The organism is Archangium sp., from assembly GCF_057119385.1.
Genome location: NZ_DBNGVP010000172.1, coordinates 1 through 48,605, shown reverse-complemented (window position 1 = coordinate 48,605; position 48,605 = coordinate 1). Strand labels below are relative to the sequence as shown.

Here is a 48,605-nt window from a genome sequence, read left to right as displayed (position 1 = left end):
GGGGCAGTCCTCTGGCTCCGGCCTCACCTGGGCGGCGGGACAGCCCAGGCCTGCAGCGGTGCACAGCCACACGGTGAGGACTCCGAAGCGTGAGCGGTTGGAGGGAGTCGAGTCCTGGGGCGTGGTGCGAGGGGGCACGGGCGCACTTCCTTTCTCGGGGGAGCCGGATGCGATGGACTCCGGCATGTGGGGGCGCGCGAGTGTGGATCGCACCAGCCATGAGGCAAGGAACAGGCCGGCGAGGAGGAGCAGGCCCACCAGGGCGAGGCGCCCCACGCGCCACGTGCGGCGCTCCTGGGCGGGCGCCTCCTCGCGAGCATCCTCCGGCGGCCTCGTCTCCTCTGGCGTCGAAGCTGCTTCACCTGCGGCTGCGGCCTGTGGGTGCTGGGCCTCCTGTTCCGGTTCCAACTGCTTGGACAGCGCCTCTGCCGGGCTGTCCGGCGCGGTGAGGGGCACCTTCCATGCGGGGGACTTTCTCTGCTTCTCGGTGGCCTGCTCCAGGGCCTCGAGCAGGGCCTCGGTGTTGGGGTAGCGGTCCTCTGGCCGCTTCTCCAGCAGCTTCATGGCGATATCGCTGAGGGAGCGCGGCACCAGGGGGTTGAGCAGGTGGGGCGCGGCCGGCGGGACGGCGGCGATGGCGGCCAGCAGCTCCTTGTCCGGCAGCTCCGGGTCGAAGGGGTGCCTGTCTGTGAGGGCTTGGTAGAGCAGCACGCCCAGTGCGTACAGGTCCACGGCCACCCCGCCTTGGAAGGGCTCACCCCGCTTCCACGCCTCGGTGCGTATGTAGGCCAGGAGCTCGGGGGGCACCAGGTGAAGGACGCCCTCGGGCAGGCCCAGCGTCTTCGTCAGGGCCCCGGGGATGCGCGCGGTGCCAAAATCAATGACGAACGGCCGGCCGTCCTTTCTTCGGATGAGGATGTTCTCCGCCTTCAAATCCCGGTGGAGCACACCGCGTGCGTGCAGCACACCCACGGTGCGCACCACACTGGAGAAGGTGTCCACCACCTCAATGGCGTGCGGGGGCTTGCGCCAGCGCCTCTCGTGCCAGGTTTCCCCGTCGATGAAGTCCGTGACGAGGAAGGGGTAGCCCTTGGTGGGGTGGGGCCAAAAGTCCACCGCGTACACGCGCAGCAGGTTGGGGTGGGAGGCATAGGTGAAGAGGGTCGCAGCCTCACGCGCCAGGCGCCGGTAGACGCTCGTCTCCTCCACACACTGCTCTTCCGTGAGCTCCTCCGTGGATTGGGTGAGGGGCAGCAGCGCCATTTTCAGGGAGTAGGGCTGGCCGTCGCGTTCCACCTTGAAAACTCGAGAGGAGCCACCACGGCCCAGCACCTCGACGATGAGCCAGGGGCCCACCGCGTGGCCGGGTTGAAGGTGGTCCGGGTGTTGGACTTCAGTCGTCATGGGCCGGCCCTCCTAGAGCGCAACATCGGTGATGGGCAGGAGCCGCCCGCCCTCGGTGTCCACCAGATCCAGCCGGAAGCGGACCTCGTTGGAGGCGGGGGGCTCCACCATGACGGCCACGAGGGCGAACTCGCCCGGCTGGAGCTGGGGCTTCTCCATGTGCACCGAGAGCACCTTCACCGGCGTCCCCTTCACGCTGGTGAGCTGTGCCGCGCCGGGAGCCCAGGCGGGCTGTCCCGGGAGGTTGCGCACCTTGACAACCACCATGGCCCAGCGAGTGCCCCGGTAGCCGGTGCCAAGCCCCGGCTCGAGGCCGCCCTTGTAGCCGGGAGCCGGCTTCCCGACGAAGAGCTTGGCCCGGACATCCTTCGAGTCGAGCACCCCGGAGAAGGCGAGGTTGGGAAGTCCGCTCTGCGCGCACTGGGCCTTCAGCGAGACGAGCTCGGCTTCCACGTGGGACAGCCTGGCCTCCAGCGCCTCGACGGTGCGCGGGCGGCGCACCACCTCCACCTCCTTGTCCACCAGCGTGGGGTGGGAGACGAGCGCGAAGGTGGCGTACGCCGGGATGCCGCCGTCCTTGTAGCGCACCCGTACGATGAGGCGCTCTCCGGGGGCCGGCTCGACGGAGGGCTCGAGCGCGAGGGTGTACTCCCCCGGGTCCACCAGCTTGAAGCGCGTTGCCCGCCCCGCCACCTCCAGCGAGGCCCTATCGATAGGGGCGTTGAAGCGCAGGTAGGTGGACACACCGGCTGCCACCCGCACCTCGGGTACCGGATCACCGAGGCTGCTGGGGACGAAAACCTGCCGCTCCTGCCGCTCTCGGGCCGGGAGTGGGGGCTGCTGCGCTGCCGCCGTTGCGCCCGTCAGGACGAGTACCAGCGAGAGCCACGTTAGGAGTCGTGCCAGAGTGGAATACCTCCAGAGTCCACCCTAGCAGATGTCCCACCCGGCGCAGCCAGCACCACGGGGGCGGATGCCTCTACTCGAAGAGTGCCCCGCCCGACGCCGCTGGGCCCCCTCGTTCCTTCTCGCCCACGGTCGTGGCTTGCACTCCCTTCGTTCTTTCGCGTAACCTGTTCTGTACCGTCCCGTTGGACGGTGCTCGTGCTTCACGGCAGAGCGTTCGCCCAGTCGGGCAATGGTCCTGAAGGACCAAGAAAGAAGTGAATATGAAGGACGTTTCGTACGCGTTGTCGTGCGAGAAGGTTTGCCGATCCCACCGCATTGAGTCTGCGGGAAACGGCAACTCCGGGAAGGCGAAGGAGCTCTGGACGCTCACGGTTCGCGCGGAGAATCTGCCGCGGACTTGGAAGCTGGGTCCTAACGCTCGGTACGCCGATGTGAAGGCCAAGCCCGCCAAGGAGATGTTGAGCACCCTCGCGACGGATCCAGAGTCGTTCGTGCTCAAGAACAACGGCATGATGCTGGTCGCGAAGTCCCTTCAGTCGAAGGGGAACGAGGTGACCCTCGTCTGTTCAGAGCCTGAAGAGGACGAGTTCTCTCCTGGCCATGGCGTTCTCAACGGCGGCCACACCTACAGGGTTCTCCTGGAGGCGCTCGCGAATGCGAAGCGGTACCCGAACGCCGGTGACGCTGTTGTGATGGTTACGGTCGCTCTGGGCATTGAGGACGAGGAGATCTCGCGCATCTCCAAGGCTCGGAATACCTCCGAAAAGGTGCCCCTCCACGCTCTGCGTAACCTCGACGGCGACTGGACGGAGTTGAAGCAGTACCTTCCCGCCGAGAGCCGCAAGCTCGTCTTCTTCAAGCCGAACGAGCCGGATGTCGACCCTGATTCCGAATTCGACGTGACCGATCTGGTTCGTAGGCTCGCGGTGATGAACAACGAGCTGTTCCCTGCCGAGAACGGCGAACACCCGGTGCGTGCTTACTCGGGGATCGGTGCGCTCGTCCGCCAGTACGACAAGAAAAAGTTCACCAAGCTCGCTCAGCGCCTGCCGGACATATTGGAGTTGGAGGAACTCGTTGTCCGCAAGTGGGAGGAGCTCTACGGGCGAAATAGTGGGCGCGCTGATGGCGACGGGAAGGAGAAGATCGACCTGAGCCGTACGTCGGGCTGCAACTCCGAGCCATCGCTGCTGCTCAGTGGATACCGCGCGAGTGTGACGATTGCGGATCCCTTCATCCTCCCCGTTATGGCTGCGTTCCGCGTCTTCCTGCGTAACGGCAAGTGGTTGATGCCTATGGACGAGGCGTGGACTAAGTACGGCGAACGAACCATCCGGGACCTTTGGAAGGCGTACAAGGAAGAGGGCAAGTCCAGCGCCTCTTACTTCGCGCGCTCGGCCAAATCCTCATGGGCCCCCGCGTGCGATCACACGAAGAACGTCGCGATCCAGAAGGGCTTCCTGAAGGTCTCGTGAGATCGTAGACCGTCTAGTACGCCCCAGTCACTTCGAGCGCCCTCCGAGGAGGAGTTCCACGGTGGCCCTCAGAAAGTGACCGGGTCGTACTAGATCCGGGCCGAAGGTGTCGGCCGAAGGTGTCAGACGACTCGTAGGGGCGCCAGCAGCCCTTCGCGGCGCCCTGAATCACTGACCGGCGACGCGTCCACCGAGGCGTCGCCGGTCCCCTCCCGACCAGGTGCCCGCAGCGCCTGGATGGGTCTTCCTTCGCGTCCCGTGGGCCTCCTACGGAACGCTTCATGCCCTTCCTAATCCCCTTAGGGGATTGGGTGGGTCCACCTTTTCGCGTTGATCGGCACAATAGATGACCCAGCCCACCGAACCCCGAATCCGCGACACCCTCAAGCGCTTCATTCGTGAAATAGCCGTGCCTGCCACCCTCGCAGCGCTGTGGACCTTCTTCAACTGGTTCACGGCCACACCGCACCCAGCTGTTATGTCCGTCATCGGGCAGTTCTTTAGCGCTTTGTTCCTCGTGTCGTGGTTCTGGGGCCACCTTCTTCGCATCCACAAGCAGCTTCGGGTCGACAACTCCCTGAAGGAACTCCTGAGCTGGGTGTACCAGATTCGGGACAAGGTGCTGTCCCCGGAAGCAAGCCCCACGAAGGAACTCCTGGCGACGGCAGCGACGACAAGCGCAGCAGCGGTGAGCACCCCGGCCAGCACGACGACGGCTCCAGCGACGACGGAACCAGGACTGACGTCTTCGGCGGGTCCACTACCGGTTCCGCCCCAGCCCGTACCAAGCGACGGCAAGCAGACTCAGCCGAATGTGGTCGTGACGCCTGCCCGCAGCACGTCCCCCGCTGACGAAATCATCGAACGGACTCTGCTCTCGGAAGCTGAGCAAACGATGATGGCGGGGCACGTTCGGTCGGCGTTGGTCATGGGGGGCGCGGCACTTGAGCAGGCGCTTCACACGTTCGTCGAAGCTCATGGGATGCCCGTCGGGAGGACCAAGGCCTTCCCGGCGCTCCTCGACATGGCTGGGAGCCTCCTTGCTTCAGACATGAGAGAGGAACTGAGGCGCGTCTGGAACCTTCGGACCATCGCCGCACATGGCTTCGACAGGTTCAGGCTCTCGCCGGCAGAGGTTTCTGAGATCCTGCAGATCATCAAGAGGTTGTCGGGAGCATTGATGTCGGCAGCAGCCAAGAAGAACGAACGGTTCACTGGCATCCCGTGCTTCCGATGCAAGCAGTCCACGATGGGATCCGGAATGGGTTCGAATCACTGTGGGAACTGCGGGGCCGTCTCCGATGAGTACTAAGCCCTCGGACGGGGCCTAGACGCTCTCAGCGTCGCTCCGTTTTTACCCTGCGGCGCTCGCCCAAGGTTGGAGGCGAGCGCCGTTTTCTTTGCGGGTGGCGATTCGGAGCCATCTTTGGTTCGCGAGCCCTTACTCGGTGGGGCAGACCGACGAAGTTGCGTCGGGATGCACACTCGTGGTGTTGACGAGTGCTCTCGCCGTGAACGCTTGTCCTTCTCGTTCACGGCCCGGGCCTGCCGCCTCGGGTCGCGGAAACTTGGGTACGGTCGAATTTCGAATCCTTTGACACCGTCGCGGGTGACGAATCCTCTGATACCTTCCGCGGGTCTAGTGAAGGTCGCCTGACAATTCTTCCGCGAGGAAACCGTGAAGTCACTCATCGCTGTGTTGTGTCTGCTGTCCAGTTCCATCGCGCTCGCACAGGAGCCAGAACTCACCCTCGGCGGTCCGGTCACCCTCGAGCGAATCCCGGAGCGCATGCTGCGGGGACCGGACTTGTCGAGCCATTCAGCGTTGATCGCGGCGCAGAACGCCGCGGGAGACCTGACGCTGGACGGGGCCACGTTCACGCTCAGCAAGCCGGGCGAGGGGGCCCGCCCTGTCCTGCTCGTGGTGCGGAAGCTGGAACTCAAGAACAGCACCCTCATCACGAATGGCAATCACTTGGTGATTTACGCCCACGAGATCGTGGGGAACAACGCGTCGCGCATCACGGCTTTCGACGAGTCGGCGACGACGGCGATGGATAGGCCCTCAGGGGCCGCAGGCGCCGCGGCGGGCAAGGTGGATCTGTTTCTCACCGGCCGTGTCGCGGGACCGCTGTTCGTCGACCTCTCGGGGCAGGATGGGCAGCATGGCGTGGATGGGCGTCCGGGCGCTGCGGGAGCCAAGGGTCCGCGGGGACGTAATGCCAAAGCGCGTTGGGGACTATGCCGCAGCGGGCAGGGTCGTGGCGGGAATGGCGAAAATGGTGGCGCTGGCGGGCGCGGCGGCGACGCGGGCGCGGGTGGCAATGGCGGACTCCTGACGGTGACCTTCTACAACACGCCCGTGGAGGTCGCCGAGTTGCGATACACGCTCGATGGAGGGGACGCCGGCACTCCGGGGAAGGGCGGTGTGGGAGGACCGGGCGGGCGCGGCGGACCGCCGGGAAAGAACACCAGCCCGTGCAAGCAACTCGACGCGCTCTTCGGCTTGCCGCCCGGCCATGGCTCGAATGGCCAGTCAGGAGCGAATGGGGAGAACGGGAAGAGTGCGGCCGCGGGCTCCAAGGGCCAGTTCACGGCGAGCCGAGTGGAGCTGCCGAAGTAGGTCACACGGCTTCATCCACTCCCGCGTGCGTATAGGCGGGATAGAAGCCATGCGTATAGGCGGGATGGGGGCCGTGTTGAGGGAGACAGCTGGAGCCTAGGGGTCGAGGAGGGCTGCGCCCTGGCCCGAAGACGCGCTGCGGGCGTACCAAGCGCATTCCCTGCAGCAGCGACTGCGCTGGACGGAGCTGGACGTGCGGCCCCCTCTCAGAAAGCAACCCCGGTGTGCCTTGCTGGAGGGCTTCTCCCTGCACGCCACCACGCATCTGCATGCCAACGACAGGCAGGGCCAGGAGCGGCTGTGCCGCTACGGGGTGCGCAGCGCGCTGGTGCTGGCGCGTTTGTCACGAGCGGAGGACGGCCGCATCGCCCACCGCATCACCCACCGGGAAGGTGTCAAAGAACTCGTTCAACACCTCGCCCCTTACGAGCCGTCTGACACCCTGTCGGGCACCTTCTCGCCGAGTTCTAGAATTGCTCCCGAGGGGCTCCAAAATTTGGGGTAAGGTCGAAGGGTTCACCCGATACCCTCACCCCGTCCCTCTCCCGAGGGGAGAGGGGAAATCGTGGCCGCGGGGCGTGCGTCAGAACGCGTAGCGCACGCGGCAGTACGGCATGCGCCGGGCGAGCAGTTGCTGGAACTCCTCGACGAGCCGCCCCTTGTACCCGGTGCGGTAGCGCACGTTGACGCCCCCGCCCTGGGACACCTTGGTCTCCTGCAGCTCCGGCCGCCACAGCAGCTCCTCGGCCTTCGGGTGCCAGCGCAGGTTCACCTCGTGCAGCCGCTCGTTGTGCGTGAGGAAGATGATCTCCGCGGCCAGCTGCTCCTTCGCCTTGTCCCCCATCGTGTCGTCGAGCTGCTGGAAGAGCGCGTCGTACTCGGCCTGCCAGCCCTCGGTGACGACCACGGGCGAGAAGTTGAGGTGCACCTCGTAGCCGGCGGCCACGAAGTCGTCGATGGCGGCGATGCGCTCGGAGATGGGGCTGGTGCGCACGTCGAACAGCTTCGCTTTGGTGTGCGGCATGAGGCTGAAGCGGATGCGCGTCTTGCCCCGGGGCGCGTAGGTGAGCAGCTCGCGGTTGACCAGCTTGGTGGCGAAGGAGCCCATGGCGTTGGGCAGCACGGTGAACAGCCGCACCAGGTCCCTCACGTTGTCACTGAGCGCCGCGTCCGCCGAGCAGTCGCTGTTGCAGCCGATGTCATACACCCAGTAGCGCGGGTCCACCGTATTGGGCTCCGTCTTGGGCCCGAGCTTTCCCGCGTGCCGGCGGAGGGCCGCGAGCACCTGCTCGATGTTGACGAAGACGGTGACGGGGTTGGCGTAGCCCTTATGACGCGGCACGTAACAGTAGGCGCAGCTCATGACGCAGCCGTTGGCCGTGGAGGGCGGGAGGAAGTCGGCGCTGCGGCCATTGGCCTCGAAGCCCATGGACTTCTTCACGCCCAACACCAGGGTGCTGCCCTTGATGCGATTCCACGCCTCGGCGTTGCCCTCGTTGCCGAAGAGGCCGGGGATGTTCCAGTGCGAGCGTACCTGCACCCGCTCGGCGCCGGGGAAGCGCGCGAGGATGTCGCGGCCCCGGGTGAAGCGCTCGACGTCGGGCTCCAGGTAGATGCGGGACACCTTCAGCAGGTGCTCCAGCGGTCCAGCGGGGGGTGGCTCGGGGGGAAACAGGTCCAGGTTCGTCACGGCGGGAGGTGGGATGCGCGGGGTGGCCCCATGTTCCATCCGCGGAAGAGGGTGGGCCTGTTACCTGGAGGACCCGGCATGCGTTAGGATGTCGGCTGGCTCCACGAGCGCGCTGGGGGTGGTCCCGGCCACGTGGATTAGGATGCATGCATGTCCAGCAAGGCGCCAGGAAGGGTCATCGACCTGCAGAGCGAGAGACTGCGCCGGGGCATGCCGCGCTACCACCGTGAGCCCGTGCAGACATGGCGCCGCAAGGTGAAGCTGACGGTGGCGGGGGTGTGTCTGCTGGGCATCCTGGCCGGGCTGCTGTCGGTGGCCATGGAGTCCACGGACACGCCGCCCGGAGAAGAGTCCGAGGGCCTGTTCAGCGGCTCTCCCTTCCGCTCCTCGAGTGGCGCGAGCCCGGATGTGGAGCCCGAGTCGGCCTGGTTCACGACCTCGGGCAGCGGCCGGCGCTGAGGCCCCGCGGCCGCTCGCGTCGCCTCGCCGACACCGAGAGGGAGCGAAGCGTTCACCGGCCGCCTGCCTGACCGCTGGGCCGGGTTGTGGGACACGGCTCCCGGGCCAAGTCTCCCCGGACCCCCGGAACTCCGGGAAGGGAGGCTCTCATGAAGACGTCGCGGGTGGTGCTGCTGTGCGGCCTGGTGTCGCTGCTCGGCCCGGACCTGGCGTGGGCGGAGGAGCCCGGCGCGGCCTCGGGTGCGAGCAAGGCGCGGGTGCTCTTCGCGGACTACAAGACGGTGGACCCCACCACCGCCCGGGAGGCCGAGCTGCTGGCGGGGGCGCACTGTCCCGACTCGGGCATCGTCGCCTTCAGTGCGAGTGGGACGGGCCACGTCTCGGAGGGGGGGCTGGTGCTGCTGCGCTACGCGACGACGCACACCCAGGAGGGAGGCGGCTGGGGCGAGGGCGGTGGCACCTTCGTGGCGCCGTGCACGGGCCTGTATTTCTTCAACGTGTCGTTCGTGAAGGACGCGTACCACTACGGAGCGACGGCGAACGATGTGTTCGTCCACGTGCTGAAGAACGGGACGTCCAAGGGGCGGGCGATGAGCGGCCAGGGCCACGTGGACCGGGACACGGGCGTGTACAGCGTCACGCTCTTCCTCGAGAAGGGGGACTACGTGCAGACGTTCGCGGCCAGCGACGGCAACCTGAAGCGCCACCTGCTCGAGTACAACTTCACGGGCCACCTGGTGAAGCAGGCGGCCCACGGGCTGTGACGTCGTCCCCTCTCCCTCTGGGAGAGGGTCAGGGTGAGGGTCTTCCCTCAGTACCGCTCGGCGTCCGACTTGGGCGCCCAGGGCAGCGCGGGGGCGGAGACGCCATTCACGGTGAGCCCGCCGTGCATGAAGGTGGGGGCGCCCTGGAGGAAGCCGGCGGGGAAGTTGAGCACCGGCTTGGAGACCTCGTCGAGCGCGGCGAGCTGCTCCGGCGTGAGCTTCAGCTCCAGCGCGCCCAGGTTGTTCTCCAGCTGCTCCAGGGTGCGCGCGCCGATGATGGTGGAGGACACCCCGGGGCGGTTCTGCACCCAGGCGAGCGCCACGCGGGCCGGCGTGCTGTCCAACTCCTTCGCCACGCGCAGCAGCACGTCGATGACGGAGTAGGCGCGCTCGCCGAGGTTGGACTCCACCCACGCGCCGCGGTCGGCCTTCACCTTGCCGGCGTTCTCCCGGGTGTACTTGCCGCTGAGCACGCCGCTCTTCAGGGGAGACCAGGGCGTCACGCCCAGCCCCAGCTCCCGGGCCATGGGGAGGAGCTCGCCTTCCACGGTGCGCTCCAGCAGCGAGTACTCGATCTGCAGCGCCACCAGGGGCGTCCAGCCGCGGAAGTGGGCGGTGAGCTGGGCCTGGGCGGTCTTCCACGCGGGGGTATCGGAGAAGCCGATGTAGCGCACCTTGCCGGCGCGCACGAGGTCATCCAGGGCGCGCATGGTCTCTTCAATCGGCGTGTGGCGGTCCCACGCGTGCATCCACAGCAAGTCGATGTAGTCCGTCTGCAGGCGGCGCAGGGACTCGTGGGTGGCGGAGACGAGGGACTTGGCGCCCGCGCCGCCGCCGTTGGGGTCCTGGGGGAAGAGGTTGCCGAAGAACTTGGTGGCGAGGACGACGCGCTCGCGCCGCGAGGGCGTGCGGCCGAGGTGGTCGCCGATGATCTTCTCCGAGTGGCCGCGGGTGTAGACGTTGGCGGTGTCGATGAAGTTGCCGCCCAGCGCGAGGAAGCGGTCGATGATGCGCTGGGAGTCCTCGACGCTGGAGCCCCAGCCGAGGTCCTCGCCGAAGGTCATGGCGCCGAGGCAGAAGGGGCTGACACGCAGGCCGGAGCGGCCCAGGGTGACGTAGTGATTCAGAGGCATGAAGGGGAGACTCCCGGGGTGGAGAGGCGCGCAGTGCTAACGCGCTCTTCTCGCCCCCGCCACGCAGACCCACGCGATGTGACGCCGGGGTGACACACGCAAGTCCTTGCCGGGGAACGTCCGTCTGCTCCGGGGTGTCCAGGCCGGCATGACGAGAGCGTTGTTGCTGCTGTGGCTGTGGGCGGCGCTGCCTGCGGGGGCCGCGGACAAGAAGGTGGAGGCGGTGCGCCGGGCGCGGGAGCCCGAGGTGGCGAAGCTGTTCACGAAGGCGGGCGTCTCGTGGCCGCCGGAGGAGCTCTATGTCCGGGCCTTCAAGCAGGAGCGGGAGCTGGAGGTGTGGGCGGGGGCGAGGGGCGAGCGGCTGCGCAAGGTGAAGACATTCCCCTTCTGCGCGGCCTCGGGGGACGTGGGGCCCAAGCGGCGCGAGGGCGACGAGCAGGTGCCCGAGGGCTTCTACACGCTGGACCAATTCAACCCGCGCAGCCAGTTCCACCTGTCCATGAGGGTGAGCTACCCGAACGAGGCGGACCGGCGCCTGGGCGAGCGGCCACTGGGGGGCGCCATCTACGTGCACGGCAACTGCATGAGCATCGGCTGCATCGCCATCCAGGACGGCCCCATCGAGGAGCTGTACCTGATGGTGCTGGCGGCGCGGGGGAAGATGAAGCGGGACGTGCCCATCCACATCTTCCCGCGCCGGCTGGACGCCCGGGGCCTGGCCGCGCTGGAGCAGCACCCGAGGGCCACGCCTCGGCTCGTGGCCTTCTGGCGGGGCCTGGAGCCGGGCTGGCGCCTCTTCGAGGAGACGCGGCGCCCGCCCCGGGTGTCCGTGGACGCGAGGACGGGCGCCTACACCGTCAGGCCGGGGCGCTGACGGGTTGTGTTGCGCATGCTCCCTCTCCAAGGGGAGAGGGGACATCCATGGACCATGTCCAAGGACTTCGTGGACACGCCACCAGGAGCTTGTCGGAGTATCGCTCCAAAACCTGTCCTCCATACCAACCGTAGCGGTGCGTTCGATTCGCACTACTCGATATGTAGTGGGTCGTGGGAATGTTCCGACAGACTCCTAGATCTCCGGAAACCGAACTCTCCAGAATAGGATCCGGCCTTGCTCCCTTATCAAGCACTTGATTGGGCCATCCTCCGATGCGACGAAGGCGAATCCGCCGGTCGAAGCGACGAAAGACGCAGCAGCCCTGTGCCTGGTCCCGTGAATCTCCAGGGGGTATTCGACAGGAGAAACACTCTGTCCGGTCGCGTCAAATGCTTCATAGAGTGGAAGGGTGTGGGACGAGCTCACCTTGTATCCGGCGCCGAAAACTCGAAGATTTGGCCCGAGTAGGAGCGCGCCATCCATGGCGGTAAGCCGCGCAATGTCATCCGACAGTGAGTCCACCTCGGACTGAGCCCACTCGCGGAGGCTCATTGCCTCATCCCACTCATCATTGCGCCCCAACTCGTCATCCCGGAAGGCGACTCCAAGCCCGCGTTCGATTGCTTCAAAGAGGTTCCGGCTCTTGTCCGCCAGGATGTCGGGCTCGGTGAGCACGAGCTTCGGCATGTCCTGCTGCGAGTCGAGAGATGGAGTCGGCTGGACGAGAATGAGACCTCCGCGGCCAGTCGCTCGCATGCCTCTGACGAGCCTTTCGAAAACGTGCTCGCCAATACGGCTGGGCATGAGGATCCGATTCGTCTCCCCGCTGAGCAGATCCCCTAGCGACTGTCGGATGGTGGAGCGCACCACGCCATCGGAGATGAAGATGTCGGGAGCCGGTTTGGCAAGCTGCCCGCGCTCGTACCTCATGATCTCGGTGCCGGCATAAACGAGCGAGAGGGCTCCAGGGGCAGTGGTGGACAGGAAGAGAACGTTCCCGCCATTTGTGCTGGTGTTGAGCTTGGCAATTCCCACGGCCTGCCAGCCGGATGACTCCTCGTGCTCCAGGACAACGGCGGTTCGACCAGGCTCGGTCACGACTGAGAGCTTGACGAGCGCTTCCAGGTCGAGCCGTTGCGGTTTGAGCGGGAGCACAGACCAGGCTTGCTGTCGAGGTACATCCGAGCCCAGGTACTCAGAGCTGTCCTCGACATCCTGGAGAGGTTTTCCCGGCGATACGACAACCTGCACGCGGGTGGCGCTACCCTCTTCGGTCGAGAGGCTCGCGAAGAAGAGGAGATCGAGAAGCTCGCCGACGACTTGCACTAGCCGCGGGTTGCCGAGCCATTTTGGGGCTCGCCGCTTCAGCGCCTCCTGTAGGTGATCGCGCGGATACAGAAGATCTGCCATGGCTCCTCGCTCATGGAATGGGAGAGATGCCGTCACAAAGCGCCGATAACGATTCACCGTCCTCGCAGAGTGTCAAGGAGATGTCGGGTGAGTCGCTTCAGCTCGTTCAAGCTGCCAGCTTTTGCTCCTCGTGTCGACGCCGAGCTGCTTCCGGCGAGAGGTACCCATGGGCCTCGCGGGCCCCCCCTGTAGGGTTGGCCGTCCCGCATCCTATCCTTCGGGGCTGATGCTCCAGGGGGAGGCCAGCGCCATGTTTTATAAGCACCCGAGTCCCGCGGTGGGGGAGGGCGGCGGTACGCAGCCCATGTCCTGGTGGCGCTCGTCGGGCCAGGCAATGCGCGCTGTTCGCGCGGTGCTTGCGGTGGTGCTCTGGCTGCAGCTGGCGTGCGCGACGAGCTACCCCATGGGCGGTACGCTCACCGGGACGGCGCGCAGCTGGCGGCGCGAGGGGCGTGCCCGGGTAACGACCGAGGCGTTGCGCGAGGACCTGGTGGTCACCCACCTCCGGCGCGCGGCGAAGCTGCCCTGGACGGACGGGGGCCGGTGCGTCGTTGAGGAGGCGGGCCAGCCATGGGCCGACCTGGTGGAGCGGTGCTACCCCGCGCTCGACCACGAGCGGGTGCGGTTCAGGGACACCACGGGGCGGTGCTCGGTCGCGTCCGCGGGCGCCGGGGCCTTGGGCATCGGGCTCTGTGTCCTCGCGGCGCCCGAGCTGGCCGTGGGCGCGGTGGTCGTCGTGGGCGTGGTGGTGGTGGGGTTCGCCATTTCAGAGGCGCTGGAGGCGTACGAGAAGCGGGGCCGTCCCCAGGTGCGGCCGCCGCCGACGCAGCCCATGCCGGAAGCACCGCCGGTGGTAGAGACGAAGCCCGCTCCGCCGGAGCTCAAGAAGAAGCGGCGTCCCAAGTCCAAGCCCGAGGGAGAGGACGGGCCGCCAGGGCCGACCCCCGAGCCCACCGACAGGGAGCGCGAGCGCAAGTGCGAGGCCATCCCGGTGCCGCATAAGGGCGGCAACAAGGCGCACAACACGTGCGCCGACGGGTATCCGCCCAACCGCTGGCCCGGGATGGATGCCCAGGTCGATGGCAAGAACTTCGACGCGCTTCAGGTGGGAGTGCGGGTGCTGTGGGAGATCAAGGTCGAGTACTTCGACGATTACAGCGACTTCTTGAAGAAGATGACGGTCGATAAGGAGATGAAAGAACTCAAGGTGTACCGCGACATCGCGCTGGCCTGTGGGTATGACTTCAAGGTCGGGGTGATCAGCGAGGCCCACAAGGCCGCGCTGCTGGATGTGGACGCCACCTTTGATATCGTCCTCACCTGGTGCAAATGATGACGACTCGAGCCAGCCTCCATCTGCACGTCTATGCTCCAGCGCTCACGGGCGACGACGGGCGTCCGCTCGCGGCCGTTGAAGGTCTCGAGCGTGCACTCCCCGGCTTGCGGATGGCGTGGCGACTGTCGAAAGCGGGGCGGCCCATCGCGCTTCCTGCGCGCGCGGCGTGGCTGGCGGAGACGGCCGCGGCCGGCGAGTTCGGGTTGTTGTGCAATGGCGACGAGAGCTACCCGATTACGATGAGCGGCTATTTTGAGAGCGCCATTTCGAGTCCAGGGGGCGAGCCGCTGCTGATGGCTCATGCGCAGCTGCCCCAGGACGCGCCCGTTGTCGCCGCGGCAGTGGACATGCTGGAGAACGTTGCGGAGGGCGTGCGCGCCAGGTGGGGAACCGTGGCGCCTGGGCCCGTGAGGCAGGTCATTGCAGCGCAAGTAGGGCCGAAGTCCGGGAATCCTGACGGGCCGCCTCTGGGGCTGCCAATGCTCAAGCTCCCGTGGAACATCCGCTCGCCCAAGGTTCCCAGGTACCTTGGGTGGATCAACTACTGGTCGGCCTCGGCTGCGGAGGCCATCGGCTTCCCGGACCCCTCGCGCGACGCGGAGCTGCTGTCGCGCGCCAGGCGCACGGCGTCGGGGGGATGGGTGGTGAGTCTCACCGCGACGCCGCTCGACTTGGACAAGCCCGAGCACCTCGAGGCCCTCAAGCGAGCCTATGAGCGCTTCCCCGAGATCGGTGGGCGTTCGGAGGCGTGAGAAACAACCCCCCGAGGAGACCTCGGAACCGGGGCTGTCGTCGCAGTGCGTTCAGGCGGTGGTGGTGCCATATGTCTCTCGCTACGCGCACCGTACCTCTGGCCTGTTCGCCGACGGGCTCCTAGCGCATGCCGCGCTCTTCGGGCAGGTCGTACGAGAAGGGCAGCGCCTCGCCCGGCCTCAGCCCCGCCGTCGGGTAGCGGATGATGGGCACCCCCATCCACCGCTCCAGTGCGTCGAGCGCCCGCTTCTGCTCGGCCGCGGGCAGCATGTAGAGGAGCGACAAGTGGTTGCCCGCGGGCACGAAGAAGCGCAGCGAGTCGTTGCGCTCGCGCACCTCGAAGGCGTTGGTGGACCAGGGATCGTTCTCCCCGTACATGAAGAGGAGGTGGCTGCCCTGGGTGCGCACCCAGCGCTCCACCTGGGGCATGAGCGCGTGGTCGAAGCGCTTCTCCACGCCCACGGGCGTGTAGAGGGCGGGCCGGTCCTCGCGAGGGAAGCGCAGCAGGCCGTGCAGGTGGCGCTCGTCGTAGCGGGGCGCGCCCAGCTCGGTGGCGGCCTGGTAGTAGTACGGGGCGAAGAAGTCGAGCGCGTCATCCCCGAAGTTGAAGCCGATGTCCGCGTGGTACGAGAGGAAGTCGAACAGCTCGCCGGCCGGCGCGTCCGGGGCCGGGATGGTGGCGCAGTTCGACGCGTCGCCGTACTGCCAGAAGTAGAAGGACGACTCCACCACGGCGAACTCGAAGGCCCGCTCCCTGCCCAGCGTATGGAAGGTGATGCCCTGGGGCGCGTACGTGCTGTCCACCAGGGGCAGCAGCTCGTCGCGGCGCTGGAGGGCCGTCTTCTGGAAGGTGCGCAGCCGCTCGTTGCAGTCCGGGTCATTGCCCGCGTGGGCCACGAAGTCGATGTAGCGCACGTCCGCCGGGCCCTTGCTGCTGGGCGCCACGTACGGCAGCGTGGCCTGCACGTCGTCCGGGTAGAAGTAGCGGTGGTACACGCTCGTCATGCCGCCCTTGCTGGCCCCCGACGTCAGCCAGCTCGAGCCGTACAGGCCCTTGAAGGACTGGATGATGCGGTGGTGGTCCGCGGCGGCCTGGCGGATGTTGAGGTGCTCCCACTCGAGCCGCTCGGGCACCGAGGGCCAGAAGTAGCGGTGCTCCACGGTGAGCTGGTTGGCCTGGAAGAGGTACGTGGGCTCCGTCTGGAAGGCCACGCTGGGGATGTTGTAGCCGCTGCTGTAGAGCACCACCGGCCGGGACTCGGAGCGGTGCAGCAGCGTCACGCGCTGGCGGAAGCGCTGCCCCTCGGGGTGCGCGTGGTCCACCGGCTGGTCGAACCGCAGGGTGAAGAAGCGCGTGCCCGGGATGCGCGTGCGGCCCTCCACCACGGACACGACGCCCGGCAGCGCGCGCAGCCGCTCGAGGAGGTCCACCGCCTCGGTGGCGCCCTGGGCCGGCGCGGTGAGGGCGGACGGGGGCGGGGCGGCGGGCCCGGCGTGGGCCTGGAACTGGAACGCCAGCAGCGGGGCGATGACGGCGCCCGCGAGGTGCAACGCGCTCTGCTTCTTCATGTGCGGTGTCTCCTGGTACGGCACCAGGGCCTCCCGGTGAACCTGGAAATCCCCGTGCATCCGGAAACGTAGGCGGTCCGGCTGACATCTCGGACGGGAGGCCGCGCGCCCTCCGGAGCCGGCGCCGGGCAACGGGTCCGACAGTCGGACCAGTTGGCGACGCGCGTGTCCGGCGGGCGCGGGGGGCTCGCGCGGAGCGGGACGCGGGGGCGCGTGTCGGGCGTTGGCACTCGTGGGGAGGCGAGTGTGGGGCAGGAGACGCCGGGAGCGGGGCCGGCATACCGGGAGCGGGGAGGAGTGGAGACCCTGGCTCCCACGGGGGAGTCACATGGACAAGCGCGTCTTCGGGCCCACGGGAGTGGAAGTGCCGGTGCTGGGCCAGGGCACCTGGCAGATGGAGGAAGACGGCCGGGCCGAGGCGCTCCGGGCGCTCCAGGTGGGGTTGGACCTGGGGATGACGCACGTGGACACGGCGGAGCTGTACGGCTACGGCGACGTGGAGTCGCTGGTGGGCGAGGCGCTGGCCGGGCGGCGCGACGAGGTGTTCCTCGTGTCCAAGGTGATGCCCAACAACGCCACCTACGCGGGGACGATTCAGGCCTGTGAGCGCAGCCTGAAGCGGCTGAGGACGGACCGGCTGGACTGCTACCTCTTGCACTGGCCGGGGCCGCACCCGCTGGAGGAGACGCTGCGCGCCTTCGAGCGGCTGCGCACGGACGGGAAGATTCGCGCCTGGGGGGTGAGCAACTTCGACGTGGATGACCTGGAGGAGGCGCTGGCCATCGCCGGGCCGGGCCGGATGGCGTGCAACCAGGTGCTCTACCACCTGCGGGAGCGGCAGATTGAACACCGGGTGCTGCCGTGGTGCGAGCGGCACGGGGTGGCGGTGGTGGGCTACAGCCCGTTCGGCAGCGGGGACTTCCCCGAGCCGGACAGCCCGGACGGGCGCGTGCTGGCGGAGGTGGCCCGCGCCCATGGGGCCACGCCGCGGCAGGTGGCGCTGGGGTTCCTGATGAGGCGGCGCTCGCTCTTCTGCATCCCCAAGGCGAGCCACGAGGCGCACACGCGCGACAACGCGGCGGCGGGGCGGCTGCGGCTCACGGCCCACGACATCGCCCGGCTGGAGGAGGCCTTCCCCCCGGGGCCGGTGCAGCGGGAGTTGCCCGTGGTGTAGGGAGAGGTGACTGCCGGTCCAGGTGGAGCAGGCGGGCGAGCGAATGCCCCCGCCGGGGTGCGGCCATCGTCTGATAGCGTGCGCGGACGGGCTCGAGGCGGTTCCTCGGGACCGTGGCCGAGCACATGGACAACAACCCCCCGTCTCCCGAAACCCAGGAGAGCTACCGCGAGTTCCTGCTGTCACGAGGGCCGTTGCGGCTCGGGAAGCTCACGCTCACGGCGCTGGTGGCCACCCCGGTGCTGTTCGTGCTGGACGTGCTGTACGCCCTGTGGGCCCTGGGCTCGAGCCCGGACGTGGGCCGGCTGGCGCTGGCACGGTTGAGCTGGTTGCTGGCGCCGATGCTGCTGCTGACGGTGCGCCGGCTGCTGAGCCCGCGCGACCTGCCGGCGGCCATGTTCTGGATCACCCTGCTGTACTCGGTGGGCAACGACTGGGCCTTCTACCCGCTGGGCATGGCGGGCTCGGGCTACCACGTGGCCATGGTGTTCCTCAACGTGCTCACGGGGCCCTCCATGCTGCCGGTGGGCCGGTGGGCGCGCATGAGCTTCTACGCGCTGCTGGGCACGGCGCACGTGGGCTTCGACCTGGTGCTGTCGGAAGCGCCGCTGGCGGGCAAGCTGGTGTTGGACCTCATCCTGGTGCTCAGCTCGCTGGCGGTGGGCCTGCTGCTGGAGGCGCTGCACGCGGGGCACCGCAAGCAGTTCTACCTGCGGCGCAACATGCAGCGGGCGCTGCGGGAGCTGGAGACGTCGCGCGGCAAGGTGGTGGAGACGGGGCGCACGCTGGCGGGCTCGGCGCAGGTGCTCTCCACGACGATCGCCGAGATGTCCCAGCAGGCGGTGCACGTGCGCACCTCGGCGCTGCGCATCGCCACGGCGAGCGAGCAGATGGCGAGCGCGGCGGGAGCGCTCTTCCGCCACTCGCGGGCGAGCGCCACGCAGGCCGAGGAGGCCCAGCGCTACACGGGTGAGGTGGACTCGCTGGTGAGCGGCATGGAGACGAGCCTGACGGCCATTGCCCAGGCGGTGGGCCGCAGCGCGCTGAGCGTGCAGAAGCTGGAGGAGAGCTCCGAGCGCATCCACGGCTTCGTGGAGACCATCCAGGAGATGGCGGCGGCGACGAACATGCTGGCGCTCAACGCGGGGATTGAAGCGGCGCGGGCGGGTGAGCACGGGCGGGGCTTCGCGGTGGTGGCGAAGGAAGTGGGCAAGCTGGCCGAGGAGTCGGGGCGGAGCTCGGCGCGGATTGGCGAGGTGGTGGGCGGGGTGACGAAGCAGATGTCCGAGACGCTGCACGCGGTGGGCCACATCCGCGAGACGACGGAGCGCTTCACGCCCGTGCTGGAATCCGCGCGGACGACGCTGCGCTCCATTCGCGAAATCGTCCTGCAGAACCAGAAGCTGATGGAGAAGAGCGCGGGCGAGGCGGAGCGCCAGGCGGAGCAGACGACGCACATCTCCCAGGGGTGCGCGACGCTGCTGGAGCTGGTGGACACGTATGCGCGGATGGGGACGGACGTGGCGGCCACGGCGCTGAAGCTGGGCACCATGGCGGACGAGCTGCGCAAGCTGCTGCCGGAAGAGGGGAAGTAGGCCTGGAGAGGCCTCACCCATCTCTTCCACGGCCGAGGTTGTCCCTCCCCTTCAGTGTAGAAGCGCCGAGGAAGCGAAAAGAGCCATCGAAGTCAGCGGGCACCGACCAGTCGAAGAGACATGGGTCGGTCTTGGGGAAGAACGGATTCAGCTCGAGCAGGCGGACGTCGAGCGGGCCGGGGGTGTCCATTCCCTCGACGAAAACGTCGAACACCACATTGTCGAGATGGGAAGCCGCCGCGAAGCGTTGGGAGAACTCGCGTATCGCGTTGTGGAGGGTCTCCGCATGCCGTGTGATTTCAGGACGGATGCCAACGTTCAGGCAATCGTACTGGGAGATGCCGACGAGCCTCCGATCCTTCATGAAGCAGCGGAACTCCGCCCAGCGGGGAATGTCCATCCACTCGCGGACGAAGATGTGCGGAGCGTAATGGAGCTGGAGTGCCAGCCGTAGATCGAAGGCTGTTCGCTCGGAGCCTTCGGTGAGCAGTCGTATCGCGGCTTCGCCGCTCCTGACGCGGAGGCCATGTTGGACGGCATACGCGGAGTCCTTGCTGCTTCGAGAACCGAGCCGGACGAAGGCTCCCTCCGGAAATTGACGGAGGGCAACATCCAGTCGCCACATCAATGAATCGATCGGAAGGTACTCGGACTGGTCCGTACTCTTCCGGTGCCACGTCCGGGCCTCGAGCGCCTGGGCTTCCAGCCGGGACAAGGGCACATCGACCTGAGGGATGGAGAAAGCGTGAAGCGCGGGCGCCCAATTCTCGATGAAGGTGGGGGAGACCCTTTCGAAATAGGCCTTGCTCATGTGTCGAACAGGGAGTTCAGGAATGAGTCGAAGTCATCCGCCACCTCGTGGAGCAGTTCGGGCGGTGTGGGCGAGCCGTCCAGGGACTCGAGCTTCTTGGTCCAGAAGAAGATCTTGCCGCGCAATGGGTCTCGGAGCCCGATCAGGATGAGATCTCCGCCGGGATCCCGGGCAATGGCAACCGTGTCGTCTGGAATCCGCCCCTTGAAGTCCTTGAAGTGCTCCAGGAAGTTCTCGTACGGCCCGTCATGAATGGCGAGGAACCATGAAAGAAGGGCCGGCCTGGGAGGCTTGTCCTTGCTGCGGAAGAGGAACTCGCAAGGTTTTGGCGTCCCCCCGTTGTGTTTCAGGAGGAATCGCTTATAGGGCTCGGGCAGCTCGCTCCCGATGAACCGCTCGACTTCTTGAATGCGGGCTTTCGAAACGGGCGGCTCGGATTCTGTGATGATGGGGCTCATGTCTCTGCTCGCTCGAAGGGCTTGTCAGAATTGTGAGGGGCCATAGCGGCTGCCATCAACGATGGCTGCCCCTCCTGTATGCGGCACCTTGTTGTGGAGGTCTTGTGGGACGAGCTCCATGGTGACTCCATCCTCCTTGTGGTGCCAGGTAAAGCCCTTGGGAGGGTTGCTCCCTTCAATGCCCGCGGCCTTGTTCGCGTTCTTGAAGTCCTGCGAGTGGTCACCGATCATGTCGATTTCGACGCTCTTCTTGGCGTAGGGGGAGAAGTCTGGGTATCCATCCTTGAAAGTAATGGGTTTTCCGCCTGTGACCTCCAGTATCTTCTTGCCCTTCTCGGTGTTGGGGTCCGGTATCCAGTCCGAGTTGCCAGGGTTGTTGGGGTCGGACCAACGGCCACCCGTCTTGGGCAGAGTCGTGCCATAGGTAGGTGATACTTCTTCGTCGTCCGGACAGTTCTTGCATTTTTTCTTCTTGGCGGCTCGCTCGGCGGCTTCCTTCTTGATGCGGGCCCGCTCGGCGGCTGCGGCCAGGGTGCGGTTGTTCCGGCGCAGTTTGTTGATGGACGTGACCGTCACGTCGATCCTGCGCTTGAGATCGACCATCCTCTGGGTGATGCGGGCTGCTTTCGCGGCTTTACCCAGCACGTCGCCGAGGTAGGGGAACGCGGAGACCACGGAGAGGCCCGCGTCCAGGAACTGTCCTCGATACAAACTGATCCCGGCGCTGGTGAGGTCGGAGATCGGTGTGGGATCTATCGTTCCAACCGCATCAAGGGCTGCTTGCGCCATCTCCCAATCGAGGTTCTTGGTCAGCTTCTCCAGAAGGCCTTCTGCTCTGCGAAGTTCCAGGGAGTTTGCATTGAGGGACTCCAGCTCTGCTCCCATGAGGAGGTGCTCCTTTCTTGCTCAAGACAGGTGGAGGTTCCTTGATTCGGAGTACCATGCTGCTGGGTCATAAGAGCGCTCGGCCTGCTCCCATGCGGAGGGAGGAAGCTTCGTGAACAGCGCATCCATGCGCTCGTCAATGGGGATGGACGAATCCCCCAGCACCCTGGCAATGGCGGGATGCTCATCGAAGTTGGGGGCTATCTCGAACATGATGGACACGAAGGCCGTCAGGTTCTCTGGGGTACGCAGCCCATGCCCACGGGCCCGGTCGAGCCCGGCCGCGACCATGTCTCTCAGTGAGTCGAACGGCAGCCCCAGCACCAACTCCGGACTCTCCTCCTGGATATGCCTGGCAACGAAGTCAATGAAGCCACGCTCGTCATGGAGAATCATTCCATCGAGTTGAGCCTTCGTGATGCGAAGCATTCAGTGCCATCCTTGTTTTCGAGGATGTGGACGGTGGGGCGGAGCGGCCCTCAGGGCGCCGCGGGCCGCGGCGCGGTGGCGGGCACGTTGGGCGGCGGCCACTTCCCGGCTTCGCGGAGGGCGCGGCCCTCGGTGGCCGTGGGCGCGGGGTTGGGGAAGCCGATGGCGTGGAGCCGCTCCAGCAGCAGCAACCGCTCCGCGTTCATCGGGCTGCGGTGATCCCACGCGGGGACCCGCCCCGCCCGCTCCGCCGCGGAGCCCAGGGTGGACCCGAGCGAGTCCATCACCCAGGGAGAGGCGCCCCGGTCGAGGAGCTCGTTCACCAGGTCGAACCGCCTGGCCTGGGCGGTGGACAGCGCCACGGAGCCGCCGGTGTTCGTGCGCATGTTCAGGTCGGCGCCGTGCTCCAGGTAGAAGTCCAGCGTCGCCCGGTTCCGGGTGTCCACCGCCACCTCGAGCAGCAGATCTCCCCCGCCGAAGTTGTTGAGGTCCGCGCCGGCGGCGTGGAGGCGCTCGAGCCAGTACAGGTCATCGAGCAGCGTGGCGGCGTACAGCGCCTGGCCGGCGATCTTCCCCTTGGGGTCTCCCAGGGCGCCATGCTCGAGCAGCGTGTCGAGCGAGCCCTTCTGGCGCGCGGCGACGGCGATGCTCAGCCAACTGGTGGCATCGCGGCCCACGGTGAGCGGATCCACCTCGCCGCGCTCGAGCAGCCGGCGAAGGGTCTCGACATCCCCCTCCGCGACCGCCCGTGCCATCCGCTGGTCGGTGGGTTTCTCGAAATAACTATCCGGCCCGGACACTGTCGCTCCTCCTTGCCTCGAACAGCCGCCCAACAACGAGAGCATGGCGGCCCACGCCAGCCATGGCCAACGGCGCATCATGGGACACCCCGCTATCGCTTACCAAGCTGAGCCTCGCAGCCGTTGGCGACGTACTGGTTCTCGAGGTTCTCCTGGTGCTCCTCGAGGCTCTTCTTCACATTGTCCATGCCATGCAGGTCCACCCGGTACAGCACCGGGTCGTACCAGGCGTGCTTGAAGTCCTTGGGCGGCGGGAGGTTCACGCGCCGGCCGGTGGCCTGGGGCAGGGTGCCGTTGACGAGCATCGCCGCCACCATTCCGCCCAGCGGGCCTCCCAGCTTCGTGCCCGCGATGACGGCGCCTCCCTGCACCACCGCCCGGTTGTCCTGGACCCAGTTGAGGACCTCGCCCTCCACCACGTAGGCGTTGATGTTGGCACTGGCGTTGGCCATGTTCATGCCGCCCACCGTGTTGGGATGGACGCCCGCGGGGTTGAAGGTCGTCGTCTTGGCGCCCGTCATGAGGCCCGCCGCGGCCGCCATGCCTCCTCCCTTCGAGTGGCCGATGATCTCCATGTTGCCGTCCGTGGCGACGTCCAGGACCTCGGCCAGCTTCTTGGCCTTCTCGTAGTGCTGGCTCTCCATGCCGGCGCCCTGCAGGAGGTTCTCCTTCCAGTCCTTGAAGCCCTCCTTGTTCTCCGTGCCGCGGAACGCCAGGTACGCCTTGCCCTTGTCGTCCTGGTAGATGGCGGCGCGGTAGCTGGAGCCCTCGGGCGCGGTGAGGTTCTTGATCTGCTCGTCGGAGAGCTGGCCCTGGAAGATGTTGCGGAGCTGCTCGTCGTTGGCGCGGGTGAAGCCCTCGGGGAGGGGGCCGGGGGTGCCGCTCTGGTTGTACACGTCCGCGGCGAGCGCGGCGCGGACCTGGGCCTGGTCCATCTCGTCGATCTGCTGGGAGAGCTGCACGCAGGTGACGGTGGGCGCGCGGGCCTGCAACAGCGCCATGGGCAGCATGGTGGCCGCCAGGTTCATCGGCTTGACGGGCTCGAGCTCCGAGGCGCCCTGGGCCACCGCGAGGCCGCTCGGCGGCCGCACCTTTCCATCGTCCGCCAGGGCCGGTTGGGTGGGCTTGGCCTCCACCGCGTCCGTGGGGGCGGTGGGCGCCGCGCCGCTGCCGGACAGCGCCGCGCCTCCGCTGTTGATGAGCACCACGTTGCCCTTGATGGCGATGCCGCTCGCGTCGATGGTGATGAAGCCGCCCGGCCCCTGGATGGTGATGCCGGTCGCCGCCTCGACGACGATCTTGTTGGACTTGAGGTGGATCTCCTTGCCCGCGTCCACCGCCGTCAGCGCGTTGACCACGGTGTGATGGTCCTTGCCCACCTGCAGCGACTGCGTGGCCTCCACCCGCTCGTTGAGGTTCTGTTTGACGTGGAGGTGGCTGTTCTTGTGCACCAGCTCCTTGCGGTTGGACTGGATGACGATGTCCACGTCCCCCGCGCCGTCGATGCCGCCCACGTGCCGCTTCAGGTTCCCGCCCACGTGCTCCTGGCTGTGGCGGTGCACCATGAGGCTCTTGTCCCGCATCACCAGCTCGTTCTGGTCGCCGACCTTGCCGTTCTTCCCCTGGCTGCCGATCGTCTGGTGCCGGTCGTGCAGGATGTCCTCGAACGAGTCGTTCTTCACGTGCACGTCCATGTTCCGCTCGGCGTGCATGAAGAACTGCTCCTTGTGCTTCTCGTCCTCGAAGCGCACCTCGTTGTAGCCGTCCCCGTCGAGTGACGAGTTGGACTTGAGGGTGCTCTTCGTCTTCTCCGCGGGCAGCTCGTAGGGGACGAGGTTGGCGCCGTTGTACACGCGGCCGGTGATGATGGGCCGGTCCGGGTCCCCCTCGATGAAGTCGACGATGACCTCCTGGCCGATGCGCGGGATGAACATCCGTCCCCACAGCTCGCCGCCCCACTGCTGGCTCACGCGCACCCAGCAGGAGCTGTTCTCGTCCAGCTTGCCCTGCCGGTCCCAGTGGAACTGGACCTTCACGCGGCCCCACTCGTCCACGTGGATTTCCTCGCCCGAGGGGCCCACCACCACCGCCGTCTGGCCTCCCTGCACGGAGGGCCGGGGCGTCACGCGCGGAGGCCGGTAGGGCGTCTTCTCCGGGATGCAGGTGAAGGTGTTGGTGTAGCGGAAGTCCTCCAGCGGGGCTTCCTCGTCCATCACCTGGGGCTGCTCGCCCTCGTGGCTCACGTGGGTGAGCAGGTAGCGGCCGTTGTAGTCCCCGCGCGAGTGCTCCTGCAGGGAGAAGAACCGTCCCGGGCCCAGGCGCTCGCAATCACTCTCACCCTGCAGCAGCACCCGCGAGGCCTGCCACGCCTCCAGCCGCAGCTTCGCCAGCGAGGCGCCCTTGGCCGAGGAGCCCCGGCCCGGATCCTGGTACTCGCCCGGAGAGTCATACACCTCGAGGTCCGCATCCACCTCGGCGGCCTGCTCGGCCCCCATGGGCAGTCCGGGCTTCTTGAAGTTGAAGTCGCGCAGGCTCGTCTTGCCCGGCCGCACCTCCTGCACGCGGCGGAAGCGCGCCACGTGGTCCTCCATCACCACGCCCCCCGAGGCGCGCCGGAAGGGCAGCGTGTCCCCCCCGTCGATGGGCTTGAGCGCCGCATCCGTGTCTCCGAGCACCAGGATGTGTTTGTCCTCGTGGTGCTCGAAGAAATAGAAGATGCCGTCCTCTTCCATGAGGCGGCTGGCGAAGGCCCAGTCCGACTCGCGGTACTGCACGCAGTAGTCGCGGGGCTCGTAGGAATTCACCAGCGAGAAGCGCACCCGGTCCGAGGGCACGCCGGCCGCCTCGAAGACCTTCTTGAGGATGGCGGGCGTGTCGAGCTTCTGGAAGATGCGGCAGTCGTGCCGGTGCAGCAGCCGCCACACCACGGGCACCACCGTGGCCCGGTAGAGGGCGTAGTGCGGCAGCTCGTTCACCTGCTCGAAGCGGCTGATGATGCCGCTCAGGTGGCGGAAGCCGGACTCGCCGCGGATGCCGAGCAGCGCCGTCTTGCCCACCACCTGCGCGGAGTCGATGTCCGGGTTCTCACTGGCCAGCTCCACCTGGAACTCGAACAGGCTGGACAGCCCTTCGGAGCCCGAGAAGCGGAGCACCCGCATCGGCTCGGCGAAGTCGCCGATGTCGAACAGGAAGACCGGAGCTCCTCCCACCTCGTGTACGTGTGCGCGAGCAACCATAGGTTCAACCCATTGTCCCGTTCCGGCCCGGCGGACGCTTTCCGTCCAGGGAAGGCAGCTCGACGGTGACCTCACCATTCGAGCCGCTGAAGATGAAGCCCTCGATGTCCCCGAAGAAGTCCTTCCTCGACTCGGGAGGGCACGAGGGGAGGAAGGCACCGAGGACACGAGGGTCGTAGTAGCGGAAGTACAGCCGGCCCTCGACGCCCTCCGCCTCCACCATGAGGAACTTGCGGAAGTGCCGCCGCACCTGGAGCACGGGCGCGGCGCTGGTGAGGAACACCCCCCAGTGGGCGCCCCAGCCCTCCTGCACCAGCGCCTCCAGCAGCCACGAGTCCTTCCGGGGCAGGCTCACCAGGTACGGGGCCACCTCCGCCAGCGCCACGCCCTGCGGGCCCTCGTACAGCGAGTAGCAGTCCTCCACCGACTCGTGCAGCAGCTCGAGGACGCGCTCGCCGCGGGCCGCGTCGACGATGGCGTACAGCGGGGCCTTCTGGGCGCGCAGCACCTCCAGGGCGCGCGCCTTGTGGGCCACCAGCACGGGAGGATCCGGCTGCTCCGGCTCGCGCGGCGGGGTGGTCTTCTCGAAGTACACCGAGAAGTCCGTCTGCCCCGCGCGCAGCCAGGTGCCGTTGAAGATTTCGCCCTGCTCCACGGGCTCGCCCTCCAGCAGCGTCGCCGGGACGCCCGGCCGCCCGTGCAGCCAGCCGCGCTTGCCGCTCCAGGACAGCTCGAACTGCTCCTCGGCCAGTTCCGAATCGTGCGGCACCGCCAGCGCCAGCCCCGAGGACGGGGCGCGCCCCACCTTGAGCACCTGGCCGGGCTCGATGAGCGTCTTCTGGTGGGCCAGGGGTCCCCAGCGCACCTGGAGGATGGCGTGGCGCTTCATCCGTCCCTCAGCCTTCCCGCGCCTGGGACTGCTGTTGCTGCTCCCGCTTGCGCTTCTCGCACTCCTCGCAGAAGGGCGTGCCCTCGCGCGCGGCGAGGGTGATGGTCTGCCCCTGCGCGGACGAGCCGATGACCACCGTGGGGCAGCCGGCCACGATGACGCCTCCATGCGAGGTGGGGTCTCCCAGCCGGGCCGCGGGCTTGCCGCCGATGATGACGCTGGACTCGCCCTGGGAGATGGAGTCCGAGACGCCCGGGCCCGTGCACAGCAGCGAGTCTCCCACCCGGGCCGCCGGCTGGTAGCCGATGAGCACCGTGCCCTCACCCGAGGTCGTGGGTCCTCCCACGTGCGGCACCGGGCCTGGATTCACCATGGGGCACACGTGCATGTCCGTGATTCGTGCGGCTGGAGGCATGGGGTTCTCCTCTCGGGGGGCTGTGGCTGGGGGGGACCGCGTCTCAGGGCTTGCTTCCGTCGTCCGCCGGGGTGGGCACGGTGGGCGTGGCCTCCACCGCGTCCGTGGGAGCGGTGGGCGCCGCGCCGCTGCCGGACAGCGCCGAGCCGCCCGTGTTGATCTGCACCAGCGTGCCCTTGATGGCGATGCCGCTCGCGTCGATGGTGATGAAGCCGCCCGGGCCCTTGATGGTGATGCCGCTCGCCGCCTCGAGGACGATTTTGTCGGACTTGAGGTGGATCTCCTTGCCCGCCTCCAGCGCGTGCAGCCCGCCCACCTTCACGTGCAAATCATTGCCGACCTGGAGCGACTGGCTGCCGCCCACCTTCTCGTTGAGGTTCTCCTTCACGTGGAGGTGGCTGTGCTTGTGCACCAGCTCCATGCGGTTGGACTTGATGACGATGTCCACGTCTCCCGCGCCGTCGATGCCGCCCACCATCAGCTTCAGGTCCCCGCCCACGTGCTCCTGGCTGTGGCGGTGCACCGTGAGGCTCTTGTCCCGCAGCACCAGCTCGTTCTGGTCGCCGACCTTGCCGTTCTTCCCCTGGCTGCCGATCGTCTGGTGCCGGTCGTGCAGGATGTTCTCGAACGAGTCGTTCTTCACGTGCACGTCCATGTTCCGCTCGGCGTGCATGAAGAACTGCTCCTTGTGCTTCTCGTCCTCGAAGCGCAGCTCGTTGTAGCCGTCGCCGCCCTGCGAGGAGTTGGACTTGATGGTGCTCTTCGTCTTGTGCGCGGGCAGCTCGTAGGGCACCAGGTTGGCGCCGTTGTACACGCGGCCGATGATGAGCGGCCGGTCCGGGTCCCCCTCGATGAAGTCGACGATGACCTCCTGGCCGATGCGCGGGATGAACATGGCGCCCCAGCCCTCGCCGGCCCACAGCTGGCTCACGCGCACCCAGCAGGAGCTGTTCTCGTCCAGCTTGCCCTGCCGGTCCCAGTGGAACTGGACCTTCACCCGGCCCCACTCGTCCACGTGGATTTCCTCGCCCGAGGGGCCCACCACCACCGCCGTCTGCACGCCGCGCACGTGCGGCCGGGGCGTCACGCGCGCGGGCCGGTAGGGCACCTTCTCCGGGATGCAGGTGAAGTAGTTGGAGTAGCTGAACTCGCCCTGCTGCGACTCCTCCTCCATCACCTGCGGCTGGCTGCCCGAGTGGCTCACGTGGGTGAGCAGGAAGCGGCCGTTGTAGTCCTCGCGCGAGTGCTCCTGGAGCGTGAAGAGCCGGCCGGGCGCCATGCGCTCGCAATCGCTCTCACCCTGGGCCTGCAACCGCGCCGCCTGCCACGCCTCCAGCCTCAGCCGGGCGATGGTGGTGCCCTTGGCCGAGGAGCCACGCCCGGGGTCCTGGTACTCGCCCGGATAGTCATACACCTCGAGGTCCGCATCCACCTCGGCCTCGTGCCCGGCCTCCATGGGCAGCCCGGGCTTCTTGAAGTTGAAGTCACGCAGGCTCGTCTTGCCCGGCCGCACCTCCTGCAGGCGGCGGAAGCGCAGCACGTGGTCCTCCTGCGCCACCCCGCCCGTGGCGCGCCGGAAGGGCAGCAGCTCCACGCCGTCGATGGGCTTGAGCGCCGCATCCGTGTCCCCGAGCACGAGGATGTGTTTGTCCTCCTGGTGCTCGAAGAAATAGAAGATGCCGTCCTCCTCCATGAGGCGGCTGGCGAAGGCCCAGTCCGACTCGCGGTACTGCACGCAGTAGTCGCGCGGCTCGTACGCGTTCACCAGCGAGAAGCGCACCGCTTCCGCGGGGATGCCCGCCGTCTCGAAGACCTTCTTGAGGATGGCCGGCGTGTCGAGCCTCTGGAAGATGCGGCAGTCATGCCGGTGGTGCAGCCGCCACACCTGCGGCACCACCGTGACGCGGTAGATGGCGTAGCGCGGCAGCTCGTTCACCTGCTCGAAGCGGCTGACGATGCCGTGCACGTACCGGGGTACCAGCTCGCCGTTGAGCGACAGCACCCCCGGTTTGCCCACCACCTGGGAGAAGTCCAGGTCCTGGTTCTCGCAGGCCACCTCCACCTGGAACTCGTAGAGGCTCGACATCCCCTCCGAGCCGGAGAAGCGCAGCACCTTGAGCTGCTCTCCCAGTCCCGTCACTTCGAAGAGGAATAGCGGAGTCTCTCCCAACAGGTGCACGAGTGCCCGAGCGACCATGGTGCAACTCCATTCCGTATAGAGTGGACCGGCCCAACCCCACCCGGGCCGGTGTCGAGGAAGCGCGCCATCCTACACCGCCTCGGCCCCGGAGGCCGGACCTTTTGCTGTCCGACATTCCGGGCCCACCCCGGACGCGTCCGCTCCCAGAATCCGAGAAACCGCTCCCGGCGGAAGAGTCTGCGTGGCTCGTACCTCCTGCGGTAGGCTACTCCGTCCCCTGTCGCGAGAGGAGCCGCACGCATGGCCGCCGGTGAGTGGATGGAGGGCTTCACCATCACCCACTACATCATCGTGATGGAGTCGGATCCGGTGTTCGCCCTGGACAAGAAGGTGAAGGCCCACGGGCTCGAGGGCGAGTACCGCGAGGGCTTCCTCTACAAGGCGAAGACGGGCGTCATCTTCCAGGGCACGGGGCAGACGGAGGCCGGTGAGTTCATCACCATCGACTGGAACAAGGGCAGGCCCAAGGGGCGCGACACCTGGTTCACCCTCGGCACCGGCGGTGCATGGAAGAAGCCGGTGGCGTGGGAGTCGGTCGCCGTGGACCGGAGCGTCATTCCGCTCGGCAGCCGGCTGGAGATCGACATCTACCCGAAGCGGACGTTCGTGGCCTGGGACACCGGCGGGGCCATCAACGGCAAGCACATCGACATCTTCCTGGGGCCCACGACGCTCGCCGAGGCCAATGCGCTCGGCCGGAAGAAGGCCCGCGTCCGCATCCTCAAGTAGCCGCCGAGCCATCCCTCCTGGAGGTCTCCCATGAGCGCCGCCGTGAGCCGCCCCGCCGCACTGGCCCTGTTGCTGGCATCCGCGTGCCGCTCGGCCCCGTCCCCCGGGGCGCCCGTGACGCTCGAGGATCCGCACCACCACGGGGTGGAGGTGAATGGCTCGTGGGCGATGGAGAACCCCAACGAGGGCTTCGCGCTGGTGCCGGTGCCCGCGCCGCCCGCCGGGAGCGAGTGGGACGAGCGGGCCGTGAGCCCGGAGGGGAAGTGGGAGGCCTTCGCCACGTGCGAGCCCGAGTGCCGGGTGCTCGTCCGGGCCGTGGGCCAGGCGGAGATGCGGGAGCTGCGGGGGCCGGCCTTCTCGGAGCTGCGGCCCTTCTCGGGGCTGGTGTGGCTGCCCTCGGACATCCTCGTCTTCGACCAGTGGACGCAGCCGCACTACGGCATCCACTACGCCGTGGACGTGCGGCACGGGCGGCTGCTGCAGGCCGCGCCCTTCCCGGACCGCGTCGAGGGACGGTGACGGCGGGGCTCCTCCGTCACCGGGGCGTGGGGCGCTTCGTGTGTCCCGTCGTGTGTTTCAAAGGGCGTGCGTCTGGGCCCAGTAGGAGATGACGGCCTCGTCGTCGACGATGCGGGAGTGGAAGTGGTCCCAGATGTCGGTGACGGCGACGGCATGGCCCCGGGACAGCTTGGGGGTGAGGTAGAGGGCGTAGTAGGTGGCGCCGCTGCCGTCATCCACGGGGCCCAGCTTCTCGAGCGGGCGCTTCGTGACGGGGCACAGCAGCTCGATGCGGGTGCCGGGGGCGATGTCGATGAAGCCCGTCTTGCGCTTGTCGCCGTGGATGGGGGAGAGGTGCACGAGGCCCTCGCGCCCGTCCGGGGTGCGCAGCAGCAGGGTGACGGCGGGGTAGCCGTTGAACGTCACGTCCGAGAAGCCGATGAGGTTGTCACCGCCGGGCCCGAAGGCCTGGGTGACCACGAGCGTCACGTTGTCGGAGAGGGCCTGAAGACTGTCGTGCTGCTGGGGGATGTCGTGGACCTGGAGGTTCCGGGTGTCGACGTGTTCCTTGGGCATGGTGAGGCCTCCTGGGGGGCGGAGCCGTGAATGCGGGGGGAGATGCACCATAACGACGGTGGTTTCGATCGAACACCCCCCGCGGCACCGCTTTTTCGAGGCCTCGTCCCGGAGGACACACTCGGAGCGAATCAGGGGAGTTCGCGGAGAGCGGGAGGTCGGGTCACCATACCTCCAGAGAGGGGGCGGGCCGGGTCAACCCGATAAATGGGTAGTGGGCATTGACAGGACTTGGCGAGTCCGTAAGGTAGGGGGCGTCCCTCCTGGAGGACCCTTCGCATGCCCCGGCTCTCGGCTCGTATGGAACGTCCACTGGCGATGAACCTCGGTCGCGTGGCCCACGCCGCGCGCACGCGGGCCGGGCTCACCCAGGCGGAGGTGGCACGCCGGGTGGGCGTGCAGCTCGAGGTGTATGGCCGCATCGAGCGCGGTGAGATGTTCCCCAGCGTCCCCACGCTGCGGCGCATCTGCGTGGCCCTGGAGATCGGCTCGGACGAGCTGCTGGGGCTGGAGCTCTCCCAGCCCTCGGGCCTGCGCCGGCTGGTGGATGCCGCGCGCGGCCTGCGCCAGCCCCAGCTGCGCCTGCTGCACCGCCTGGCCCGCTCGCTCCACGCCTCTCCCCGGGAGTGAGACGTCTGGGAGGGGGTCCGGCGGCGGTGGAGAAATGGCGGGTCCCGGGAAGTTCCAGTACACGCGGGCCGGCGTCCATTCCTCACCTCCGAATCGAGAGACACACCATGCAGAAGCGTCAGTGGACCGTGGTTGCCGCCCTCGCCGTCATGGCGACGCAGACGGCTTGCTACAACACCCGCATCGTCACCCGCGCCGCCCCCGAGAGCGCGCCCTACTCGGACCGGCAGTGGTTCACCATCGGCGGACTCGCCAACCTGTCGCAGCCCGCGGGGCAGCAGTGCCAGAACGGCCTGTCCTGGGCGGAGAGCCGGCTGAGCGGCACCGACTGGCTCATCAACGTGGGCCTGAGCGTGGCCGGTGGCATCGCCGGCTCGCTGGCGTGCGCCAACACGGGGGACCCCGTGGCGCAGTTCTCCTGCGCCACGGCGGGCGCCTCGCTGGTGCCCTTCCTCCTGTCCTCGCGGACGGTGGAGTACACCTGCGCCGCGGGCCCCGTGTCCGATCGCCCGGCGTACATGCCGCCCCCGACGAACAACATGGCTCCGGCGCCCGCGCCGGTGCAGTAGGCCCACCCGGGCCTGAATCCCCCCACGCGCGTGCCGGCGGGCGTGCGCGTGGGGATGGTGGCCGCGCGCGCGGGGGCGGGGTCCACGGGGCAGTCGGCGCTTCCCGGCCGGCGGTGCATGTGTAGAGTCCCTCTCCATGTGTAGAGTCCCTCTCAAGGAGCGGTCCCCTTCATGGAGCAGCCGAGCGTTCGAGAGCTACAACCCATCATCGACGCGGTGCGGCTCGCCTGCGAGCTGTGCCGCCGGGTGCGGGCCGCCAAGGCGGGGGTCAGCCGCAAGAGCGACGCCAGCCCGGTGACGATCGCCGACTATGGGGCGCAGGCCCTGGTGTGCCGCGCCCTCGCCCGCCACTTCCCCGAGGAGGGGGTCATCGCCGAGGAGGGCGCGGAGGGGTTCCTCACCGTGCCGCCCGGGGAGCGCGAGCAGGCGGTGCGGCTGGTGGGCAAGCTGCTGGGCGAGCGGGTGACGGAGGAGCTGTTGCTGCGCTGGCTCAACCACGGCCGGGGCGTGCGGGGAGACCGGGTGTGGGTCATCGACCCGGTGGACGGGACGGAGGGCTTCATCCACGGGCGGGGCTACGCGGTGTGCGTGGGGACGCTGGTGGAGGGCCAGCCGGTGGACGGCATCATCGGCGTGCCGGTGTCGCCGCTGGAGGAGGGGGGCACGCTCTTCTTCACGGAAGCGGGGCGGGCCTGGGCGGAGACGCTCGAGGGCGGCGAGCCGCGCGCGTTGTCGGTGTCGGACCGGGTGGATCCACCGAGCATCCGGGTGGTGGAGAGCTACGTGATGGGCCGGCGCTCGCGGGAGATGGCGGACCGGGTGTACGCGGATGCGGGCTTCGATGCGCGGCGGGCGCGGCGCTATGACGGGATGGTGAAGTACGCGCTGGTGGCGGCGGGCGCGGCGGACCTGTTCATCCGGGGGCCGCGGGACATCCGCAAGAATCCGCACAAGACGTGGGACCACGTGGCGGGCACGGCGCTGGTGCGCGCGGCGGGAGGCCAGGTGACGGGGCTGGATGGGCGGGAGGTGGACTTCTCGCAGGGCGCGGAGCTGCGGGGCACGCTGGGGCTCATCGTGAGCAATGGCCGCATCCACCCGCGCGTCGTCGATGCGATGGCGAAGGCGGCCGGCGAGGAGTGGGGTTTCCTGCCTCAGCCGGAGTGAGGCGGGCGGTACGAGGCGAGCACGTCCGTGCGGTGGCGCCACAGGCCGCGCGTCCACCCCAGCCACCACAGGCCATAGAGGATGGACGCGCAGGCGAGGGCCCAGGAGGCGGGCGCGAGCCCCACGAGCTCGGCGGCGCCCCCGGCCACGAGGGAGGACACCCCGACGGCGAGCGTGGCGAGGCCGAAGTCGAGGGCGAGCACGCGGCCGCGGAGGCGGTCGGGGGTGGACACCTGGAGGCCGTAGGTGGACAGCACCCACTGCGCGCCGCCGCCGAGGTGGGCCAGGAGCACGCACAGGGCGGCCAGGGGGAGGGAGGGGGCGAAGGGGAGCAGCACGTAGGCGAGCCCGTACGTCACCATGGAGCCGCCGCACACGAGGAAGAGGCGTCGGCCGTCGTCCCCGGCCCAGCGCTGGCCGAGGAAGGGGCCGAGGAGGGCACCGAGTCCACGCGCGGCGAGCAGCATGCCCACCCCGGCGTCTCCGGAGGCGAAGCGGGCGGTGGCGAAGGCGGGCAGCAGTCCGACGATGCCATTGCCGAGCCCCACGCCCACCTTGGTGACGAGCAGCGAGAGGGTGACGCGGCTCTGGCGGGCGAGCGTCCACACCTCGCCGAGCTGGGCGCCCACGCCATGGGTGGAGGGAGGCCCGTGGTGCTGGAGGGGGCGGCGGATGCCGGCGACGAAGAGGGCGGAGAGGAGGAAGGTGGCGGCGTTGAGGAGGAGGCTGGCCTCGCGGCCGAAGGCGAGGGTGGCGAGTCCTCCGACGGCGGCGCCGATGAAGAGCATGGTGCCCCAGACGGCGCCGAGGGCGGCCTGGGCGATGGAGAGCTGCTCGGGGGGGACGACGTTGGGGACGGAGGCCTCGGCGACGGGGTCGAAGAAGGAGGAGAGGGCGGCGAGCAGGGCCACGCAGGAGATGGCGAGCACGGGGGAGTGCAGCCGGAGGGAGGCGAGCAGGCCGAGGGCGGGGAGGATGCGCAGCAGGTCCACGGAGACCATGAGGCGCTTGCGGTCGACACGGTCGGCGACGAGGCCGGCGAGGGGGGAGAAGAGGAAGACGGGGAGGACGCTGGCGGCGTGGATGACGGCGGCGGAGCCGGGGCGGCCGGTGGACTCGGTGACGAAGCCGCTGATGGCCACGAAGGCGAACCAGTCGCCGAGCAGGGAGACGACCGTGGCGAAGAAGAGGCGGCGGTAGTCCGGGTTGTGCCGCAGGAGGGGCAGCACGTTGCTGACGAAGGCGGAGGCGGCCATGGGGGTGGGGGCAGCCTATCCGGAGCGGTGCTGGTACGCTGCGCGGCCAGAATGTCTTCTTCTCCCGTGAAGGTTCCTGTGACGGAGCGTGCGGCCGTGGTGCGCGCGCTGGTGACGCGGCTGGTCGACAACCTGGAGCGCGTCATCCGTGGCAAGCGCGAGTCGCTGGAGCTGGTGCTGTGCTCGGTGGCGGCGGGAGGGCACGTGCTGCTGGAGGACGTGCCGGGCACGGGGAAGACGACGCTCGCGAAGGCACTGGCGTTGAGCATCGGCGGCAGCTTCAAGCGGGTGCAGTTCACGCCGGACCTGCTGCCCACGGACATCGTCGGGGCGTCCATCTTCAATCCGCAGGAGGGGAGCTTCCGGTTCCGCGAGGGGCCGCTGTTCGCGAACGTGTTGATCGCGGATGAGATCAACCGGGCCTCGCCGAGGACGCAGTCGGCGCTGCTGGAGGCGTTGAGCGAGGGGCAGGTGACGGTGGACGGACAGACGCACGTGCTGTCGCCGCCGTTCCTGTGCATCGCGACGCAGAACCCGGTGGAGTTCCACGGGACGTACCCGTTGCCGGAGGCGTCGCTGGACCGGTTCGCGGTGCAGCTGTCGTTGGGGTACCTGCCGGAGGGGGAGGAGCGGACGCTGCTGATGACGCGCTCGGGGCCGCCGCCGCTGGAGGGGATGAAGGCGGTGTGCACGGTGGCGGAGGTGGTGGAGCTGCAGCAGCGGGTGCAGGAGGTGAAGCTGGAGGAGACGGTGGCGGACTACCTGCTGCGAATCGTGCAGGCGACGCGAGGCCACCCGAGCATCCGGCTGGGAGTCTCGACGCGAGGGGCGCTGCTGTACGGCAGGATGGCGAGGGCGAGGGCGCTGATGCAGGGACGGGACTACGTGCTGCCGGAGGACCTGAAGGCGCTGGCGGTGCCGGTACTGGCGCACAGACTGGTGCTGGACACGCGGGCGAGGTACGCGGGAGCGGACAAGCGAGCGCTCACGAAGGACCTGGTCGGCGCCGTGCCGGTGCCACGCTGACGGCCATCCATCTCACTCACAGAGGGCCCATCCACACCGAGCCCAATCTCCCCTCTCCCTCCGGGAGAGGGACGGGGTGAGGGTATCCGAATCCGTGTTCATCACTCCGGGCCGAGCACCTCCCGGGCGCGAGCCGTACGAACTTGTCCAACAGTTGGACAACTTGTGGAAGACCGCGCCCGGGAGGCTTCCGGACGCGCGAGCGAGCAACTGGTCCGACCATCGGACCAGTTGGAGCCGTTCGCGTCCGGAAGGAGGGTCCCCTGGGGAGTGGTCTCCGGAGCTTGATAGAGTGCACCTGCTCGCGCCGGAGGTTGGCGTGAGGCCACTCGCACCAAGGACACCCCCGCGCATGGCCCGCCGTCGCCGCTGGTCCTTCCTGATGCCGCCCGAGGACCACGGATTCATCCGTTTCCTCCAGGATCGGTACTACGGGCTGCTCACACCGGTGGGGCGCGTGGTGATGTGGTGCGCACTGGCGGCGGGCTTCCTCCTGCTGGGCGGCCTGGTGGCGCCGCTCATCCTCTTCTTCTCCTTCACCGTGTGCGCGCTGATCGCCGCCGCCATGGTGGGCCTGCCCTTCCGTCCACGCGTCTCGCTCACGCGCCTCTTCCCGCCCCCCGTCTCCGCCGGGGACACGCTCACCTACCGCGTGCGCGTGGAGAACACGGGCCGCCGTCCCGTGCGCCACCTCGTGGTGGAGGAGCGCCTGCTGCCTTCCGAGCTCCGCCGCGTGGGCGAGCCCCCGGTCATCGACACCCTGGCGCCCGGCGAGCGCACCGAGGTGACGCTGCGCCTCCAGTGCACCACCCGCGGCGTCTACGAGCTGGGCGCGCTCCAGGCCGCGAGCCTCTTCCCGTCGGCGCTGGTGAAGTGGCCGAGGCGCTCGCCCGCGAAGGACCGGGTGCTGGTGTACCCGCGCTTCACCCCGCTCGAGTCGCTGGAGGTGCCGCACGGACGCAACTACCAGCCCGGAGGCATCTCGGTGGCCTCGCAGGTGGGCGAGTCCACGGAGTTCTTCGGCACGCGCGACTGGCATGACGGGGACCGCACGCGGGACATCCACTGGCCGTCCTTCGCGCGCACGGGCCGCCTGGTGGTGAAGGAGTTCCAGGAGGAGTTCTTCGTCCGGCTGGCCATGGTGCTGGACGTGCAGTCGCGCTCGGTGAAGGAGGACGCGCTGCTGGAGAAGGCACTCTCGCTGGCGGCGGGCATGGCGGACGTGCTGGCGCGGCAGGAGTACATCATCGACCTGTTCGCCGCGGGCCCCGAGGTGTTCCACTTCCAGGCGGGCCGGGCGCTGGCGCACTTCGACCACATCCTCGAAATCCTCGCGGCCATCGAGTCGGGCGAGCGGTTGGACCTGGAGGCGCTGGAGGCGGCGCTGCTGCCCGAGGCGAGCCACCTCTCCGCGGTCATCTTCGTGGTGATGGACTGGGAGCCGTCGCGGGCGGCGCTGGTGGAGAAGCTCAAGGCGCACGGGGTGGCGGTGCGGGTGCTCTCGGTGAGGCCGGACCGGGCGCCGGTGGGGCTCGCGCCGGAAGAGGTGGTGGCGCTGGCATGAGTGGACCCTCGGACAACGTCTTGGCTCCGGTGTCGCGGTACGGCCGGCTCGTCGAGCTGCTGCCGGTGTTCGCGGCCCTGGTGGTGCACGCGGTGGCGCACGGGCGGTGGCTGCTGTGCGCGCCGGTGATGGTGGGGCTCCTGTGGGCGGTGCTCACGGGCGTGCGGGTGGACTACTCGCCGGCGCGGCTGCTGTTCGCGGGAGCGCTGGGGATGGGGGCGGGAGCGGGGATGCTCTGGGTGAGCGAGCCGCCGACGGCGCCCTTTCCGCCCAACATCTTCGGCCCGCTGTGCGGCGCGCTGGTGGGGCTGTCGGTGCTGTGCGGGCTGGGCCGCAACCGGTACTACGCGTGGACGTACGCGGGCCTGCTCGTGGCGCTCAGCCTGCGCGTGCGCGAGATGCAGGCGGTGGAGTGGGTGCTGGGCGGGCTGGTGCTGAGCGTGCTGCTGGTGGCCTTTCTCGAGGGAGGACTCGGACGCTCGGGCTTCCGGGCGGCGGCGGGCTTCGGCGTCTTCACCGTGCTGCTGCTGGGGATGACGCTGTGGCTGACGCGGACCATCTGGGCCAGCGAGGGCGTGCTGATGGACGCCGTGTACCGGATGACGAGCGGCTCCAATCCGGGCACCGGCGCGGAGTTCCAGTCGGAGGTGGGCCTGCGCAGCCTGGAGCGCAAGGCCCGAGGCTCGGAGCGGCCACTGCTGGTGCTCTCGGGGGCGGCGCCCGCGCGGCTGCGGACGCGGGTGTTCGACCGGTTCGACGGGCTGCGGTGGACGACGTCGAAGGAGCTGGAGGAGCGGCGGTTGCCACTGCCCTCGGGAGGGGAGGAGGCCGCGCGGACGCTGGCGCTGACGGTGCTGGCGCCGGTGGGCTCGTGGCTGCCGGCCCCGGCGGGGACGCGAGGGGTGGAGGGCGTGCGGCCGGAGGTGCGGGGCGGCTGGGTCTGGAAGGCGGAGGAGCTGGAGGGCACCACGCTGGCGCTTCGCACGGCCGAGCAGGAGTACCTGCCACCGGAGGAGGCGCCGGGGGACGCGCTCACCGCGTTGCCGGAGGAGTTGAAGGCGGAGCTGCGCCCGCTGGCGGAGGAGCTGACGCGCGAGGCGCGCACGCCGCGCGAGAAGGCGCGGAAGCTGGAGGCGTACTTCCACGAGCACTTCGAGTACTCGCTGTACGTGGACCTGCGGGGCGAGGGGAGTCCGCTGGCGGTGATGGTGAAGGAGAAGCGGCCGGCGTACTGCACGTACTTCGCGAGCGCGATGGCGGCGCTGCTGAGGACGGTGGGGGTACCGGCGCGGGTGGTGGGAGGCTTCGCGCCGGAGGACAACAATCCGCTCACGGGGGCGACGCTGGTGCGCGAGCGGGACGCGCACGCCTGGGTGGAGGTGTTCCTCGCGGACGAGGGGCGCTTCGTGGCGTTCGATCCAACGCCGTGGAGGAGCCGGGACGAGGCGCTGGGGCTGACGCAGGAGGAGAAGGGCTTCTGGGGGAACCTGGTGGGCGCGGTGGGCACGTTCCTGCGCGAGGTGGGCGCGGGGCTGCGCTACCAGCCATTGGCGCAGGTGAAGGCGCTGGTGGGCTCGCCGCTGTTCGGGGTGCTGGCGGCGGGGGTGCTGCTGTGGAGGCTGCGCAAGGGCAAGTGGGGCGAGCGGACGAAGACGCGGCGCGAGGTGATGGGGACGCGGGACGTGCGGCTCGCGGCGGTGTACGCGCGCTACCTCAAGACGCTCAAGAAGCGGGCGGGCCTGGTGCCGGGGCCCTCGGAGACGGACGACGAGCTGCTGTCCCGGCTGCGCGAGGCGCGAGGCGAGGCGGTGGCGCAGGTCGCGGCGGAGTTCCTCGCGCACTACCGGGAGGCGCGCTACCGGGGAGTGCCCATGGGCCCGGAGCAGGGGAACACGCTGGTGGAGCACCTGGACGCGACGCTGCGCGACGCTCCCTCTCCCTCTGGGAGAGGGTCGGGGTGAGGGTCGTCACCACGTCCAGTATGGCGAGCTCCTCGGCCTGAAGACCTTCGGCCGCTTCCTGCGCTGGTCCGCGCGGGCCCTGCGCGACGGTCTCCTCGCCCACCGGTACGGTTGAAATCCTGAACTCCTTGTGAAAAAATTGTTACGAGAAGTGTGAGGAAAGCCGAAAGTCCCCGGGAGAACCGTTGGACGGGAAATCAGTTGAACTCATGCTTCCGAGTGTGTCAGGTATCAGCAGCTATCCTTCCTGGAGGTATGAGTTGGCTCATCGAATCTTGAAGACGTTTGGGGCGGTCTGGCTCGGGGTCGCGCTGACGGCGTGCGGCGTGGAGCAGGCGGGCACGGACACTGCCTCCGGACAGGAGAAGGCGGGCGGCGACATCCAGGCGTCCCTGAACGCCCTCAAGAGCGCGCGGGTGCTCGGCGTGCACGCCGATGGCATCCCCGACACCGTGCGCGGTGAGCTGGGCCGGGTGGAGCGGGGCGTGGGCTCGCTGGCGGTGGGCCCGGCGGCGGCCCAGTCCGCGCTGGAGGCGGTGGCGCCGGTGTTCCGGCTGGACGCGAGGGACCTGGTGCTCACCCGCGTGAGCACGGACGAGCAGGGCAACCAGCACCTGCGCTTCCAGCAGATGAAGAATGGCTTGAAGGTGCAGGGCGGCGAGCTGCTGCTGCACTCGCGCCCGGATGGCACCGTGTACCTGGCGAACGGCTCGGCGCGCGATGGCGTGCTCGTGTCCTCGCAGCCGCGCGTGGCGGGCGAGGCGGCCAGGGCCGCGGCGCTGGACGCCACCCAGGGCGCGGGCCTGAAGGCCGGCGCCCCGCAGCTGATGTACCTGCGCACCGAGGACGGCAAGCTGCGCCTCGTCTACGAGGTGGTCGTCTCGGGCGAGGGCCTGGACATGCCGCTGCGCGACCGCGTCTACGTGGATGCCCAGAATGGCTCCGTGGCCCTGCGCGCGCCGGAGATCCACACGGCGCTCAACCGCCGGGTGTACTCGGCCAACAACGGCACCAGCCTGCCGGGCACGCTCAGGCGCAGCGAGGGCCAGGCCGCCACGGGCGACGCCCACGTGGACATGAACTACGACATGCTCGGGTTCACGTACAACTGCTACAAGACGCTCTTCAACCGCGACTCGTTCGACAACGCGGGCGCCACGCTCACCAGCACCGTCCACTACAGCACCAACTACGTCAACGCCTACTGGAACAGCAGCCAGATGGTGTACGGCGATGGCGATGGCTCCACGTCCATCGAGCTGGGCAAGGACGCGGACGTCACCGTGCACGAGCTGACGCACGCCGTGACGGAGCGCGAGAGCAACCTCACGTACTCGGGCCAGTCCGGCGGCCTCAACGAGGCCATGTCCGACACCTTCGCCGCCATCTGCGAGAGCTGGCAGTCGGGCACCTGGAGCACCGCGGCCGCCATCTGGATGGTGGGCGAGGACGTGTGGACGCCGGCCACGCCCAACGATGCGCTGCGCTACATGGATGACCCGGCCAAGGACGGCGTGTCCAAGGACTGGGCGCCCAACGTGACGTCCAGCACGGACGTGCACTACAGCTCGGGCGTGCCCAACCTGGCCTTCGCGCTGCTGTCCAAGGGTGGCACGCACCCGCGCGGCCGCTCCTCCGTGGTGGTGCCGGCCATCGGCGTCGAGAAGGCCGGCCGCATCTGGTACAAGGCCAACACGGACCTCTTCTCGGCCTCCACCACCTTCGCGCAGGCCAAGTCGTGGACCGCGCAGGCCGCCACGGACCTCGGCTACGACGCCGCCACCGTGGACGCGGTGAACAAGGCCTGGGAGGCCGTGGGCGTGGGCGTGGTCGTTCCTCCCCCCACCTCCACCCCGCTGACCAACAACGTGCCGGTGAGCAGCCTGTCCGACGCCACGGGCGGCAAGAAGTACTACTCCCTGGCGGTGCCCTCGGGCGCCTCCAACCTGACGTTCGCCATCAGCGGTGGCACGGGTGACGCGGACCTGTACGTGAAGTTCGGCGCCGCGCCGGACTCCGCCTCCTACGACTGCCGCCCGTACCTGAGCGGCAACGCGGAGACGTGCACCATCGCCACCGCCCAGACGGGCACGTACTACGTGATGCTCAACGCGTACTCCGCCTACTCGGGGCTGACGCTGACGGGCTCCTACACCACCGGCACCACCCCGCCCCCGGGCAACGTGCTGGTCAACGGCGTGCCGGTGACGGGCCTGTCCGGCGCCTCGGCCTCCTCGCAGACGTGGACCCTGGACGTGCCGGCCGGCGCCACCGTCTCCTTCACCAGCAGCGGTGGCACGGGTGACGCGGACCTGTACGTGAAGCTCGGCGCCGCGCCCTCCACCACCGTGTACGACTGCCGCCCGTACCTCAGCGGCAACAACGAGACGTGCACCTTCACCAACACGGCCGGCGGCAAGTTCTACGTCATGCTGCGCGGCTACTCGGCCTACTCGGGTGTGACGCTCAAGGGCCAGTACTAGCCCCGTCCGCTCCGCCTGCCTGACGGAGCACCGGCACCCGGGGGCCCTCGTGGCCGCCCGGGTGCTGTCGTTTCGGGGCCTAGAAGCACAGCGGGATGCGGTGGAAGCCGCGCATGGCCGCGCCGGCGCCCCAGCGCAGCTCGCTGGCCGGCACGCCCAGCCGCAGCTTCGGGAAGCGCCGGAAGAGCGTCTCGAAGGCGATGCGCGCCTCGAGCCGCGCCAGCGGCGCGCCGATGCACACGTGGATGCCCTTGCCGAAGGCGATGTTCCGGTGCGCGTCCGGGCGCGAGATGTCATACGCGTCCGGGTGGGTGAAGCGCTCCGGGTCCCGGTTGGCCGAGGCCAGTCCCACCGACACCCGCGCCCCCCTGGGCACGTGGGTGTCTCCCAGCGCGAAGTCCTCCGTGGCGATGCGCGGGGTGCTCAGGTAGTCCACGGGGCCCCAGTAGCGCAGCGTCTCCTCGACCATGCCCTTGCTCATGCCGGCCGGGTCCGCGAGGAAGCGCGCGTGCTGCTCGGGGTGCTCGAGCAGCGCGACGACGCCGTTGCCGAGCAGGTTCACCGTCGTCAGGTGCCCGGCGAAGAAGAGGATGAACACCATGGACAGCAGCTCCTGGTGGTTGAGCCGGTCTCCCTCCTCCTGGGCGTGCACCATCTGGCTGATCATGTCCTCGCCGGGCGCGCGCCGCTTGCGCTCGAAGAGGCCCTCCAGGTAGCTGGCGAAGGACTTCAGTCCGGCGCGCACCTGGGGGTCCGCCCGCGCGGCCGGGGTGTCCGCCTGCAGGAGCCGCTCGGCCCATTCGTGCACCCGGGCCTGGTCCTCCTCGGGGATGCCGAGCATGTCGCTGATGACGCGCACGGGCAGGGGGTAGGCGAAGGACTCGACGAGCTCCATGCGGCGCTCGGGGGAGGACTCGCCGCGGGCGGCGGCCGCCTGCTCCGCCTTGTCGAGCAGCTCGTCCACGAGGCGCTGCACGCGGGGCTCGAGCAGCTCCATGGCGCGGGCGGTGAAGTTGGGCTGCACCAGCTTGCGCAGCCGGGTGTGGTCCGGCGGGTCCATCATGATGAGGCTGAAGGCGATGGGCTTGAACTCCTCGGGCATGGCCTTGGCGAGGAGCTCGCGGTGCTGCGGCGGCAGGCCGGTGCGGAAGTCGGAGGAGAGCCGGTCATCGAGCAGCGCGGACACGGACGCGTCGTAGCGGGTGACGAAGTAGCGCTCGTCCCCGGCCTCGCGGGCCTTGCGCTCCGGAGAGCCCTCGGCATGGACGCCCGCCGTGAGGTCGCCGCGCATGGGGGTGCGCACGACGGGCCCGAGGGCCCGCAGGTCGGAGTAGATGCCGTGGGCCTTCTCGAAGAACGCGGGGCTCGTCCTGTCCAACAGGTGCGTGGCGTCCGCGCGAGGGGCCTCGTGGGGGGGCGTGACGGGGGCGGTGTCCTGCTTCTGCTCGTTCGGGGGGTTGGCTGCCATGGCGTCCTCTCTCTGTCTTCAACGGCTCAACGGCGTTTCCTGCTGGCCCGGCGGGGGGCGCGCCCGGGTGCTTCGGCGTCTTCGTCCGGCGCTGTCTCCGGGGGCGCGGGGGAGCGGGCCTCCAGGGCGGCCAGCGTGCGCTCGAGCAGGTTCAGGGTGCGGTCCAGCTCCTCGAGCTCGGCCGGGGAGGCGCTCGCGAACCAGGTGGCCAGGTCGCTGGCCATCGCCTGGCGGATCTCCTGTCCCACCTCGCGGCCGAGCTCCGTCATCACGAGGCGCAACCGGCGCCGGTCCTCGGGGTCCGCCTCGCGGCGCACGTAGCCGCGCTGCTCCAGGCGATCCAACAGCCCGGTGATGACGGCGGGGGTGACACGCTGCCGCCGCGCGAGCTGTCCGGGAGACAGGGGGCCGTCACGGAGCGCGTAGAGCACCCCGAGCTGGCGCAGGCTCAGCTCCTGGCCGAGGTGGTTGGCCTGCGCGCTCGCCATGGCCCACCGGTACAGGCGGGGGATGAGCCCGAGGGTGCGCAGGGCGTGGTCGAGCGGAGGCTTGTTCCTGGGCATGGTTTCCGCTCCGGCACTCCGGGCCACCGGGCCCGAATCGTTAGCCAGGCTAAAGGTATCGGAAGCAAAAGAATCCGCAACACCCGGGGGAGGGTGGGCTGACCGTGGACCGGGCGGGAATGTGGCCGGATATCTCCTCTCCCCTCGGGAGAGGGACGGGGTGAGGGTATCCGGGTCCGTTCTTCAACCCGTGGCCCCCACTGTGAACAGCGGGTTCAACCCGGGATGCTTCGACCTTACCCATTTTTCTGAGGCCCGACGGGGCGGGCTCACCCCGTCATGTGGCGGAGGCTTCCAGTGCCCGCTCGTGTGCATCCGCTACCGAGGGGCCGAAGAGCCGGTCAATCAGCACCACGTAGGCTGCCGCGAACATGGAGCGAGGTCCCGTCACCCACGTCTCATGAAACCGCTCGAGCAGCACCTGAGGGTCGAGCGGATGCGTGGAGTGCAGGAGCTCGATGGCCTGCAGATCATGCTCCGCTCCGCGAGCGAGCTTCATGAGCGCGAGGTCATGCGGCTCGGGCAGGAGCACCTCGAGGTGGCGCAGACCTGGAATCGCGTAGGGTTGGAGCCGTTCCTGGAAGCTCTCGGGAGCGAAGTACGTGCCCACGGGTTGGAGCGGTACCCGCAGTCCCGTTGCCGTCATCGCCTGCTGGAATGCGGCGGTGACCGCGGGGGCTAGGTCGGGGAGCACATCCAGGTCGGTGGTGCTGCGGCTCGGATTCGCGAGGAGCCCGACGGCCATTCCACCGATGATGACCAGTCGCGCTGGACGGGTCAGGTGGGCATCCGCGGCCCGGATGAGCCGGGCCACGTCGTCAGCTGAGAAGCGCTGGATCATGCTTGGCCAGGAGCGAGCTGAAACTGTCCTCGGGCATGTTGAGGAACAGTCCCCACCGGCGAGCCACCGCGGGCGTCTTGAGCTCCGCCAGCCTCCGGTCACGTGCACTTCGCGGCTCGAAGAAGTAGCGAGGCTCCTGGGGCCGGGCGTCCTCGAAACATCTGGCCAGGTGCGCCAGCTCGTCACGGGCGGTCAGTTGCGCCGTGAGCTCGAGCAGGAATCCCAGCTCGGCCTCCTGCCCGGCGGCGTGTGCCTGCTCCTGGAGCAACTGCCCATTCAACGCCGTGGCATACCGGGCCAGGACGAGCGGCAGCACGCGCAGCACCGTGGCGTTGTCGTGGGCGAGCTTCAGGGCCCAGGGCAGTGTCTCCTCGAGCCGCAGCCAGCACCGGGGAGCCCATTCCAGCAGCGGGGCGCCATAGGCGACGAGCGACTCGTAGACGCTCTTCTCGAGGGACAGGGGCGTGAAGTCGGAAGACGACCCGGTGCCCACGTCACCCGGGGCGGCCTCCGCACGAGGCACCACGGCATCCGATGAAGTGGCCTGCTTCTTCATGACCTGCCGAACTCCCCGCCTGCGAGCCATGACCACCAAGCCACAACATATGCCCGAGGGTCTGCCGAGGCCAGTCCGGCTGCTCACCTGGCCGCCTGGACCGGACTCCTGGCATCCAGGGTGTACTCCGGAGACTCGCCGTCATGACGGGCGCTTGGAGAGCACGAGGTCCCGCGCGCCAAGGGGCGCGAAGCCAAGAAGGTGTCGCCAAGAAGGTGTCAAAGAACTCGCTCCGGACACGTTTCGACACCTCGGGCCCCACGGGTCGTCTGACACCACTGCGGATGCCGCACTCCACCAGCACCGGGAAGTCTCGCAGCACGGGCAGCGGCCAGCGTCATGACTAAGCCAGGAGGAGTAAGTCCTGTCAGGGGGGAGGTTCCGGCCGCGATGGGGAGCAACTGGTCCGATGGTCGGACCAGTTGGCACGTGGCGCGACCGGAGGGCACCCCGTGCGTTCCTGTGAGAGCACCCCTGAAAGAACTTACTTGCGCTGGCTTAGGCTCAACAACCCACCGCCTCACGCTTCGCGCGCGCGGGCCGGCTCACGTGTAGCGTCTTGCGGTAGCATTTCACCTCCTGTCCAGGCGGGCATGGTGCGGAGCTGGCGGAATGGCCCGACGAGGTGACATGGACATGACGGCCGACAAACCGCCCAAGAAGCTGGTGCTCAAGAAGGAAGCGCTGCGCGTGCTCAAGGCGAGCCTGTCTGGAAGGGGGTCAGACGACTCGTGTGAGCAGGCCCCCACCTGACACACCGAGTACCTCCTGGAAGTCAGGTGCGGTCCATGCGAATACCAGCAAACGGGTCCTCCCAGGCGCGGCATCTGCTACGGTGAACCGGAGAGGTTCACCACCCTGGCACTACCATCGCCCCTTCCTCCCCTCGTCCTTCTCGCCCTGTTCCTTGGGTTGTCCGCTGCAGCCCAAACCCAGCCCCCGGCCCGAGAGCGCCAGGAGCGGCAGGTGGTCCTCCCCGGCCACGCCAGTGAGCCGGTACCGGAGGCGCGGGTGGCGGCTGGCGTCGCCACCTACCTCCGCTTCGACGCCCCCATCGACAGGGCCTCGGTGGAGGTGGAGGGCCGACCGGCGCGCTTCCGGTGGGTGGAGGTGGGCGAGCGCCTCGTGGCGGTGGAGCCCTCCGTCGACCTGGGAGCCGAGGAGAAGCTCGTGGTGCGGGTGCGCTACAAGGACGGAGCCTCCCCGGCTGTGGCCACGCTCGTGCTCGTCTCCCACCCCACGCTGGTGGACAAGGAGCTGGAGGTGGTGCGCCGCCCGCGCACCGTCGAGGCGCTGGAGACCGCGCTGGCGGAGAAGGAGGCGGAGCTCGCGGCGCTCCGGGCCTCGAGCGGACCCGCTGGGCTCGTGTTTTCCGGGCGGCTCGGCCCGGACGGGGTGCAGGCCCGGCGCATCAGGAATGCACCCGCCGATGCGCGGGGGGGGCTGGATGTACCGGGCGGAGCGGGGTATCGCGCCAACTCCTGGGCTCTCGCCGTCGTCCGTGTGCGCAACCTTCCGGGACAGAAACCCTGGGTGCCAGGCGTGGCGCGGCTCACCCGCGCCGACGGCACCGCCGTGAAGGTGCGCTCCGTGGACATGAACAAGGCGCAGCTCGCGCCGGGCGAAGAGGGCCTCGTCACGGTGGAGACGGAGACGCCGTTCTGGAAGGCGGGCGAGGTCTTCCGCCTGGAGGTGCTGGACAAGAGCGGCGTCCGGCCCCTCCCCATCCTCGAAGTGGAACTTTAGGAGACAGGCCCCATGTCGACGGAAGCCTTTCACCCGGACCACCTCCAGCCCGGCCACTGGGTGGGGCCCTGGCTCATCGTCGCGGTGCTGGGCCGTGGTGGCTCCTCCCGCGTCTTCAAGGTGGAGCGCGACGGCCAGCCGTACTCCATGAAAATGGGGCTGCTCCCCCTCCACCAATCCACGGAGGAACTCACAGAAGCGCAGTACGTGGAGGAGACGAGCGCCTGGCGGCGCCTGGCGCGAGAGGCATCAGCTCTCTTTACCTACTCCTCCCACCCCAACCTGTTGCGCGTGTACGCGGTGGACTTCTGGCCCAACCCCACCCAGGGCTACCCCTTCCTCGTCACCGACTTCGTGGACGGGGACGACTGGCACCGGTGGCGGTGGCGCAAGCCCCTTCACGCCGTGGGGCTGACGAACACCTTCTCCAGCGTGGTGCGCACCGTGGGGGTACTGCACGCACGCGGCGTGTACCACCGGGACTTGAAGGCGGAAAACATCCTCATCCGCCGGAAGGACGGCAGGCCCTTCCTCATCGACTTCGGCACCGCGCGCCTGCCGGGAGCCCTCACCCAGACGCTGGGACTGCCCGAGGGCGTCCTGCACCTGGTGCCGCCCGAGCTCCTGGCCTACACGCGCACCGAGGCGTGGAAGCGGGGCGAGGCTTTCAATGGCGGCGTGCCCGCGGACTTGTACGCACTGGGGGTGCTGCTCTACCAGGGCCTGACAGACCTCCACCCGTTCAACCCCGAGCTGCCAGACAAGGAGTTGCTGGCCGCCATCGCCAGCGTCCCTCCCACCGCCCCCCACGTCCTCAACCCCCTGGCACCGCGCGCCCTCGGCGACATCGCCCTGAAGCTGCTGGAAAAACGGCCCGAGGACCGGTACCCGGATACCGAGGCAGTGCTACAGGCGTTGGAGGAGGCCGTCGAGAAGGTGAGGCAGTCCCCCGCCTGGAAGGTGCCCCTCTTCGCCGTGGAGGACAGTCCGGCGGAGCCGCTCCCCCAGGAAGTGGCGGCACAGCCGGCCCAGCCGCTGCCTGCGGCACGTGAGGCCCCGGCGGAGGTTCAGCCATCCAACGAGGAAGAGAGCCCGGCGGAGTCGAAGCAGGCACCCCTTGCTGCACCTGTCGGCCCGCGGCGCGCAAGGTGGCCTCGGGTCCTGCTCGCGGGCCTGACCGTGCTCGGCCTTGCCTTGTGGCTGGTGCACTCCACACTTGCCCCCCCACCCGAGGCGCTGCTGCCCGGGTCTGGCCCCGAGAAAGGAAGCCCTCCCGTGTCCACCTCTTCGCGCTCCACCCCCTCGAGTCTCCTCGCCGCCTGGTTGTGCGCCGTCGTCGGCGTCGGATGCCCCGCCGCCCAGGTAAAGCCCCCGGAGCCCGCAGAATGTCCCGAGGATGCGACCGAGGCCATGTTCCAGGAGTTGAAAATCTCAACGGGTAGCGAACTTTCGGCCGTCGTGGACATCAACCAGCCCAGCGAACTCGGCGACGTGGGCGTCTACCAGGATGGCCCTGTCGTCAGCCGCCTCGTGGAGGGCGCTGGAGGACTGCCCGAGGGGACTCTGCTCCACGGTCGGCTCTGGACAGGCCCCGACATCTACGACGTCTCCTCTCGAAGAATGGGAGAGATCTGGAAGCGCCCGGCCGTCATGGGCCGCTACACCCTGGCCGTGCTGC

44 protein-coding genes are annotated in these 48,605 nt (G+C 68.6%); 23 read left to right on the top strand and 21 right to left on the bottom strand.

The window, feature by feature from the left end; genetic code table 11:
- Together AC16DP_RS40970 and AC16DP_RS40965 are read right to left on the bottom strand one after the other, a co-directional pair.
- Positions 1-1,404: serine/threonine protein kinase (locus tag AC16DP_RS40970; RefSeq protein WP_483956977.1), on the bottom strand; the 1,404-nt coding region annotated here is incomplete at its 3' end.
- Positions 1,405-1,416: 12 nt separating this feature from the next.
- The gene (locus AC16DP_RS40965) at positions 1,417-2,271 is read right to left on the bottom strand and encodes a DUF2381 family protein (RefSeq protein ID WP_483956979.1); all 855 of its coding nucleotides are present in this window, start codon (positions 2,269-2,271) and stop codon (positions 1,417-1,419) included.
- 302 nt (positions 2,272-2,573) lie between these two features.
- On the opposite strand from AC16DP_RS40965, the gene AC16DP_RS40960 reads away from it, so the two are divergent.
- From AC16DP_RS40960 to AC16DP_RS40945, 4 genes are all read left to right on the top strand, one after another.
- On the top strand, positions 2,574-3,788 hold the full coding sequence (locus AC16DP_RS40960; protein WP_329729199.1) for an AIPR family protein: 1,215 nt from the start codon (positions 2,574-2,576) through the stop codon (positions 3,786-3,788).
- Between the two features lie 346 nt (positions 3,789-4,134).
- On the top strand, positions 4,135-5,100 hold the full coding sequence (locus AC16DP_RS40955) for a hypothetical protein (RefSeq protein ID WP_329729200.1): 966 nt from the start codon (positions 4,135-4,137) through the stop codon (positions 5,098-5,100).
- Positions 5,101-5,466: 366 nt separating this feature from the next.
- Positions 5,467-6,411, top strand: a complete 945-nt coding sequence (locus AC16DP_RS40950; RefSeq protein ID WP_329729201.1) for a hypothetical protein — start codon at positions 5,467-5,469, stop codon at positions 6,409-6,411.
- 193 nt (positions 6,412-6,604) lie between these two features.
- A complete protein-coding gene (locus AC16DP_RS40945) occupies positions 6,605-6,916 on the top strand; it encodes a hypothetical protein (RefSeq protein ID WP_483956976.1) in 312 nt (103 codons plus the stop codon).
- Between the two features lie 78 nt (positions 6,917-6,994).
- Here the strand turns inward: AC16DP_RS40945 and AC16DP_RS40940 are convergent, their stop codons facing one another.
- Positions 6,995-8,140, bottom strand: coding sequence for a spore photoproduct lyase family protein (locus AC16DP_RS40940; RefSeq protein ID WP_329729203.1), 1,146 nt, complete (start codon positions 8,138-8,140; stop codon positions 6,995-6,997).
- Between the two features lie 111 nt (positions 8,141-8,251).
- Between AC16DP_RS40940 and AC16DP_RS40935 the strand changes: the two genes are divergently transcribed.
- A complete protein-coding gene (locus AC16DP_RS40935) occupies positions 8,252-8,560 on the top strand; it encodes a hypothetical protein (RefSeq protein ID WP_329729204.1) in 309 nt (102 codons plus the stop codon).
- A 149-nt stretch (positions 8,561-8,709) separates the two neighbouring features.
- Positions 8,710-9,324 carry a C1q-like domain-containing protein gene (locus tag AC16DP_RS40930; RefSeq protein ID WP_329729205.1) on the top strand — a complete coding sequence of 205 codons (615 nt, stop codon included), beginning with the start codon at positions 8,710-8,712 and terminating at the stop codon, positions 9,322-9,324.
- A 47-nt stretch (positions 9,325-9,371) separates the two neighbouring features.
- Here AC16DP_RS40930 and AC16DP_RS40925 read toward each other — a convergent pair whose 3' ends face one another.
- A complete protein-coding gene (locus AC16DP_RS40925; RefSeq protein ID WP_329729206.1) occupies positions 9,372-10,457 on the bottom strand; it encodes an aldo/keto reductase in 1,086 nt (361 codons plus the stop codon).
- A 148-nt stretch (positions 10,458-10,605) separates the two neighbouring features.
- On the opposite strand from AC16DP_RS40925, the gene AC16DP_RS40920 reads away from it, so the two are divergent.
- Positions 10,606-11,331, top strand: coding sequence for a L,D-transpeptidase family protein (locus tag AC16DP_RS40920; protein ID WP_329729207.1), 726 nt, complete (start codon positions 10,606-10,608; stop codon positions 11,329-11,331).
- Between the two features lie 195 nt (positions 11,332-11,526).
- Here AC16DP_RS40920 and AC16DP_RS40915 read toward each other — a convergent pair whose 3' ends face one another.
- Entirely contained in the window at positions 11,527-12,744 is a 1,218-nt protein-coding gene (locus tag AC16DP_RS40915) for a putative sensor domain DACNV-containing protein (RefSeq protein WP_329729208.1), read from the bottom strand.
- A 250-nt stretch (positions 12,745-12,994) separates the two neighbouring features.
- Here AC16DP_RS40915 and AC16DP_RS40910 point away from each other — a divergent pair, with 250 nt between their 5' ends.
- Positions 12,995-14,077: a DUF6310 domain-containing protein gene (locus AC16DP_RS40910; RefSeq protein WP_329729209.1), complete on the top strand. Its 1,083-nt coding sequence runs from the start codon at positions 12,995-12,997 to the stop codon at positions 14,075-14,077.
- Positions 14,077-14,832: a DUF5953 family protein gene (locus AC16DP_RS40905; RefSeq protein WP_414640721.1), complete on the top strand. Its 756-nt coding sequence runs from the start codon at positions 14,077-14,079 to the stop codon at positions 14,830-14,832. Before AC16DP_RS40910 ends, AC16DP_RS40905 begins: the two co-directional genes overlap by 1 nt.
- Before the next feature lie 121 nt (positions 14,833-14,953).
- On the opposite strand, the gene AC16DP_RS40900 is transcribed toward AC16DP_RS40905, so the two are convergent.
- On the bottom strand, positions 14,954-16,402 hold the full coding sequence (locus tag AC16DP_RS40900; RefSeq protein WP_329729211.1) for a S28 family serine protease: 1,449 nt from the start codon (positions 16,400-16,402) through the stop codon (positions 14,954-14,956).
- A 328-nt stretch (positions 16,403-16,730) separates the two neighbouring features.
- On the opposite strand from AC16DP_RS40900, the gene AC16DP_RS40895 reads away from it, so the two are divergent.
- Positions 16,731-17,576 (top strand): aldo/keto reductase, encoded by an 846-nt coding sequence (locus AC16DP_RS40895; RefSeq protein ID WP_329729212.1) that lies wholly within the window; start codon positions 16,731-16,733, stop codon positions 17,574-17,576.
- Between the two features lie 125 nt (positions 17,577-17,701).
- Positions 17,702-19,171: a methyl-accepting chemotaxis protein gene (locus tag AC16DP_RS40890; protein ID WP_329729213.1), complete on the top strand. Its 1,470-nt coding sequence runs from the start codon at positions 17,702-17,704 to the stop codon at positions 19,169-19,171.
- 13 nt (positions 19,172-19,184) lie between these two features.
- On the opposite strand, the gene AC16DP_RS40885 is transcribed toward AC16DP_RS40890, so the two are convergent.
- The 9 genes from AC16DP_RS40885 to AC16DP_RS40845 all read right to left on the bottom strand — a co-directional run bounded on the left by AC16DP_RS40885 (position 19,185) and on the right by AC16DP_RS40845 (position 29,291).
- Positions 19,185-19,982, bottom strand: coding sequence for a cell division cycle protein 123 family protein (locus AC16DP_RS40885; protein ID WP_329729214.1), 798 nt, complete (start codon positions 19,980-19,982; stop codon positions 19,185-19,187).
- The gene (locus AC16DP_RS40880; protein WP_329729215.1) at positions 19,979-20,440 is read right to left on the bottom strand and encodes an SMI1/KNR4 family protein; all 462 of its coding nucleotides are present in this window, start codon (positions 20,438-20,440) and stop codon (positions 19,979-19,981) included. The genes AC16DP_RS40885 and AC16DP_RS40880 overlap by 4 nt, the downstream gene beginning before the upstream one ends.
- A 24-nt stretch (positions 20,441-20,464) precedes the next feature.
- On the bottom strand, positions 20,465-21,325 hold the full coding sequence (locus AC16DP_RS40875) for an HNH endonuclease (RefSeq protein WP_329729216.1): 861 nt from the start codon (positions 21,323-21,325) through the stop codon (positions 20,465-20,467).
- A gap of 21 nt (positions 21,326-21,346) precedes the next feature.
- Positions 21,347-21,754 carry a hypothetical protein gene (locus tag AC16DP_RS40870; RefSeq protein WP_329729217.1) on the bottom strand — a complete coding sequence of 136 codons (408 nt, stop codon included), beginning with the start codon at positions 21,752-21,754 and terminating at the stop codon, positions 21,347-21,349.
- A gap of 50 nt (positions 21,755-21,804) precedes the next feature.
- On the bottom strand, positions 21,805-22,554 hold the full coding sequence (locus AC16DP_RS40865; RefSeq protein WP_329729218.1) for an ankyrin repeat domain-containing protein: 750 nt from the start codon (positions 22,552-22,554) through the stop codon (positions 21,805-21,807).
- Positions 22,555-22,646: 92 nt separating this feature from the next.
- The gene (locus AC16DP_RS40860; RefSeq protein WP_329729219.1) at positions 22,647-25,763 is read right to left on the bottom strand and encodes a type VI secretion system Vgr family protein; all 3,117 of its coding nucleotides are present in this window, start codon (positions 25,761-25,763) and stop codon (positions 22,647-22,649) included.
- A gap of 31 nt (positions 25,764-25,794) precedes the next feature.
- Entirely contained in the window at positions 25,795-26,679 is an 885-nt protein-coding gene (locus tag AC16DP_RS40855; protein ID WP_329729220.1) for a DUF4123 domain-containing protein, read from the bottom strand.
- A gap of 7 nt (positions 26,680-26,686) precedes the next feature.
- On the bottom strand, positions 26,687-27,094 hold the full coding sequence (locus AC16DP_RS40850) for a PAAR domain-containing protein (RefSeq protein ID WP_329729221.1): 408 nt from the start codon (positions 27,092-27,094) through the stop codon (positions 26,687-26,689).
- A gap of 43 nt (positions 27,095-27,137) precedes the next feature.
- Positions 27,138-29,291, bottom strand: coding sequence for a type VI secretion system Vgr family protein (locus tag AC16DP_RS40845; RefSeq protein ID WP_329729222.1), 2,154 nt, complete (start codon positions 29,289-29,291; stop codon positions 27,138-27,140).
- Positions 29,292-29,534: 243 nt separating this feature from the next.
- On the opposite strand from AC16DP_RS40845, the gene AC16DP_RS40840 reads away from it, so the two are divergent.
- Both AC16DP_RS40840 and AC16DP_RS40835 read left to right on the top strand, forming a co-directional pair.
- Positions 29,535-30,023 (top strand): 3D domain-containing protein, encoded by a 489-nt coding sequence (locus AC16DP_RS40840; RefSeq protein ID WP_329729223.1) that lies wholly within the window; start codon positions 29,535-29,537, stop codon positions 30,021-30,023.
- Positions 30,024-30,053: 30 nt separating this feature from the next.
- Positions 30,054-30,542 (top strand): hypothetical protein, encoded by a 489-nt coding sequence (locus tag AC16DP_RS40835; RefSeq protein WP_329729224.1) that lies wholly within the window; start codon positions 30,054-30,056, stop codon positions 30,540-30,542.
- Between the two features lie 57 nt (positions 30,543-30,599).
- On the opposite strand, the gene AC16DP_RS40830 is transcribed toward AC16DP_RS40835, so the two are convergent.
- Positions 30,600-31,097, bottom strand: coding sequence for a hypothetical protein (locus AC16DP_RS40830; protein WP_329729225.1), 498 nt, complete (start codon positions 31,095-31,097; stop codon positions 30,600-30,602).
- A 318-nt stretch (positions 31,098-31,415) separates the two neighbouring features.
- Between AC16DP_RS40830 and AC16DP_RS40825 the strand changes: the two genes are divergently transcribed.
- From AC16DP_RS40825 to AC16DP_RS40815, 3 genes are all read left to right on the top strand, one after another.
- Positions 31,416-31,727: a helix-turn-helix transcriptional regulator gene (locus tag AC16DP_RS40825; RefSeq protein WP_329729226.1), complete on the top strand. Its 312-nt coding sequence runs from the start codon at positions 31,416-31,418 to the stop codon at positions 31,725-31,727.
- A gap of 107 nt (positions 31,728-31,834) precedes the next feature.
- Positions 31,835-32,296 carry a hypothetical protein gene (locus tag AC16DP_RS40820; protein ID WP_329729227.1) on the top strand — a complete coding sequence of 154 codons (462 nt, stop codon included), beginning with the start codon at positions 31,835-31,837 and terminating at the stop codon, positions 32,294-32,296.
- Positions 32,297-32,467: 171 nt separating this feature from the next.
- Positions 32,468-33,463, top strand: coding sequence for an inositol monophosphatase family protein (locus AC16DP_RS40815; RefSeq protein ID WP_329729228.1), 996 nt, complete (start codon positions 32,468-32,470; stop codon positions 33,461-33,463).
- Here the strand turns inward: AC16DP_RS40815 and AC16DP_RS40810 are convergent.
- Positions 33,451-34,719 carry an MFS transporter gene (locus AC16DP_RS40810; protein WP_329729229.1) on the bottom strand — a complete coding sequence of 423 codons (1,269 nt, stop codon included), beginning with the start codon at positions 34,717-34,719 and terminating at the stop codon, positions 33,451-33,453. The genes AC16DP_RS40815 and AC16DP_RS40810 overlap by 13 nt on opposite strands.
- Positions 34,720-34,797: 78 nt before the next feature.
- On the opposite strand from AC16DP_RS40810, the gene AC16DP_RS40805 reads away from it, so the two are divergent.
- The 4 genes from AC16DP_RS40805 (at position 34,798) to AC16DP_RS40790 (ending at position 41,753) form a co-directional block, all read left to right on the top strand.
- A complete protein-coding gene (locus AC16DP_RS40805; protein WP_329729230.1) occupies positions 34,798-35,745 on the top strand; it encodes an AAA family ATPase in 948 nt (315 codons plus the stop codon).
- A 352-nt stretch (positions 35,746-36,097) separates the two neighbouring features.
- Positions 36,098-37,309 (top strand): DUF58 domain-containing protein, encoded by a 1,212-nt coding sequence (locus AC16DP_RS40800; RefSeq protein ID WP_329729231.1) that lies wholly within the window; start codon positions 36,098-36,100, stop codon positions 37,307-37,309.
- Positions 37,306-39,270, top strand: coding sequence for a DUF4129 domain-containing transglutaminase family protein (locus AC16DP_RS40795; RefSeq protein WP_329729232.1), 1,965 nt, complete (start codon positions 37,306-37,308; stop codon positions 39,268-39,270). The genes AC16DP_RS40800 and AC16DP_RS40795 overlap by 4 nt, the downstream gene beginning before the upstream one ends.
- 275 nt (positions 39,271-39,545) lie before the next feature.
- Complete coding sequence (locus AC16DP_RS40790; protein WP_329729233.1) at positions 39,546-41,753, top strand: M4 family metallopeptidase; 2,208 nt, start codon at positions 39,546-39,548, stop codon at positions 41,751-41,753.
- Between the two features lie 79 nt (positions 41,754-41,832).
- Here the strand turns inward: AC16DP_RS40790 and AC16DP_RS40785 are convergent, their stop codons facing one another.
- From AC16DP_RS40785 to AC16DP_RS40770, 4 genes are all read right to left on the bottom strand, one after another.
- The gene (locus tag AC16DP_RS40785) at positions 41,833-43,221 is read right to left on the bottom strand and encodes a cytochrome P450 family protein (RefSeq protein ID WP_329729234.1); all 1,389 of its coding nucleotides are present in this window, start codon (positions 43,219-43,221) and stop codon (positions 41,833-41,835) included.
- Between the two features lie 26 nt (positions 43,222-43,247).
- Positions 43,248-43,784 (bottom strand): MarR family winged helix-turn-helix transcriptional regulator, encoded by a 537-nt coding sequence (locus tag AC16DP_RS40780; RefSeq protein ID WP_329729235.1) that lies wholly within the window; start codon positions 43,782-43,784, stop codon positions 43,248-43,250.
- A 277-nt stretch (positions 43,785-44,061) separates the two neighbouring features.
- On the bottom strand, positions 44,062-44,625 hold the full coding sequence (locus tag AC16DP_RS40775) for a DUF6036 family nucleotidyltransferase (RefSeq protein ID WP_329729236.1): 564 nt from the start codon (positions 44,623-44,625) through the stop codon (positions 44,062-44,064).
- A complete protein-coding gene (locus tag AC16DP_RS40770; protein WP_329729237.1) occupies positions 44,603-45,181 on the bottom strand; it encodes a hypothetical protein in 579 nt (192 codons plus the stop codon). Before AC16DP_RS40770 ends, AC16DP_RS40775 begins: the two co-directional genes overlap by 23 nt.
- Before the next feature lie 612 nt (positions 45,182-45,793).
- Between AC16DP_RS40770 and AC16DP_RS40765 the strand changes: the two genes are divergently transcribed.
- The 3 genes from AC16DP_RS40765 to AC16DP_RS40755 form a co-directional block, all read left to right on the top strand.
- Complete coding sequence (locus AC16DP_RS40765; RefSeq protein WP_329729238.1) at positions 45,794-45,934, top strand: hypothetical protein; 141 nt, start codon at positions 45,794-45,796, stop codon at positions 45,932-45,934.
- A gap of 72 nt (positions 45,935-46,006) precedes the next feature.
- Positions 46,007-46,927 carry a DUF2381 family protein gene (locus AC16DP_RS40760; protein ID WP_483956978.1) on the top strand — a complete coding sequence of 307 codons (921 nt, stop codon included), beginning with the start codon at positions 46,007-46,009 and terminating at the stop codon, positions 46,925-46,927.
- A 12-nt stretch (positions 46,928-46,939) separates the two neighbouring features.
- Positions 46,940-48,605, top strand: a 1,666-nt coding sequence (locus AC16DP_RS40755; RefSeq protein WP_483956975.1) for a serine/threonine protein kinase, incomplete at its 3' end; no start/stop codon positions are given.

Excerpts from the sequence above, each read along its gene's own strand:
- AC16DP_RS40780 (WP_329729235.1), bottom strand. The coding sequence starts at position 43,784 with ATGCCCAGGAACAAGCCTCCGCTCGACCACGCCCTGCGCACCCTCGGG.
- AC16DP_RS40900 (WP_329729211.1), bottom strand. The coding sequence starts at position 16,402 with ATGAAGAAGCAGAGCGCGTTGCACCTCGCGGGCGCCGTCATCGCCCCG.
- AC16DP_RS40935 (WP_329729204.1), top strand. The coding sequence starts at position 8,252 with ATGTCCAGCAAGGCGCCAGGAAGGGTCATCGACCTGCAGAGCGAGAGA.
- AC16DP_RS40810 (WP_329729229.1), bottom strand. The coding sequence starts at position 34,719 with ATGGCCGCCTCCGCCTTCGTCAGCAACGTGCTGCCCCTCCTGCGGCAC.
- AC16DP_RS40960 (WP_329729199.1), top strand. The coding sequence starts at position 2,574 with ATGAAGGACGTTTCGTACGCGTTGTCGTGCGAGAAGGTTTGCCGATCC.
- AC16DP_RS40880 (WP_329729215.1), bottom strand. The coding sequence starts at position 20,440 with ATGAGCCCCATCATCACAGAATCCGAGCCGCCCGTTTCGAAAGCCCGC.
- AC16DP_RS40815 (WP_329729228.1), top strand. The coding sequence starts at position 32,468 with ATGGAGCAGCCGAGCGTTCGAGAGCTACAACCCATCATCGACGCGGTG.
- AC16DP_RS40800 (WP_329729231.1), top strand. The coding sequence starts at position 36,098 with ATGGCCCGCCGTCGCCGCTGGTCCTTCCTGATGCCGCCCGAGGACCAC.
- AC16DP_RS40830 (WP_329729225.1), bottom strand. The coding sequence starts at position 31,097 with ATGCCCAAGGAACACGTCGACACCCGGAACCTCCAGGTCCACGACATC.
- AC16DP_RS40890 (WP_329729213.1), top strand. The coding sequence starts at position 17,702 with ATGGACAACAACCCCCCGTCTCCCGAAACCCAGGAGAGCTACCGCGAG.
- AC16DP_RS40905 (WP_414640721.1), top strand. The coding sequence starts at position 14,077 with ATGACGACTCGAGCCAGCCTCCATCTGCACGTCTATGCTCCAGCGCTC.
- AC16DP_RS40870 (WP_329729217.1), bottom strand. The coding sequence starts at position 21,754 with ATGCTTCGCATCACGAAGGCTCAACTCGATGGAATGATTCTCCATGAC.
- AC16DP_RS40885 (WP_329729214.1), bottom strand. The coding sequence starts at position 19,982 with ATGAGCAAGGCCTATTTCGAAAGGGTCTCCCCCACCTTCATCGAGAAT.
- AC16DP_RS40835 (WP_329729224.1), top strand. The coding sequence starts at position 30,054 with ATGAGCGCCGCCGTGAGCCGCCCCGCCGCACTGGCCCTGTTGCTGGCA.
- AC16DP_RS40910 (WP_329729209.1), top strand. The coding sequence starts at position 12,995 with ATGTTTTATAAGCACCCGAGTCCCGCGGTGGGGGAGGGCGGCGGTACG.
- AC16DP_RS40825 (WP_329729226.1), top strand. The coding sequence starts at position 31,416 with ATGAACCTCGGTCGCGTGGCCCACGCCGCGCGCACGCGGGCCGGGCTC.
- AC16DP_RS40920 (WP_329729207.1), top strand. The coding sequence starts at position 10,606 with ATGACGAGAGCGTTGTTGCTGCTGTGGCTGTGGGCGGCGCTGCCTGCG.
- AC16DP_RS40930 (WP_329729205.1), top strand. The coding sequence starts at position 8,710 with ATGAAGACGTCGCGGGTGGTGCTGCTGTGCGGCCTGGTGTCGCTGCTC.
- AC16DP_RS40955 (WP_329729200.1), top strand. The coding sequence starts at position 4,135 with ATGACCCAGCCCACCGAACCCCGAATCCGCGACACCCTCAAGCGCTTC.
- AC16DP_RS40770 (WP_329729237.1), bottom strand. The coding sequence starts at position 45,181 with ATGAAGAAGCAGGCCACTTCATCGGATGCCGTGGTGCCTCGTGCGGAG.
- AC16DP_RS40875 (WP_329729216.1), bottom strand. The coding sequence starts at position 21,325 with ATGGGAGCAGAGCTGGAGTCCCTCAATGCAAACTCCCTGGAACTTCGC.
- AC16DP_RS40850 (WP_329729221.1), bottom strand. The coding sequence starts at position 27,094 with ATGCCTCCAGCCGCACGAATCACGGACATGCACGTGTGCCCCATGGTG.
- AC16DP_RS40775 (WP_329729236.1), bottom strand. The coding sequence starts at position 44,625 with ATGATCCAGCGCTTCTCAGCTGACGACGTGGCCCGGCTCATCCGGGCC.
- AC16DP_RS40795 (WP_329729232.1), top strand. The coding sequence starts at position 37,306 with ATGAGTGGACCCTCGGACAACGTCTTGGCTCCGGTGTCGCGGTACGGC.
- AC16DP_RS40765 (WP_329729238.1), top strand. The coding sequence starts at position 45,794 with ATGGCCCGACGAGGTGACATGGACATGACGGCCGACAAACCGCCCAAG.
- AC16DP_RS40895 (WP_329729212.1), top strand. The coding sequence starts at position 16,731 with ATGGACAAGCGCGTCTTCGGGCCCACGGGAGTGGAAGTGCCGGTGCTG.
- AC16DP_RS40925 (WP_329729206.1), bottom strand. The coding sequence starts at position 10,457 with ATGCCTCTGAATCACTACGTCACCCTGGGCCGCTCCGGCCTGCGTGTC.
- AC16DP_RS40845 (WP_329729222.1), bottom strand. The coding sequence starts at position 29,291 with ATGGTCGCTCGGGCACTCGTGCACCTGTTGGGAGAGACTCCGCTATTC.
- AC16DP_RS40785 (WP_329729234.1), bottom strand. The coding sequence starts at position 43,221 with ATGGCAGCCAACCCCCCGAACGAGCAGAAGCAGGACACCGCCCCCGTC.
- AC16DP_RS40855 (WP_329729220.1), bottom strand. The coding sequence starts at position 26,679 with ATGAAGCGCCACGCCATCCTCCAGGTGCGCTGGGGACCCCTGGCCCAC.
- AC16DP_RS40820 (WP_329729227.1), top strand. The coding sequence starts at position 31,835 with ATGCAGAAGCGTCAGTGGACCGTGGTTGCCGCCCTCGCCGTCATGGCG.
- AC16DP_RS40915 (WP_329729208.1), bottom strand. The coding sequence starts at position 12,744 with ATGGCAGATCTTCTGTATCCGCGCGATCACCTACAGGAGGCGCTGAAG.
- AC16DP_RS40940 (WP_329729203.1), bottom strand. The coding sequence starts at position 8,140 with ATGGAACATGGGGCCACCCCGCGCATCCCACCTCCCGCCGTGACGAAC.
- AC16DP_RS40840 (WP_329729223.1), top strand. The coding sequence starts at position 29,535 with ATGGCCGCCGGTGAGTGGATGGAGGGCTTCACCATCACCCACTACATC.